This window comes from Streptomyces sp. NRRL F-2580, assembly GCF_000720115.1.
GTDB lineage: Bacteria > Actinomycetota > Actinomycetes > Streptomycetales > Streptomycetaceae > Streptomyces.
On the sequence record NZ_JOIR01000006.1, the window covers coordinates 110,494 to 166,468 of the forward strand.

Consider the following 55,975-nt stretch of genomic DNA (forward strand, 5'->3'; position numbering starts at 1 on the left):
GGCGAACCCGTGGGCGGCCGGGAAGACGCCCTCGGTCGGTTCGCCCCAGGCGCTGTCGAGGACCACGTAGTGGTAGAAGAGGACGGAGAGCGCGGCGAGGACCCGGACGCCGTCAAGGACGGCCAGGCGTCCACCGGCGGCTCCCTTGCGCGTGCGGCCGTCGTGTGCGGCACCGGCACGCGTGCCGTCGCTCGGTAGCGGCCCTCCGGCTGAACTGCCCGCGCCCATCCCTCGACCACCCCTTGTGAACGTACGACTGTCCGATGACCGCCGTCGGATCTGCGGAACCTTACAGCGCGTTCCCGGTCGCCCCCGGGTGAGCCGGACCACACCCGACCGGTTTGCCGGACGCGTCCTATTCCGGGATCCCCGCGGGCGCCGCGAACCAGGTGGGCTCGTCGCGCAGGGCCCGGTGGATCCGGTCCAGGGCGAAGGGCTCCAGCGGCGGCAGCGCGTCCACCTCGAACCAGGCCACTTCGAGGGACTCGTGGTCGTTGGCCCGCGCCTCGCCGCCGATCGCGCGGCAGCGGAAGGTGATGTCCTGGAACTGGCAGATGTCGCCGTTGGGGTAGGTGATCGGCTCCAGCATCTGGACGAGCACCACCCGCTCGGGGACGCAGCGCACCGCCGTCTCCTCGTACACCTCGCGCACGGCGGTCTCGGCGGGCTGCTCCCCCGGTTCGGCGATCCCGCCGACCACGGACCACCGGCCGGTGTCGGAGCGCCGGCCGAGCAGCACCCGGCCCAGGTCGTCGAGGACGATGGCCGTGACCCCGGGGAGCAGGAGCAGCTGGTGCCCGGCGGTGGCTCGGATGGCGCGGATGAAATCGGGTGTGGTCATCCCCCGACCCTACGAGGCCGGGGCGCCGGCCCCGGTCTCACTCCGCCCGGCGCGCGCGGATCCGCCGGGTCAGGAGCAGGCCGAAGCCGCCGGCGGCGAGGAGGAGCAGCGCGTACTCGGGCAGCGGTCCGACGACGGTGGCCGGGGTACGGGTGGAGCGCAGCGGGATCTCGGCGACCAGGGCGTCCGCGGTGAACATCCTGGTCTGCGCCGTGATCCTGCCGTCGGGGCGGATGACCGCGCTGACCCCACTGGTGACGGGGACGAGGACGGTCCGGCTGTGCTCGACGGCGCGGATCCGGTCCATGGCCAGCTGCTGGTAGGTCATCTGGGTCCGGCCGAACGTGGCGTTGTTGCTCGGCACGGCGATCACCTGGGCACCGTCCCGGACGGTGGAGCGGACGGCGTCGTCGAAGGCGGCCTCGAAGCAGGTGACCATGCCCACACCGCTGCCGGCCATGTCGAAGACGCCGGGGTCCTTGCCGGGGCCGAAGTCCCGGCGCACCCGGTCCACGTCGGCGCTGAAGAGCCGGACGAAGGAGCGCATCGGGATGCGCTCGCCGAAGGGCTGGATCTTGCGCTTGTCGTAGGTCGCGGTGGGGCCCGCGCCCGGGTCCCAGAGGATCATCGTGTTGCGCAGCGGACCCGTCTCCGGGGACACGACGGCCCCGATCGCCACGGGCACGCCGATGGCCTTGACCGCCTCGTCGATGACGGCGCGGGCGTCGGGTTCGGCGTACGGGTCGAGGTCGGAGGAGTTCTCCGGCCAGACGACGAAGTCGGGCTTCGGGGCGCGGCCGGCCTTGACGTCCTCGGCGAGCTGGATGGTGCGCTTGGCGTGGTTGTCGAGGACGGCGCGGCGCTGGGAGTTGAAGTCGAGGCCGAGGCGCGGCACGTTGCCCTGGATGACGGCGGCCACCACGGTGCCGTCCTCGGCCGCGTCGGAGACGAGCGGGCGGGCGGCGAGTCCGGCGCCGATCGGCGCGGCGATGGTCAGCGCGGTCAGCGCGGCGGTGGTGCGGCCGGGGTGCCGGCGGGCGATGCGCACGGCTTCGTAGAGGCCGAATCCGCAGAGGGCGACGCCGAAGGAGAGCAACGGGGTGCCGCCGAGGGCGGCGAGCGGGGTGAAGACGCCGTCGGCCTGCCCGAAGGCGAGCTTGCCCCAGGGGAACCCGCCGAAGGGTGCCCGGGCGCGCAGGGCCTCGCCCGCGACCCAGACGGCGGCGGCGAACAGCGGCCAGGCCGGGAGCCGGCTGACGAGGGCGATGCCGAGGCCGGTGAGGCCGATCAAAAGGGCTTCGAGGCTGACCAGTGCCAGCCACGGCACCGGGCCGACCTCCTCCCCGGTCCAGACGAGGAGCGGCAGCAGGAAGCCGAGACCCGCGAGGAAACCGAGGCCGAATCCGGCCCTGGCGCGGCGGCCGTGGAGGCAGCTGGCGAGCAGGGCGATGCCGAAGGGGGCCAGCCACCACAGGGGGCGGGGCGGGAAGCTGAGGTAGAGCAGCACGCCGGAGAGGACGGCGAGCAGGGAGCGCACCAGCCGGGCTCCCTTTCGCCGCGCGGGGGCGGGGGCCGCGGCGGCGTCGCCGGGGGCCGTGGCGTGGGGCGGCGCGACCTCGGCCGGGGCTCCGTCGGCGGGCTGCGAGGGCTCGTTCCCGGCCGCGCGGGTGACACTGCTGCTCATCTGGCGGAGTGTACGTCCCCGCCCCTCGGACACCGGTAAGCGCCCGGGCTGGTCCGGGCCCGTCGCGCCCACCACCCAAGTAATGACAAATGGGATATTCAGCGCATACGCCGCATTCAACTCGACTTATTTCATATGCCGTTTGAGGGTGTGTCAGTCGCAAACGCGCGGGGCATAATCGGGGCCGGTCGTCTCCGGAAGCGGTGGAGCCATCGGGACACCGACTCACCCCCTCGGCGGAATTCCGCACCGGACCGATCCTCAAGGCGTCGTACATGTCCCTGGCCAGCCGCACCCGCCTCGCGGCCCTGCTCACCGCGCTCACCATCGGCGGCGCCGGGGTGACGACCTGGGCCTACGGATACGGGAACGCGCCGGAGTCGGCGGCTCCCGAGGCGGTCGTCCGCCCGAGTGTGACCGAAGGCACGGTCCTCCACGTCGTGGCGCACCCCGACGACGACCTCTTCTTCATGAACCCCGACCTGAGCCGCTCCATATCGACGGGCGTGAAGGTCGCCACGGTGTACCTGACCTCGGGCGAGTCCGACGGCAGGAACGAGGCCCACAGCCCGCACCTGGAGGACCCGGCACGCCCCGCCGACCACGCCGCCTACGCGGAGGCCCGGCAGAACGGCATCCGGGCCGCCTACGCGCAGATGGCCACCGGCAACCGCACCAGCGCCTGGCAGCGCACCTCCATACCCACCGCCGGCGGCGGGAGCGCCGAGGTGGACGTCCTCGTCGCCCGGCCCGAGGTCAACCTCATATGGATGCAGCTCCGTGAGGCCCGCAGCATCTCCGGCGACAACCCGGACAGCCTGCGCGGCCTGTGGGACGGCAAGGTGGCCGCCCTGGGCTCCCAGCTGACCTCCGCGACGCCGGTCAAGAGCGGGTTCTCGTACACGAAGGACCAGGCCGTCGAGGCCATAGCGGACGTCTTCGCGAGGTTCCGGCCGACCACGATACGGACGCAGGACCCCACGCCCGGCCGGGCCCAGAGCGGCGGGGCCTTCCTCGACCACCAGGACCACATGTACGGCGCCCGCTTCGTGCAGGCCGCGGCCGAACGCTACGCGCGCTCCACGGACCGGCCGCACTTCTCGGTGCAGAACTACGTGAGCTACCCCAACAGCTCCCTGCCCCCGACGCTGGACCCGCAGGCGGCCGAGGAGAAGCTCGGCTACCTCAAGACCTACGCCTGGACGGACCACCAGGACTGGTGCGGCAGCGCCGCCGGCTGCGGCGACCGCAAGACCGCGACCCGCCCCACGGGCGCCGGCTGGAACCAGACCATCCGCTACAGCCGGGGCGACGGCACCTCCTGGATGACCGAGGGCGCGTCCGGCCGGCTGTGGGCCTTCGCCGTCCTCGACGGCCGGATGGCGTACTGGTCGCGCAGCGGCCCCAAGGCCCCCTGGCAGGGCCCCGAGTTCCTCCCCGGCGCCGGGATCGACGCCGGCGCGACCTCCGTCCGGCTCCCCGACGGCAGGATCGCGGTCTTCGGCATCCGCACCACCCTGGGCACCGCACCCCAGGAGTACGGACGCGACCTCGTGTACGCCGTCCAGAGCGCGCCCGGCGGCGCCTTCGGCCCGTGGCAGTCGCTCGGCACCCCGGACACGGACGACATCTCCGGCACCTCGGCGATCAGCGCACCGGCCGTGGCCGTGGACCGCGCGGGCCGGATGACCCTCTACGTACGCGACTCCCGGCGCACCCTGCGCACCCGCGCGCAGGACGCCCCGGACGGCGCCTTCGGCGCGTGGCGGTCCCTCGGCGGCGCCGCGCTGCAGGGCGACCCGGTCACCGCGACGGACGCGGCGGGACGGCGCCACGTGTACGCGGCCACGGCCCAGTCCGTCCTGGCCTGGGTCCAGCCGGCGCCGGACGCCCCGTTCGGCGGCCCCCTCCCGACCGGCCTGCCGGCGACCACCGGTCCGCTCTCGGCGAACCCGCAGGGCGACGGCGTCCGCCTCTGGTTCCGCCGCCCGGGCACCGGCACCGTCGGTACGAGCCTGGCCACCGCGGGCGGTTCCGCGCCGGTGTTCTCCCCGGTCACCGAGGCGGGCGGCGAGGGCGGCTACGGCGCCGTCGGCGTGACGGGCGGGCTGCTCGCCGGCCGCGCCGGCACGGGCACGATCGGCGTGTCGGGCCCGGGCGACGCGCCGTCCTGGTACGAGTCCCAGATGCTCTACACGGGCGCACCGGCGGCCGTGGCCGAGCCGGACGGCACGGCCCTCGCCGCGGCCCTCGGCCTGGACGCCGGTCTCCACGTGACGGCGGCTCCCCCGGCCGGATCCGAGCCCCCCGGCAGCCGCCCGCCCTCCTCCCCCTGGCACCGCGCGGTCCAGCCCTCGACGGTGGTCCAGGCCGGGCGCTAAGCCGTCGCTGCCCCGTCGCCGTGCGGCTCCGGGTGGCAGCGCCGGCCGGTGCGGGCGACGATGGCGGGCACCACGTCGGGACGCGGCCGGGGCCGGCTCCCGACGGGCTGACCGGCTGACCGGCCCACCGCCGGTGATCGGAGCTCCCATGACCGCTTGCTCCACCGCGCGCGGGAGCGCGGGACCGGGAAGGGTCCGCGCCGTGGTCTGCGCCGCCGTGCTGGTGGCCCTCGCCACCGGGTGCCGGAACGACGCGGCGCCGGCCTGGGGGTACCCCGAGCTCGGCGCGACCCTCGGCTCGCTGTCCCGGGCCCTCGACGAAAGCTGCGCCGGGAAGGCCCCCGCGAGCTGCTCCGACGGCCTCGACCGGCTCGACGCCCCGGCGCAGCGCGCCTTCGCCGAAGTCCTCGACCACCGGCTCCTCGACGACGCGTACCTCGCGGCCAGGACCGAGGTGGACCGGGCGAGGCGGCTCCGGCTCGCGGCCGCGGCGCAGGCCCGCTCCCTGCGTGATCCGCACCACCCGCCGCTCGGCCGGGCGGTGGCGGCCGAACAGCTCGCCTACCGGCACCTGCTGGCCGCACTGGAGCGGCTCCGCACCGCACCGCCGCCGGGCGACGGCACGGACCCGGTCTGAGCCTGCCTCAAGACCGCAGGGGCGGGGTGGGGAGCGCCGTGCCGTCGAGCGCCACCAGGGCCAGGAGGGCGATCGAGCCCGTCCACGCGAGGGGAGCGACCGAGGCGGGCCTGCCCTCCTTGTCCACCTTCTCCGGCAGTTCACCGAGCGCGTTCCGCTTGGCCAGCACCCAGTCGAGCACCGGTCCGGCCTTCGCCGGCCTCCCCGTGGCGGCCCAGGCGAGCGCGAAGAGCGCCGTACTGGGCGTCCAGGCGTTCCCGCCCCAGGGCGCCGTGGCGTCGTTTCCGGGGGTCAGGCCCCCGTTGGGCAGGAGCAGCGCCCGGTACGTGGCGTCCAGTGCCCCGGGCAGGCCGGCGGGGGCCGTGTTGAACGGGGGCGCCATGAACGTCACCGCGCTGTCGCGTCCGTGCTGCCCGTCGACGGTGCGCTGGTACCCCAGCGGAGCGAACCGCGCGGAGATCCCGGCCGACAGCCGCCGCGCGGCCCGGGCCCAGCGCGCCGCGTCGTCCGGCCGGTTCGCCTCCCGGGCGAGGTCGGCGGAGGCGTTGAGGCCGGCGAGCAGCGGGGCGGCCGTACCGATGTTCGTGGTGGCCGTCATCAGCTCCCAGTAGTCGGGGGAGGCCGGCGGCAGTCCGTCCGCCCGCAGGGAGGCCGCCGCGCGGTCGGCCGCCCTGCGGATCATCGGGTAGAGGGCGGCCAGCCGGAGGCGGCGGGTGTCCGAGGCGGCCGTCTGGTACCACTGCCAGGTGGCCCACGGGACCCAGCCGTTGGCGTCGAGCTGCCACCACCTGCCGTCGGGCGGGCCGGAGGCGTCGAGCTTCGTCCGCGCCTCCCAGGTGCCGTCCGCGCGCTGGGTCGCGGCGCTGTAGCGCAGGATCCGGTAGGCCTCCGCGTCATGGCCGGTGTGCGCGAACGCGGCGGAGGCGAAGCTGGAGTCGCGCGGCCAGGAGTACTGCCAGCCGGTGCTCCACCCCGCGGCCACGGCGCCGTTGGGCCGCAGCAGGGCGCGCATGGCGAGGAGGGCCCGCTCGGCCGCCGCGCGCTGGGCCGGCGACCTGCCCGGGACCCGGCCGGAGGCCAGCCAGGCGCGGCTCTGCGCGATCTGCCGCACGGCCGGCGGATGGCCGTCGGCGACCACGAGCGACGCCTTCCGGCCGGCGGGCAGGTACTTCCACCGGCCCGACGCCAGCCGCAGGACGTTGCTCCCCTCGACGTACCGCGCGCCCTCGGCGACGGCCGGCGGAACCCCTTCGGCGGCGGTCGTGTTGGAGAGCAGGCCGACGGTGGGCGCGACGAGGGCCGACAGGGGCGCGTGACTGCCCACGGGACACAGGGGGACGGCGAAGCTCGCGAAGGCCGCCGTGGCGACCGCCCAGCAGCCGAGGACACCGGGCATCGCCACTCCCTCCGCCGGCCCCGGGTCCGTGCGGACCCGGCTTCCCCATCCTGGGAGAACCGGGCGGCGGCTGCCACGGAACGACCGCCGCCCGGGTGACCGGGGCGGGCCGAGTCGTTCCGGGGGCCTCGCTGCTCCGCACTCGCCCGTCCGGGCGCACCCGGGATGCAGGGGCCGGCGGGCCGTGCACACGATGGGTGTTCCCGGGCCCCCGCCGCGACGTGCGGGTCCCCGCCGCGAAGAGGTGGTGAATGAGCACGGCTGCGATAGAGGACGAGGACGTCCGTGCCCCTGGTCCCGCGGAGGGCGGGGGAACGGACCGCCGCCCCGTCCTGCGCCGGCTCCTCCGGGTGGCCGGGGCGACGCTCGTCGCGGCGGCCGGGGCCCTGGTAGCCGTCGGCTGCTTCCTCGGTCTCTACGTGCGGCCCACGTCCGACGACTGGTGTGCCGCGTGGAAGACCCGCGACCTGGGGGTCCTCGGCATCACGTCCGACTTCTACCGGACCCAGAACGGCAGGATCGCCAACGCCTTCCTGAGCGGCGTCGTCTACGGCGACGGACCGGCCGGGACCAAGATCCTGCCGACGGTCATCGTCCTCTGCTTCACCCTCGGGCTGGTCCTGCTGGGGCGTGAGCTCGTCCGGTTGCTCGGCGGCAGGCCCCGGCTGCTGGTCCTGACCGCCTGCGCCCTGGTCGTCCAGGCGCTGATCTACTTCGCGGGCACCCACAGCTACCAGGTACTGCTGTGGGCACCGGCGACGATCTCGCACACTCTGCCGAGCGTCATCGGCGTGTGGGCGATCCTGCTGGCCCTGTGGACCGTCCGCCGCCCCCGGGGCCCCGCCCGCGTGGCCGGCTTCGTCTCGGCGTTCCTCCTCGCCTTCGTGCTCGGCACCCTGAGCGAGCCGTTCACGCTCGTCAGCGCTCTGCTCGCCGGCCTGGTCGGGCTGGTCTGCGTGCCCAGGTTCGGTCTGGCGCGGAACCGTCTCCCCTTGGCCTGGTGCCTGGTGTGGTGCTCCGGCCTCGCCCTCGGCATGGCCGTGCTGTACACCTCGCCGGGCGCCCGGTGGCGGCGGGCCCAGCGGCTGAACCAGGAGTCCATGCTGTCCGCGGGCGAACTCCGGGGCGCCTTCGCGGACTGGCTGCGCGTGTGGGACGTCATCACGGGCCAGTGGGCGTACCTCGGAGCCGCGGCCGTCGGCGTGCTGTTGGGCCTGGCGTGCTGGGTGCGCGGGCCGGCGGCCGGCAAGCGGGAGCCGCGGCGGACCGTCCCGCGCCGGACGCTGACCGCCGCGCTGCTGCTGCCGGTGCCCGTGGTGGTGCTGGGGTCGTTCGCGGTGGTCGTGGGGCTGCACAGCGGCTACGGCCCGAACGGGTGGACCTTCGCCCGCGCCTGGACGAACTTCATCGTGCCGATGGAACTCGCGCTGTGCGGCTACGGCGCACTGCTGGGCGCCCGGGGCGGCCGGTGGCTCGCCGGCCGCCGCTCCCCCGACGCGTCCCTCGCGACCGCCGCCGTGGCGGCGGGCTGCCTGGCGCTGGCCTCGGTGACCTCGCTCGTACCGAGCGTCCGGCACCTCACCACTACGACGGTCGCCCGCTCGGTGGCCTGGGACGCCCAGAACTCCCGCATCCTCTCCGAGACCGCGCAGGGCGCCACGGACGTGGGCTACCGGCCCCTGTACATCGGGGTCCTCTCCGAGCCCTTCTTCACGGAGGACTACGAGCGGGACTGGGTCGCCGCCTGCGTCTCACGCTGGTACGGCGTGGAACGCATCCACCGCGTCTGACCACCGGGTCACCGCGGGCGGGGCAGACAAGATTCCGGGAGAGACGGTCAGCGGGCGAGGGCGCGCAGGTGAGTGCGGATGACGCGGACGGCGTCTTCCGCGTCGTCGACGGTGACCGTGAAGAGCTTGCCGTCGCCGAGGCGCAGTTCCAGGCCCTCGCCCCGGCGGACGATCACCGCGGTGCCCTTCTCGGGGCGCCAGCGATAGCCCCAGCCGCCCCACTGCTGCGGGGTGATCCGCGGGAGGAACTCGGCGGACGTCACCTCGGTGAGCCGGATCGTGCGGCGCGGCAGCCCTATGTGGCCGCAGCGCACGCTCAGGGCCTCGGAGTCGATGGTGACGGCGACGTGCACGAAGGCGAGCGTGCCGTAGAGGATGAGCAGCCCGGCGGCGAGGCAGCCGGCCACCGCCATGAGGAGCGGGACGAAGCCGGAGGTCCAGGCGTTGTCGACGGCGAGCTCGATGCCGAGCGCCAGACAGGCCGCGCCGGCTGCTGCGAGCAGCCACTGCACACGGTTGGAGGCCCGGCCCGTCCAGAACGGGCCCGGGGGGTGAGCCGTCATGTGTAGCAGCGTACTCACGTTGCGCTGGTACGCCACTGCCCTCGCCCGGTCGGATGAGCGCGCCCGCCGCCGGCCCTCAGCCGGGGAGCAGGCCGAGGAGCGCGTCGCGCAGAGCGGGCCGGCGGGCGGTCATGAAACGGTGCAGGTTCCGGGAGCCGAACGCCACGCGCTGGGCGCTGCGACGGCGCTCGGTGTCGTACGCGCGCAGGGCGCCGGGCAGCCCGCCCGGCCCGCCGGCGGCGCCGGTGGCGGCCACGGCCCGGGTCAGCGCCTCGGCGTCGAGGAGGGCGGTGCAGGCGCCCTGGCCGAGGTTGGGTGTCATGGCGTGGGCGGCGTCGCCGACGAGGGCGACCCGGCCGTGGGCGACGAAGGTCGGGAGCGCGGGGTAGAGGTGGCGCATCTCGTACCGGATCCAGGTCGCCGGGTCGGTCTCGGCCAGGACGCGCGGGACGGGGTCGTGCCAGTCGGCGAAGGCGGCCCGTACCTCGCGGGCGGTGGTGGCCTCGGGGACGGTGGCGTACCAGTTGGTGCGGCCGGGCTCGACGGGGGTCATGCCGAAGAAGCGGCCGTCGCCCCAGGTCTCGCCGTACAGGCCGGTCTCGAAGCGGGCGATGCCGATCCAGGCGACCGTGCCGATCGGGCGCGGCCCGCTGCGGTGGCCGAAGTACGCCGTACGGACCACGCTGTTGATGCCGTCGGCGCCGACGACCAGGCAGTCCGGGTCGGCGGCGAGTGCGGCCGCGTCGGTGAGCCGGTGCCCGTACTCGATCCGTACGCCGCCGAGCCGGTCGAGCTCGGCGAGCAGCGCGTCGATCAAGTAGGGGCGGGAGATGAGCAGTTCCGGCCTGCCCGCCTTGCGTTCGATCCGTTCGAGCGGGAGGGCGGCCAGCACCGTGCCGTCGGGGCGCCGGATTCGGGCGTCGCGGTACGGGACCGCCCGCGCCCGCAGCGCGTCGCCGAGGCCGAGGCGGTCGAGGGCGGCCTGGGCGGTGGGGTGGATGCCGAAGGCGGTGCCGTAGCGGTCGGGTGCGGTCCGGCGCTCCAGGACGGTGACCGTCCAGCCCGCGCGGCGCAGCCCGATGGCGGTGGCGAGCCCGCCGACCCCCGCTCCGACCACGACGGCCGTGCCCACGCCGCGCCCCCGCACGCTCTCGGCTGCTGCCTCGGTCTCGGTCTTGGTCTCGCTGCCCATGGGGCGTCCCCCTCACCTGCCCGACCCGCGGTTACCACATCCGTGGTACTACATCTGTGGTACCACGGATGTAGTTAGGGTGACAAGGTGAATCAGGACCGGAGGGACCGGCTGCGGGACGCGGCCGTCGCCGTACTGGCGGAAGCGGGCGGGCGCGGGCTGACGCACCGGGCCGTCGACGCCGCCGCCGCCGTGCCCACCGGCACGGCCAAGAACTACTTCCCGACCCGGGACGCCCTGCTGCGGGCCGTCGCCGAACGCTGCGTCGAGCAGTACCGGGCAGTGGCCGCGTCCCTGGCCGGCGCGGGGCCGGGGCCCGCCGACGCGCAGCAGCTCGCGGCACTGCTGGCCGGGCTGCTGCGGGACGTCGCCGGCCCCGGCCGGCCGCGCGTCCTCGCGTACCTGGAGCTCCAGACCGAGGGGACGCGGCGGCCGTGGCTGGCCGCGCTGTTGGACCCGATCGCCGCGGCGGACTTCGCCGCGCACGCGCAGCTGCTGCGCGCGGCCGGGCTGCCGGCCGAGCCGGAGCGGGCCCGCACCCTCACCCTCGCGCTGCACGGCGCCATCCCCCACCTGCTGTCCGGCGCCCCCGCCACCCTGGCGGCGGCCGGCCTGGACGACCTCGACCGCTTCGCCCGCACCCTGCTGACCGCCGTCCGCCCCGAGGAGACACCGTGACCACCCGCCTCGACCGTGCCGTGGGCGCCGTCCTGGGCTCGGCGGCGGGCGACGCGCTCGGCGCGCCGTACGAGTTCGGCCCCGCCGGACAACTGACCGCGCGCGGGGAGGAGATGCGCGGGGGCGGCGGCTGGGATCCGGGCGAGGCGACCGACGACACGCAGATGGCCGTACTGGTCGGCGAGTCCCTGCTGGAGCGGGACGGACTCGAACTCTCCGACGTCTTCGCCCGGTTCCGGCGGTGGGCGGCCGGACAGCCCAAGGACATCGGCCTCCAGACCGAGGACGGGGACGAACGGCGAGCCGTGGGACCTCGCCGCCGCCCTGCACTTCCAGGTCAACACCCGGGCGGCGGGCAACGGTTCCCTGATGCGGGCCGCCACCTCGGCGGTGTATTTCGCCGCCGCCGGGCGGGACCGGACCATGGACGCCGCGCGGCGGATCGCCGCGCTGACGCACGGCGACCGGGCCGCCTGGGAGGGGACGGCGGTCCTGCACGAGCTCGTGCGCGTCGCCCTGGACGGAGCCGATCCGCTCGCCGCCCTCCCGGCGACGCTCGCCGCGGTGCACCCGGACCACCGCGAGCGGTACGGCCGCGTACTCGCCCAGGACTGGCATCCCGGCCTGGCCACCGAGTTCAACGGGGCGGTGTGGCCCTGTCTGGGCTCCGCGGTGTGGGCGCTGCGGACCACCTCCGGGTTCGCGGACGCCGTACGGGCCGCGGTGGACCTCGGCGGGGACACCGACACGGTGGCCGCCGTGACGGGGGCCCTGGCCGGGGCCCGGTACGGCGAGGGGGCGGTCCCGGAGTCATGGACGGCCGCGCTCCACGTGCCGCTGCCCGGGTTCGGGGAGCGGGTCCTGGACGCGGACGACCTGCGGGCGCTGGCTCAGCGGCTCGCGGCGGCCGGCCGGGTGGCGGCCGCCGGGTCCCGCTGAAGCTCCAGGCGGTGGCCCCGGAAGGCCGCGCGCAGCCGCCTGTCGTGCGTGACCAGCACCAGGGTGCCGCCGAAGTGGGCCAGGGCCGCCTCCAGTTCCTCCACCACGGCCGGGGCCAGGTGGTTCGTCGGCTCGTCCAGGAGCAGCAGGTCGAGCGGGCGGGCCACCAGCCGGGCCAGCTCCAGCTTGCGGCGCTGGCCGGCCGAGAGGGTGCGTACCGGCCGGACGAGGTCGTCCGGGGCGAGCAGGCCGTGCCGGGCCGCCTGCTCCGCGCACTCCTCGCCGAACATCTCCACGGCTGAACGGGGTTCGCGGGCCCACCGGTCGTCCTGCCGGAGCAGCCCCACGCGCGGGGGTGTCCGTACGAGGCCTTGCGCGGGCTCCAGTTCACCGGCCAGCAGGTGCAACAGGGTCGACTTGCCGGTGCCGTTGGGGCCGGTGATCAGGAGCCGCTCCCCCGACGCGAGCGTGAGCGAGAGGGGCGCGAGCCGTTCCGGCACGGCCGCACCCGCCAACTCCACCACCCCTGCGGCGCCTTCGGTGAAGCGGCCGGTGAAGACGAGCGGCCGTGGGGGCGGCGGAACGGGGTTCTCGGTCAGCCGGTGCAGCCGTTCGCGGGCCGTACGGATGCGGGCGGCGGCGCCGTGGGTCCGGGAGCGGGCCCGGAAGGCGCCGGCGCCGCTGAACCCGCGGGGCAGCTTGCGCGGGATGGCGGCGAACCGCCCGATGTTGGTGTCGGCCAGCCGCTCGGCACTGCGCACCTCCTCGCGCCACTCCTCGTACTCCCGTTCCCAGCGGGCCCGTTCGGCGGCACGGGCGGTCAGGAACCCGGCGTAGCCGTTGCCGTAGCGGCGGACCGTACGGCGACCCTCGTCCACCTCCAGGACGGCGGTCGTGACGCGGTCGAGGAAGAGCCTGTCGTGGGTGACGGCGACGACGGTTCCGCGGTGGGCGCGCAGGCGCTCCTCCAGCCAGCCGACCGCCTCGTCGTCGAGGTCGTTGGTCGGCTCGTCGAGCAGGAGCAGCTCCGGCTCGGCGGCGAGGGCCGCCGCGAGGGCGAGCCGCGAGCGCTGGCCGCCGGAGAGGGTGGCGAGCCGGCGGCCCGGGTCGAGCGCGCGGCGTTCGCCGAGGTGGCGCAGGGTGGTCGCGACGCGGCGTTCGGCATCGCGGCCGCCGCGGGCCTCGTAGGCGGTGAGGAGGTCCCCGTACGCGGCCAGCTCCTCGGGACCGGCCCGGTGCAGGCGGGACTCGGCGGCGCGGATCCGGCGTTCGAGATCGCGCAGGTCGGCGAGGGCGAGGTCGATGGCGTCGCCGACGCGGGCTGCCGGCGGGAGGTCCAGGGTCTGCGCGAGGTGCCCGACGCCGCCGGGGGCGGTGACGGTGACCTCGCCGTGGTCGGGGCGTTCCCGTCCCGCGAGGAGCCGGAGCAGGGTGGACTTGCCGGAGCCGTTGTCGCCGACGACACCGACCCGCTCGCCGGGCCGGACCGTACAGCTCACGCGGTCCAGGACGACGCGGGTGTCGTAGGTCTTGGTGACCTCGGACAGGACGATCCGGGTGGAGGCGAGTGGAGCACGCAAGGGCGATCCCTTCGGGGTGACGAGAACGAGAGGAGGAGACGAACCGTTTCGTCTCGCAACACGCTTAACCGTAACCGGCGTCCGCACCTCACGCAAGACGCTCCGTCTCGTTAGGCTCTCGTCAGCCGACGGGCGCGCTCTGGCCCGCGAGCAGCCGGCCCTCGGCGAACGTGAGCGCGGCGGCGGGGAGGGAACCCTCGCGCCCGCTGCGCAGCACGGTCAGTCCGCCCGTGCGGGGCAGCGCGGGCTCCGGCCCGGCGCCGAGGCGGCGCAGTGCCTGGACGGCGACGGGCTCGGCGGAACCGTGGAAGACGAGCTCGGCTCCCGCCGTCCGCGCGGCGAGGGCGGCCCGGATGGGGCCCTCGACCAGCTCGTAGTGCGTGCAGCCGAGCACCACGTCGGTGACGTCGGCCGGGGTCAGCGCGGCGGCCGCGGCCACGGCGGCCAACACGGCGGCGTCGTCGGCGGCCTCCACGGCGTCGGCCAGCCCGGGGCACGGCACCTCGGTGACCCGGACCCCGTTGGCGAAGTCACGGATCAGCCCGCGCTGGTAGGCGCTGCCGGTGGTGGCGGGGGTGGCCCAGATCGCGACGCGCCCGCCGGCGACCGCGGCGGGCTTGATCGCCGGCACGGTCCCGATGACCGGGATCGCGGGCTCCAGCTCCGCGCGCAGGGTGTCCAGGGCGTGCACGCTGGCGGTGTTGCAGGCCACGATCAGCGCGTCCGGGCGACGCTCGGCGGCGGCCCGCGCGACGGCGAGCGCGCGCCCGGTGAGGTCGGCGGGGGTCCGCGGCCCCCAGGGCATCCCGTCGGGGTCCGAGGACAGGACCAGGTCCGCGTCCGGCCGCAGCCGACGCACCGCCGCGGCCGCCGCGAGGAGGCCGATTCCGGAGTCCATGAGCGCGATCTTCACCGGGCCACCTTAGTCGACCCCCACCCCATCCGAGCCCGCCACCGCCCACACCCACCCCCCGACGCCCCCACACGCAGGCCCACCCGCCCTCGCCGACCTCAGCGACGAACCCACCCCCCAACCACCCGGCTCCTGGAACCACCGGGACGGCAGCCGGGCCACCCCGAGGACGGCCGAGGCCACCGCCCGCGGCCACCCCGACCAGCCCGACCACGGGCCCCCCGCCCGGCCCGGCCCGGCCACCCCAGCCTCAGCGACGGCCGGGCCCGGACATCCGACCCCGGGATCACCCAGGACGGCAGCCCGGCCAGGCGAACCCAGCCGGCCGATGGCCGCAGCCGCCCGACCAACCGGTCACCAGGACCATCCGGCCCGGCCCTTCCGACCCCCGCACCCGGCCGTCGGCTCCAGGAACCACCCCGGGGCGGCAGCCCAGCCAGGCGAATCCCCCCGGCTGACGGCCGGCGCCGCCCGACAAGCCGGTCACGGGGACCATCCGGCCCGGCCGTTCCGGCCCCAGCACCCGGCCGCCGCACCCGCGGCTCCAGGCCCCCCTGCGCGTCAGCCCAGCCTCGCCACCCGCCGGCCGGGGCTGCGCCGACCAGCCCGGCCATGGGTACCACCCGGCCCGGCCGTTCCGGCCTCAGAAACCGGACCGGACCCGGACATTCGGCTGCGGAAGCCACCCCTGACGGGAGGCCAGCCACCCGACGCCCCGATCGCGGGCACTCGGGCCTCAGCAACGGCCCGGACCGCCCCTGGCGGAAGCCAAGGCTCCCCGCTATCCCGCCGACCAGCAGGGGCACGAGGGCCGCCCGTCCGGTAGGCCGCGCCGCGCGGGCCGATGCGCGCGACACGTCCGCCCGGGCCCGGCACACTGCCGCCATGGGCCTCTTCACCGCCGCCTGCGCGGCCTACGCCTCCCTCGCCGCCTGGCTGTGGCTCACCCTCGCCCAGGGCATGTTCTGGCGGACCGACGTCCGCCTCCCCCCGCGCACCGCCCCCACCCACTGGCCGTCCGTCGCGATCGTCGTCCCCGCCCGGGACGAGGCCGAGGTGCTGCCCCGCAGCCTGCCCTCGCTCCTCGCCCAGGACTATCCCGGCGAGGCCGAGGTGATCCTCGTCGACGACGGCAGTACCGACGGCACCGGCGCCCTCGCGCTCCGGCTCGCCGCAGGGCAGCCCGGGCTCCCGCTCACCGTCTCCTCCCCCGGCGACCCCGCCCCCGGCTGGACCGGCAAGCTCTGGGCACTGCGCCACGGCATCGCGCTCGCCCGCACCGCGCACGCCACCGAGCCCGACTTCCTGCTCCTCACCGACGCCGACATCGCGCACGAGCCCGACAGCCTGCGCGAACTCGTCGCCGCCGCGACCTCCGCCGACCTCGACCTCGTCTCCCAGATGGCCCGCCTGCGCGTCGCCGGCTTCTGGGAACGGCTCGTCGTACCGGCCTTCGTGTACTTCTTCGCCCAGCTCTACCCCTTCCGCCGGATCAACCGGCCCTCCGCCCGGACCGCGGCGGCCGCCGGCGGCTGCGTCCTGCTGCGCACCGAGGCGGCCGTGCGCGCCGGGGTCCCCGACCGCATCCGCCAGGCCGTCATCGACGACGTCTCGCTCGCCCGCGCGGTCCAGCGCTCCGGCGGCCGGATCTGGCTCGGGCTGGCGGAGCGGGTGGACAGCGTGCGCCCGTACCCGGCGCTCGCCGACCTGTGGCGGATGGTCTCCCGCAGCGCCTACGCCCAACTGCGCCACCAGCCCCTCCTGCTGGCCGGGACGGTCGCCGGGCTGGTGCTGGTCTACCTCGCGCCCCCGGCGGTCCTCCTGACGGGGCTCGCGGCCGGACGGCCCGCGACCGCCTGGGCCGGGGGCCTCGCCTGGCTCCTGATGGCGGGCACGTACCTGCCGATGCTGCGCTACTACCGGCAGCCCGCCGTGCTCGCGCCGCTGCTTCCGTTCACGGCCCTGCTGTACCTCCTGATGACCGTCGACTCGGCCGTTCAGCACTACCGGGGCCGCGGCGCGTCCTGGAAGGGCCGTACCTATGCCCGTCCCAGCGACGCCTGAAACGACGAACTACTGTCCGACACGGCGTCATCCGAGGTCATCGCGTTGTGACGCTGCGTCAGCACAAAGTCGGTGCAACACCCAACCGGTGAGTACGAGTAGGAACAAGGTGGGGTGGAAGCGGCGAATCGTGCACCTGAACGTCAAGTGAAAGGTGAGGCCCTGACCTGCGAAGATGCAGGTCAGCGCGGTGTTGACGGCACCTCGCTATGGACCCCGTGAAGTCGTGGGCTTAACTTAGGTCCCATGACCTCCCCCCGCTCCACTTATGGCGGCGGTTACTACTCCGCGCCCTCCTTCCCGGACACCCCCATCTACGACTCCCTCGTCGCCGAACGCGGCACTCCGCAGATCGCCCCGATCCGCGTTCCGGCCGCCTACGAGTCCCCGAGTGCCGGCTATTCGAGCGGTGGGTACCTGCCGGCCCTTGCGTCGGCGCTGCCCGCGCTGCCGCCGGCTCCCCAGCAACAGAACGCTCCCGGGTACGGGTACCCGTACCAGCAGCAGGCTCCGCAGCCGATGCCGCTGCAGCACGCGCCCGCCCCGTACATCCCGCAGCAGCAGCCGGTTCCGGCGCGTACCGGATACGTGCCGCAGCCCCAGCCGCAGCAGCCCCGCCCGGCCGCCATGGCCACCGGGTACGAGGCCATGCGTCCGGCCGCGCCGCGGCCGATGCAGGTGCCCGCGCCGGTGCCGGCGGCCTCGTACGAGGACCCGTACGGCCGTCAGTACCAGGGGCGTGGTTACTGACCGGGCCACCGGGAGGCGCCGGGGCAGCGGAGGGGGCTGGCAGTATTCCCCCATGTCGAACTTGCACGTCCAGGCACTCCACGTCCATCCCGTCAAATCGGTAGCGGGGACCGCTCCCGACGAGGTGGCCGTGGAGCCCTGGGGTCTGTCCGGAGACCGGCGCTGGGCGCTGGTCGACACCGAGGGCACCGTCATCACCCAACGCCGCCATCCGCAACTGGCCTTGGCGGCGGCCCGCCCGGTGCCCGGCGGCCGGATCGCGGTGACCGCTCCGGGCATGACGGAGCTGGTCGTGGAGGCGCCCGAGCCGGGTCCGCTGGAGCCTGTCGTCCTGTTCGGGAAGAAGGTCGAGACCGTGGTCGCGGCGAGCGCCGCGGCCGACTGGTTCAGCGCGTACCTCGAAGAGCCGGTGCGTCTGGTGCATCTGGACGACCCGGCCGTACGCCGTCCCGTGGATCCGGACTACGCACTGCCCGGCGAGACGGTGAGCCTCGCAGACGGCTATCCGCTGCTGATCACCACCCTCGCCTCGCTGGACGCGCTCAACTCGCTGATCGCACAGGGAGACCATCCCGAGGAGGGCCCCCTGCCGATGAACCGTTTCCGCCCCAATGTGGTGGTATCGGGGTCCGAGGCATGGGCGGAGGACGGCTGGCGGCGCATCGCGATCGGCGACGCCGTCTTCCGCGGGGCGCGGGAATGCGGCCGGTGCGTCGTCACCACCACCGACCAGGAGACGGCGCAGCGGGGCAAGGAGCCGCTGAAGACCCTGGGGAAGCACCGGCGGATCGGCAGATCGCTGGCGTTCGGACGGCTCCTGGTGCCGGTGCGGCTGGGCACGGTGCGCGTCGGCGACGAGGTTCGCGTCCTGGAATGACGCACATGAGCGAAGAGGGTGAAGGACGCGCCGGCACTGACCAGCCGGCTCGGAATGACACCTTCGGGGGGCTCCGTGTCCGCGCTGGAACCAACAGGCACGGCCAGGCCGTTGGATCAGTCAGGAACACATGGGCAGAGGGAGACTGGCACAAGTTGGGGGAGCCGGACCGTGCGGACAGCAATGGGTGTGTGGCGTTGGCGGCGCAATCCGCTGCGCCGGCCGACCGATCTCTTCGAGGCATGGGTGGCGTTCGCCGCGCTGGTGTGTGTGCTGGTGGTGGCTCCGGCCATCGGATGGGTCGCGGGCGTACGGGTGGACGGCACCCTGCAGCAGGCCGCGCAGGAGCAGCGGCAGGAGCGGCATCTCGTGCCGGCGGTGGTGGTCCGGCCCGCGCCGGTGTCGGCGGCGGAGGTGCCCGCCGACCCGTCGGCGCAGCGGACCGCCCCGCGCCGTACACAGATCGTGGCCTCGTGGACCGCGCCGGACGGCAGCAGCCACGAGGGGACCGTGCCGGCCGCGGAGGAACCGCCGCGCGCCGGCGACCGGTTCCGGATATGGACCGACGCGCACGGCCGGCTGGTCGGGCAGCCGCTCGACCCGTCCGCGGCCGCCTTCCACGCGGGGATCGCCGGCCTGGCCGCCGCGATCGGGGTGGCCGCGCTGGGCGAGACGGTCCGCCGCCTGGTCGTACGACGGCTCGTGCATCGGCGGTACATACGGCTGGACCGGGCCTGGGCGGCCGCCGGACCGGACTGGGGTCGAGCGGGCGCGGGCAGTTGACCTGGCACCTCTTCGGCTCCGCGCGCGCTACGGTGGAGCCGCCGGATCGGTCGCACCGGCGGTTTCGGTGGCCCCGGCCGTTTGGACGGCTCTGAACCACACGGAACGGCCGCGGCGGATCCGGTGACTCCAGTGGTTCCGGTGGCGTCAGACTTCAGTGGCTTCGGTCGCATCGGCAGCGCGAGTACGAGGGTGGGGGCACGACAGCACCATGGTTCAGGGCACGGTCCAGGTGACGCACGGCGGGTCTTCGCGGTGGCGGCGCCGCTCCGGTGAGTATCCGACGCTGACCGCCGCGCTCGCCGCCGCGGGCGACGGGGACGTGCTGACCGTCGCCCCCGGCACCTACCGCGAGAACCTGGTGCTGCACCACGCCGTCACCCTGCGCGGGTCCGAGGGCGGGCTGGGGTCGGTGCGGATCGCCCCGCTCGACGGGGTCGCGCTGACCGTGCGCGCCTCGGCCGTGGTCCAGGACCTGTACCTGGAGGGCCAGGACCGGGCGGCGCCCGCGCTGCTGGTGGAGGACGGCTGCCCCGAGCTCACGGATCTGCGGGTCAGCACCCACTCGGCGGCCGGCATCGAGGTGCGCGGCCCCGGGGCACGGCCCCTGGTCCGGCGGTGCACGGTGGAGAACCCGGCCGGCGTCGGGATCGCCGTACTGGACGGCGGCGGCGGGGTGTTCGAGGAGTGCGAGGTCGTCGCCGCCGGGCAGACCGGCGTCTCGGTGCGCGGCGGGGGCCGGCCCCGGCTGGAGCGCTGCCGCATCCATCACGCGACGGGCGCCGGCATCGGGGTCACGGGCGAGGGTTCGGGCCTGGAGGCGCTGGGCTGCGAGGTGTACGAGGTCAAGGGCGCGGGGGTGCAGATCGCCGCCCGTGCCACGGCCCGGCTCACCGACTGCGCGGTGCACCGCACCTCGGCCGACGGGGTCACCCTCGACACCGACGCGGTCCTCACCCTGGCCGGCTGCGACATCCACGACATCCCGGAGAACGCCGTCGACCTGCGGTCCCGTTCGGTGCTCACCCTCAGCCGCACCACGGTCCGCCGTTTCGGCCGCAACGGTCTGTCCGTGTGGGACCCGGGCACCCGGGTGGACGCCGAGTCCTGCGAGATCCACGACAGCACGGGCGACTATCCGGCGGTGTGGATCAGCGACGGCGCCACCGTCGCCCTCGATTCCTGCCGGGTGCACGACGTGCCGGACGCGCTGTTCGTGCTGGACCGGGGCTCGCGCGTCGACGTCGTCGACAGCGACCTGTCCCAGGTCCGCAACACCGCCGTCTCGGTGAGCGACGGCGCCACGGCGCAGCTCGACGACTGCCGGATCCGCGAGGCGGCCACCGGCGCCTGGTTCCGCGACCACGGCAGCGGCGGCACCCTCGCCAACTGCACCATCGACGCCGTGCAGACCGGCGTGATCGTCACCAAGGGCGCCGACCCGACGCTGGAGCGGTGCACGGTCTCTTCCCCGGCCGAGGCCGGGTACTACGTGTCGGCGGGCGGCCGCGGCACCTTCACGGCCTGCCGGGTGACGGGCAGTTCCGGCTTCGGCTTCCACGTCATCGACGGCTGCCGCACCACGCTGACCCGCTGCCACACCGAGCGCTGCGCCCGCGGGGGCTACGAGTTCGCGGAGGACGGGCCGCTCGCCGAGGAGTGCACGAGCGACGAGTCCGGCCCGCGCCTGGCGGCCCAGTCGGCCTCGGGCGGCGGGTTCGCGGGGGCGCAGGCGGGGATCCGTACGGTCACGGCGGCGCAGAGCTCCGTACCGCGCCCGGCCCAGGCGTCCGCGCCCGTACCGCGCCCCGCGGACCGGCCGGAGGACGGCGCGGCGGGGGCCGCGCGGGGTTCCGGCGAGGTGCTGGGCCAGCTCGACGCACTGGTCGGCCTGGACAGCGTCAAGCGCGAGGTGCGCGCGCTCACCGACATGATCGAGGTGGGCCGGCGGCGGCAGCAGGCGGGCCTGAAGGCCGCCTCGGTGCGCCGGCACCTGGTCTTCACCGGCTCCCCCGGCACGGGCAAGACGACGGTCGCCCGGCTGTACGGGGAGATCCTCGCCTCCCTGGGGGTGCTGGAGCGCGGTCACCTGGTCGAGGTGTCCCGCGTGGACCTGGTCGGCGAGCACATCGGCTCCACGGCCATCCGAACGCAGGAGGCCTTCGAGCGGGCGCGCGGCGGGGTGCTGTTCATCGACGAGGCGTACGCGCTGGCCCCGGAGGACTCGGGCCGGGACTTCGGGCGCGAGGCGATCGACACGCTGGTGAAGCTGATGGAGGACCACCGGGACGCGGTGGTGGTGATCGTCGCCGGGTACACGGCGGAGATGGACCGCTTCCTGACCGTCAACCCCGGTGTGGCCTCGCGGTTCTCCCGAACCATCACCTTCGGCGACTACGGGCCCGGGGAACTGCTGCGGATCGTCGAGCAGCAGGCGGAGGAGCACGAGTACCGGCTCGGTGAGGGCACCTCCGAGGCCCTGCTGGCGTACTTCACGGAGCTGCCGAAGGGTCCGGCCTTCGGCAACGGCCGCACCGCGCGCCAGACCTTCGAGTCGATGGTGGAGCGGCACGCGGGCCGGGTGGCCCAGCTGTCCGAGCCCAGTACGGACGAGCTCACCCTGCTGTACCCGGCGGATCTCCCGACCCTGCCGGCCCTGCCTGCTCCTTGCTGACACGGCCCTGCTGGGCGGGTACTCCCCCGGCTGCCTCCGGGCGGGGGTCCCCGCCCCGCCCGGAGGCGTCCAACCGGGCGAGCAGGGCGGCGCGTTCGGCGGCGAAGGCCGGATCGGCCTGGTAGTCAGAGTGGCCCAGGATCGGCGCGGGCAGCGGGTGGCGGACGCTGCGTCCGTAGGCGATCGGGTCGGGGAGCGGGCCGCGGTCCACGTCCTGCCCCGCGCCGGGAAGCGCCGGGCCGCCGATGGGGTCGGTCGCCCGCCACAGGTTGCGCCAGCAGTCGACCTCGTCGTGCAGGGCGGCGAGCGGGCCGGGGCCGAAGTAGGCGGGGAACCAGCGGCCGTAGAGCCGGCCGAGCGGGGATCCGTACGTGAGCAGGGCGACCCGGCGGCGGGCGGGCGGCGGGAGTTGCCAGACGGCCGCCGCGGCGAGCACGCTGCCCTGGGAGTGGCCGGAGATCACCAGGCGGCCGCCGGTGCGGCCGGTCCAGCCGGCCATGCGCCAGGTCAGGTCGGGGACGGCGCGCTCGGCGTAGCAGGGCGGTGCGAAGGGGTGGGCGGCGCGCGGCCAGAAGGTGCCGACGTCCCACAGGATGCCGATGGTCCGGCGGGCGGAGGGGTCCCGGTAGGCGCGGCGGCCCCAGGTGACGAGGACGGCGATGCCGAGGCCGATGAGCCAGGACCCGGAGTCCTGGGCGGCGCGGGCGGCGCCTTCCAACAGCGGCTGGGTTCCACGGGCCGCCTCGCCCGGGACCTGTCCGCTGAGCCAGGCTCCGGCGAGGGCGCCCGCGCCGAGCACCAGGGTGATCCCGGAGACGGCCGCGACGAACCAGGGAGCGGAGTCGGTGAGCGCGGCCGCGGTCCGCGCCCCGGCGATCCGGCGGCTGCGGGCCCCGTCCGGCGCCTCCCCCGGGTATTCGGCGGCCACGGCCGCGGCGAGCCGGCCCCGGGCACGGGCTCCGCGCACCGCGAACCAGACGCCGAGCAGGGCCAGTACGAGGAGCATCGGCGGTAACACGGCGGCCTGCCACGACAGCAGCACGGGCGGCCCGGGCAGCGGGGCGCCGGCCATCCCGGGTGTGGCCCCGCCGTCCAGCCAGTCGGCGACGCGCTGGGCGACCCCGCCGGACATCACCCCGCCGAGCGCGCAGCCGAGCATGGCGACGGCGGGCCCGCCGAGACCGTGCAGGGCGGCCGCCGGATCGGGCGCCCGCCGGTGCAGGGACCGGGCGACGACGGCGAGGGCGAGCACGCAGCAGCCCTGCCCCAGCATGAGCACCCCGAAGGCGAAGTCCCCGGGGAGCCGCCCGGTGGAGGCCCAGCCGGGGCGCGACCAGCAGGCGTGCAGGAGGACGGCGGCGAGCAGCGCCAGGGCCGCGCCGGGCAGCAGCGTGACCGCGGCCCGGTCGAGCCGGTGGTCGGCCCGGACCTCGGAGCGGCCGCGCCGGCAGACGACCCAGGCCACGGTGACGGCCCCGGCGGCGAGCAGCGCCAGGATGACCCAGCCGAGCACTTCGAGTACGGGGGCGGCGGCCCGCCGGTCGTAGCGGGCCGTGGGGACGGCGACGGCCACCGCCACGGTGAGCAGCCCGGCGGCGGTGTGCGCGGCGCGCAGCCGGGCCACGATCCGGCGGCCGTACCAGAATCCCGGGCGGCCGAGCGCGGGCGCCGTCCCGGAGGCGGCGTCCGGGTCGGCGGAGCCGGCGGGCGGCGGCTGGGACTCGTAGGCGCTCCAGGTACGGTTCGACAGGAACCAGAGCAGCCCGGTCAGGGCGGCGGGGGCCAGCGCTCCGAGGGCGAGGCGGCGCCCCGGCTGGGCCCACCAGCCGCCTCCGGGCGCGAGGAAGCCGAGCCGGGAACGGGAGCCGGTGCAGGTGCCGGAGCCCGCGCACTGCCAGGCGAAGAGGTCGAGCGCCACCTCGCAGGCGGCCGCGATCAGCAGCACGGTCAGGCTGAGCGCGAGCATCCGTACGAGCACCCCGTACGTGCGCACGGCGCGCGGCGCGGGGTCGGCGGCGGCCGTGGCCGGCCGGGCCCAGTGGGCGAGGTTGGCCACCATGAACGGCAGGAGCAGCAGCCACAGGGCGCGGGCGCCGTTGCCGGAGGTGAGCCGGGACCAGCAGTAGGCCTCGGGGACGGGCCGTCCGGCGTACCGCTCGGGGTGCGCTTCGGCGTCGGCGTCCTCGGTGCGGCGGAAGACGGCGGCGGTGGAGTCGCCGGTGACGCGGACGGTGCGCGGGTCGCCGAGCAGCTCGCCGGGGGCGGCGCCGGCGACTCCGTGGACAAGGAGTTCGAGGGCGAGGGGAGGGTCGGGGGTGGGACGGTCGGGCACAGAGACCTCCGCTCGCGGGGCGGGATCGGCGCGGGTCCAGCATCCCGCGTGCCGCCTCCCGTGCCCAGTCCCCGCGCGGGGGAATCCCCACGTGGGGCGAATCCCCCGGGGCCGGAACGGGGCCGGGAACCGGGCGGGGAATCCAGCGGGGGATCCGGCTCGGCCGGGAATCCGTTCGGGGATCCGTTCGAGATCGCAGCGGACTTCTCGGGGCCGCCCGGCTATGGTGACGCCCACGCAGATCCCGAACCTCGGCCCAGGGGGTACGCCATGGCTCGCCGACTCCGTCCGGTGGGGCTGGACTTCATCGACGACGCGCCGATCCGGCTGGTCTTCGCCACCGAGGCGGCGGCGCCGCCCGAGGCCGTGTACCAGGCGCTCGCCGAGGAAGTGGCGGACTGGCCGAGCTGGTTCAAGGCGGTGACCCTGGCCCGGCCCACGCACGGCGGCGCGGGCCGCGAGGTCAGGCTGACGGGCGGGGTGCGCTTCCAGGAGACGATCATGGCCGCGGATCCCGAGCAGCGCTACGCGTACCGGGTCGACACGACCAACGCGCCCGGCGTGCAGGCCCTCTTGGAGGAGTGGCGGCTGACACCGGCCGGGTCGGGCACGCACGTCCGCTGGACCTTCGCCGCGGACGGCTCGGCCCCGTTCCGCCTCGGCCTGACCGCCGCCCGCCCGGGCCTGGGCCACTCCTTCCGGACGGCGGTCCGCACGCTGGACGCGCGGCTCACCGCGCGGCGCGCGGCGGATCAGTAGCCGCCGGGTCCGCCACGGCGCCGGTCGCGCGGTGCACTTCGGCCAGCTCTCCGTAGCCCCCCGCACCCCAGACGGTCCTGCGGAACTCCTGCGGGGTCATCGCCTGGCCCGTGCCGAGATGGACCACCGCGCACCGCGCGCAGCACCAGCCGCGGGACCAGATCTCCTCGGCGGCGTCCCGGCCGGCCGCGATCCGGGCCCGGAACGCCCGTTGGGTCCGCACGGACGTGGCGATCAGCAGGACCGCCCCCAGCAGGGCGAACGCCGAGATCCAGGCCAGGAAAAGGAGTTCGGCCTCGGGCTCGGGCGCGGTGGCCCAGGTGGCACCGCCCCAGAGCGTCGTCGAACCGTGGTCCGCTTCGGCCGCGGGCGCGTCGGCGAACCAGTGCCCGCCCAGCGCGCCGCCGATGAACGTACCGATCGACAGCAGGACCAGCGGCACGCCCAGCGCCGTCCGCCCCGCGGTCACGGGCGGCGGCGGGGCGACGGCCAGCGCCTCGGCCAGCCTCGGGACGACTTCGAGGGTGCCGAGGCCCCGGTCGCCGCCGGCTTCCTCCCGGTACCTGCTGTGCCCGCTCAAGCAGATGGCGGGGACGGCCCGCACCTCGTCCGAGCGGCGGCAGCTCGGACCACAGGCGGGACCGGCAGCTCAGGCTGCCGGTTCGCGCCAGACCCCGGTCGTCAGCAGGGTGTCGATGGTCTTCGCGTACGGGGCGATGTCGAGCCCCTGGGCCGCCAGCCACTCGTCGGAGTAGTACTTGTCCAGGTAGCGGTCGCCCGGGTCGCACAGCAGGGTGACGACGCTGCCGGTACGGCCCTCCGCCACCATCTCCGAGATGATCTTCAGGGCGCTCCACACGCCGGTGCCGGTCGAGCCGCCCGCCTTGCGCCCTATGGCCGTCTCCAGCGCGCGGCAGGCGGCGACGCTCGCCGCGTCCGGGACCTTCATCATGCGGTCGATGGCGCCGGGCACGAAGCTCGGTTCCATCCGCGGCCGGCCGATGCCCTCGATGCGGGAGCCGCAATCGCTGCTCGCGTTCGGGTCGTTGTTGGTCCAGCCGTCGAAGAAGCAGGAGTTCTCCGGGTCCGGGACGCAGATGCGGGTGTCGTGCTGCATGTAGTGCACGTAGCGCGCGATGGTCGCCGAGGTGCCGCCGGTGCCGGCGGTCGCCACGATCCAGGCGGGCTCGGGGAAACGTTCCAGCTTGAGCTGCTGGTACATCGACTCGGCGATGTTGTTGTTGCCGCGCCAGTCGGTGGCCCGCTCGGCGTACGTGAACTGGTCCATGTAGTGCCCGCCCGTGCGGGCGGCGAGCCGCGCCGACTCCTCGTAGATCTTCATCGAGTCGTCCACGAAGTGGCATGCGCCGCCGTGGAATTCGATGAGCCGGCACTTCTCCGGGCTGGTGGTGCGCGGCATGACGGCGATGAACGGGACGCCGATCAGCTTGGCGAAGTACGCCTCGGAGACGGCGGTGGAGCCGGACGAGGCCTCGATCACCGGGCGTCCGGGGCGGATCCAGCCGTTGCATAGCGCGTACAGGAACAGCGAGCGTGCGAGGCGGTGCTTGAGGGAGCCCGTCGGGTGCGTGGACTCGTCCTTGAGGTAGAGGTCGATCCCCCACTCCTCGGGGAGCGGGAAGCGCAGGAGGTGGGTGTCCGCGGAGCGGTTCGCGTCGGCCTGGACCTTGCGGACGGCTTCCTTCAGCCAGGCGCGGTAGTCCGCGTCGCTCCGGTCGACGTCGATGGTGGTGGCCGTCGTACCGGTGCTGCTGGTGGTGCCGGTGGTGCTCATGCGCCGCGCTCCTTCATGGGTGTAATTCTCCCCCTCCCTTCGCAATGTACCTCGCTCACCTGCACAAACGTTCGCTTTGGGGTTCCATGCACATTCCTTTCGATCGCCCTCGGTTGCACTGCGCGGCACCGTGGGTGACCCTGGTGGAGCATTACCGAGGGTGCAGCACCCGTAACACTCATGTCGGGGAGTCGCAGCCGTGATCAGTCATTCCCGCAGGCACTGCGTCGTCGAACTGCAGGCCTTGCCGTCGCGGATCGGCCAAATCCGCAGAATCGTTTCTGCACAGCTGCGCCACTGGCAGCTCGATCCGCTCATCGACCGGGCTGCGCTCGGCGTGACGGAACTGCTCACGAACGTCCATCGCCACGCACAGCCCGACAAGACCTGCGTCGTCGAGATCGAATTCCGCCTCGGGCGCCTCACCGTCTCGGTGATCGACAGCGATCCGCGGCTCCCGGTGCTCCACGAGACGCAGGCGGGCGCGCTGGAGACCTGCGGTCGCGGCCTCGCCCTGGTGGCGGCGCTCAGCGAGTCCTGGGGCGCGCGGCATCAGCCCGACGGGCCGGGCAAAGTGGTGTGGTTCTCGCTGGCGGCGGCCCCCGCCCCGGCGGCGCCCCCGCAGCCGGTCCGGATCGAGACCAGGCCCGTACGGGAACCCGCGCGGACGGTGGTCGTCTCCGGCGACCCCGGAGTCCTCGACCCGAGCGCCGTCGACACCGGTGTGCCGGTGGCATCGCCGGTGGGCGCCGGGCCGGGATAGCCCGGCCCCCGACGCCCCGCCCCACGCCCGGCGCCCCACGCCCGGCGCGATCGGCAGGACACGCCGAGCTAGGCCAAGGCCCCCAGCGGATCGTCGAGCACCGGCTGCCAGGCCAGCTCCGCCGCGCCGACCAGGCTGTTGTGGTCCAGGGTGCACGGCAGGATCGGCACGCCGCCGCTGCGCCCCCACAGGCTGCGGTCGGCGACCACGGCGCGCAGCCGCTCCGGGTCGGCGTGCAGCAGTTCCCGGTGCAGGCCGCCCAGGATGATCCGGTCCGGGTTCAGGATGTTCACCAGGCCGGCGAGGCCGAGCCCGAGCCGGTCGATCAGTTCCTCCGTGGCGGCCCGCACCGCGGGCTCCGCGGGTTCGTCGCGCAGCAGGTCGCGGGCCTGCTGGAGCAGCGACACCTCGGGGCCGGGGCTGCGGCCCGCCGCGGTGAGGAAGGCCAGCGGGTCCGCCTCGACGTCCAGGCAGCCGCGGCCGCCGCAGTGGCAGGCCCGCCCCTCGGGGTTCACGGTGAGGTGACCGACCTCCAGGGCCAGGCCCGAACTGCCGCTGTGCAGGCGGCCGTCCAGCACCAGCGCCCCGCCGACGCCCCGGTGGCCCGTGGCCACGCACAGCAGGTGCTGGGCGCTGCGGCCCGCGCCGTGCCGGTGCTCGGCCAAGGCCGCGAGGTTGACGTCGTTCCCGGTCAGGGCCGGTCCGTCGATGCCGGCCGCCTTCACGCACTCCGCGAAGATGGCCCGTACGGGAGAACCGGCCGGCCAGGCCAGGTGCAGCGGGTTCAGCGCGGTGCCCTCCGGCTCCGCGACGGCCGAGGGGACCGCGAGCCCCGCGCCGACGCAGCGGCGGCCACTGTCCGCGAGCAGTTCGGCGCCGGCCTCCACGACCGCGCCGAGCACCTGGGCCGGGTCGGCGGAGACGGTGACCTTGCCGGGGGCGGTGGCCACGATGCGGCCGCCGAGGCCGACCAGGGCCGCCCGGAAGCCGTCCGAGTGCACCTGGGCCGCGAGCGCCACCGGGCCGTCCTCGGCCACGGAGAGGCGGTGGGAGGGGCGGCCCTGGGCGCCGCCGGCCCCGCCGGGGCGGGAGTCCACGCGGATCAGCCCGAGCGCCTCCAGCTCGGCGGCGACGGCTCCGGCGGTGGCGCGGGTGACCCCGAGCTCGGCCGTCAGGACCGCGCGGGTCGGGGCGCGGCCGGTGTGCACGAGCTCCAGCGCCGGCCCGAGCGCGCCGCGACCGCGTTCCAGCCTGGTCCGCGTGGCGGTCGTGGACGCGGATGGCGTGGTCACATCCCCCACCCGCGGCGGGACCCCGTTGCCGTTCATGGAATCGATCCTCGCATGATCGGAGGGTGCCGGACGCCGCCGCTCAGCCCAGGCCGCCGACCCGGAGTGTGATGTTCAGCCGCCCGGTCAGCCCGAGGTCCCGCGGGCCCGTGCCCGGCAGGACCTTCGGCACTCCGTGGTAGGCCAGCCGGCTCGCGCCGCCGAAGACGAAGAGGTCCCCGCTGCGCAGCTCCACGTCCCGGTACGGGCGCCCGCGCGAGGCGGTGTTCCCGAAGCGGAAGACGCAGGTGTCGCCGAGGCTGAGCGAGACCACCGGAGCCGCGGACTTCTCCTCGGCGTCGCGGTGCATGCCCATGCGGGAGTCGCCGTCGTAGAAGTTGATCAGCGCGATGTCGTAGGCCGCGGCGGGGTCGGACGGATCCGGCGCGTCTCCGTACGCGGCGGCCACCGCCTCCCGCCCCAGCTCGGCGAGCCACGCCGGCATCGGCTTGACCGGCGCCCCGTCCCCGTCGACGACGGTGCGGGCGTACCCGTACGGGTACCAGTGCAGCCCGAGGCACACCTGCCGGGCGGTCATCACTCCGCCGCCCGGGGTCCGTACGGTGCGCAGGCCGGCCGGCGGACGGGCCCAGGCGCGGCAGGCCGCCAGCAACTCGCCCTGTCGCCCGGCCCCGAGCCAGTCGGGCACGTGCACGGCGCCGGGAGCGATCAGGGTCCGCTCGCGCGGGAAGAGTTCCCCATCCATGTCCCCATTGTCGCGGGCGGGCTGATAAGACTCCCGGTATGGAGATCACCGAATTTGTGAAGACCCTCGCACGAGAGGGCGAGCTGCTCGCCGACGTGGCCGAACAGGCCGGTACGGAAGCCCCGGTCCCCACCTGTCCGGGATGGCGCGTCACCGATCTGCTGCGCCACACCGGGTCGGTGCACCGCTGGGCCGCCGGGTACGTGGCGGAGCGGCGGCTGGAGCCGGTGGGCTTCCCCGACGCGCCGGAACTGGCCGACGGCGAGCTGCTGGCATGGTTCCGGCAGGGTCACGCGGACCTGGTGCGCACCCTGACCGAGGCCCCGGCCGACGTGCAGTGCTGGACCTTCCTCCCGACGGCCCCGCCGTCGCCGCTGGCGTTCTGGGCGCGGCGGCAGGCCCACGAGACGACCGTGCACCGGATGGACGCGGAAGCCGCGCGGGGCGTGGCGTTCTCCGCGGTGGAGCCGGAGTTCGCGGAGGACGGGGTGGACGAGCTGCTGACCGGCTTCCACGCCCGGCCGCGCAGCCGGGTGCGCACCCCGGAGCCCCGGGTGGTGCGGGTCCGGGCCGCCGACACGGGCGCGGCGTGGACCGTGCACCTGTCGCCGGAGCCGGCCCGGACGGTGCTGGGTGACACGGGCGAGGCGGCCGACTGCGAACTGACCGGGGAGGCGGCCTGGCTCTACGCGGCCCTGTGGAACCGGCTCCCGCTGGCGGGCCCGGGAGTGACGGGCGACGTGGCGCTGGCCCGGCTGTGGAGCGACACCGCCGGAATCTGAACCGGGCGGCGGGAGCGGCGCGACGCGGGCCTCGTGGTGGCGCAGGCCTCCTTGTCGCGCGGCCTCCTTGTCGCGCGGCCTCCTTGTGGCGCACAGCACGCGCTGTGACACTGCACGCATGGAGCCACGTACGCAGGCGGACCGGGACGCGATCACGATCGAGATCGGCTATGCCCTCGTCAGCGCCGGCTTCGCGGCCGCTCTCGTCTTCGGCGCGGTCTACGGGCCCGCGCTGGCGTTCTCCCTCTCCTCCGCTGCCGGCCACGCCCTGGCGGTGGCCGGAAGGATCGCGGCGGGCGCGGTCTTCCTCCTCCGGATCAGCCACGTCCTGTGGCGCTTCGCCCGCCGCCCGGAGAACGACGGCCGCTGAACCGCCATGTCACCTGGTTGCCGGGCCCACCGCGGCCCACCAGGCGACCAGCCGGTCCGCCATCGCGTCGGTCCCGTGGTCGGCGGGATCCAGACCGAAGTGGTCCTCCAGCTCGTACCAGAGGAACTCACCGATCTCCGCCCGGGTGGTGCCGCGGTGGAGACGCTGGAACAAGGGGACGAGCATGCAGTCGTACTCGTCCTGCGACAGATCGGCGACGCCGATCGGATCCCACTCGTTGAGCAGGTACCGCAGGTTGTCGAACAGCATCGCCGACGGGGTCCAGGCAGGCATCGGGCCATCCTGCCACCGGACGATGAATGCCGCCGCCGAATATCCCGGGCCCCTGCCTAGCCGAGGGTGGCGGCGTAGGTGGTCTGGGCACGGTACTTCCATGTCGGGCCCGCGTTCCAGGGGTTGGGCATGACCGTGCTGGTGGCGTAGGCGTAGCCCGCGCCGCGGTCGAAGGCGGTGCGCAGGGTGGCGCGCATGGCTTCGGCGTCGGGGACGTCGTGGACCAGGTGCCAGAACGCCGTTCCGCTCGGGTCGAGTTCGGCCCCGGACCGGTAGCCGGCGAGCGGGTCGAAGACGTTGCCTCCGAGCCAGCCGGCGCCCGTGTACGCGGCGTACGTGTCCTCGAACGTGACGAAGACGTCCGCGGTGCGGCGGCCGGGTTCCAGGTAGCAGTCGGCTATCGCGGTGCCGGGGTTGTTGACGACGAGGTCGGGGGCGGCCGGGTCGACGGCGTTCATGGTTTCCTGGACGTACCGGCGCAGTTCCGCGTAGCGGTCGCGGGTGGCGTTGGCGGGGCCGCAGTCGCGGCTGACCACGTCGAAGAAGATGCCGTCGACGTGGAGGCGGCGGTCGGAAGTCCTGAGGTAGTTGTCGACGGAGGCCTTGACGGCGGCGATGTCGCGGTTGCCGTGGTCGGTGTGGACGTAGCCGAGCACCTTGGTCTTCTCGCCGGTGGAGGTGGTGCGGCTGCGCAGTGCGTCGGCGCGGGCCCGCCAGGGAGCGTCGAACGGGGCGTCGCCGTTGCCCGGGTTCAGCACCACCACCGAGGCGGCCGGACCGGTGGCGGTGAGGTCGGTCAGCATGCGGTCGTTCGCCGAGACGTACGCGGGAACGCCGATCTCCAGGCCCCGCACGCCGGGCATCCGGGGCATGTTGGGGGGCGGGGTGGGTGTGGGGGCGTCGGCCGCGACCACGGGCGCGTCGCGCGCCGACGCGGTGACGGCCGGCGCCGGGGCGGCCAGTGCGAGGGTGGCCAGGACGGCATACAAGGCCTTTGCGGCGCGAGGCATGAACGTTCCTCCGGCGGCGGCAGGGGGGCAACCTCAGGAACACTAGACGGGCGGCCCATCGTTCAAGGCTGAACCGCCCGCATTGGTGCGAGGAACAGAAGAGCGAGTCATCGCCTCATCATGTGAATCTCCGGAAGCGGCCGTGCCCCGCTCCCCGACCTCCCCTCCTCCCCCTCCTGTCACACGGCGGGCAGGCCGACCCCGTGCGCCAGTTGGTCGGCGGCGTGCGCGAAGAAGGCGGCGCGGTCCTCGACGACGCGGTTGAACTGGCCGAACAGCTCGAAGGAGACGAGGCCGACCAGCTGGGCCCATGCGGCGACCAGGGCGGCCGTGACCTGCGGGGGCAGGCCCTCGGCGAAGTCGGCGGTCATCCGGTCCGCCTCGGGGCGCAGGGCGGACGGCAGCGGCGGGAGGGCGAGGCCGCGCCCCTCGTGGGCGGCACGGAGGATGCCGATGAAGGCGTTGCCGACCCGGGAGGCGGGGCCGACGGTGTCCATGGGGGCGCTGTAGCCGGGGACCGGGGAGCCGTAGATGAGGGCGTACTCGTGCGGGTGCTCCAGCGCCCAGGCGCGGACCGCCTCGCAGACGGCGGTCCAGCGGGCGCGGGGCGGTGCGCCGGCGGCGAGGGCGCGGGCGTCGGCCTCCTCGGCCGCGGCGCCGATGCTGTCGTACGCGTCGATGATCAGCGCGGTGAGCAGCTCGTCACGGCTGGGGAAGTAGCGGTAGAGGGCGGAGGAGACCATGCCCAGCTCGCGGGCCACGGCGCGCAGGGAGAGCTTGGCGGCGCCCTCGGCCGCGAGCATGCGGCGCGCCTCGTCCTTGATGGCGGCGGTGACCTCGATCCGGGCCCGTTCCCTGGCCCCGCGCACGGTGTTCATGCGGGGCAGTCTGCCACGCATGCGGAGCACTGCCCAGAAAGCGAGCCACCGCTCTATTTCGAGAGCGCTGCTCTTGCTTTGGTGCACCGATCCGCGCACACTGGCTTCGAGGGAGAGCAGTGCTCTCTCAACGGCGGAAACGACCCCGGAGGTCACCATGAACGCGCCCACCCCGTACTACGTCCAGGCCGGCCCGCTCGCCACCCGCTTCAACTCCTTCTTCGGCAAGCTGGCCCGGTTCGGCATCAGCCTGGCCGGCAGCGCCGAGATGTCGGTGCGCGGGCGCAAGTCCGGCGAGATGCAGCGGATCCCGGTCAACCCGCACACGTACGAGGGCGCCCAGTACCTGGTCTCGGCGCGCGGCCACTCCCAGTGGGTCCGCAACATGCGGGTCGCGGGCGGCGGCGAACTGCGCGTGGGGCGCAAGGTGCGTACGTTCACCGCCACCGAACTGACCGACACGGTCCAGCAGGCCGCCGTCCTGCGCACCTACCTGGAGAAGTGGGGCTGGGAGGTCGACCGGTTCTTCCAGGGCATCTCCGCGAAGTCCTCCGACGCGGAACTCCAGGCGGCCGCCGCCGACCACCCGGTCTTCCGGATCACGGTGTCGAACTGACCCCGCGGAGTCGGCAGCCGCGTCGGCGCGACCGCCACGACCTCCTCGCCCCCCGCCCGCCCGCCCGCGCACGGCCACGGCCACGGCCACCTCGTACGCGGCGACGGCCGCGTCCGCTCAGCCGAACGGCCGGCGCAGCCGCTCGACCAGCCGTTCCCGCAGGTGGTGTCGCCACAGCCAGAGCGGCAGCTCCCGGTGCGGCACGAAGGACCACAGGTCGTCGTCGGCCTCGTTGCCGCGGGGGCAACGGCGCAGCAGTGCCAGACAGCGCCGGTCCACCGTGCGGTGGAGCCGCGCGACGTGCGCCAGGGCCACCACTCCCTGCCGGCGGACCTCCCGGTCCGCCGACTCCAGCGCCCTGGCGACCACGGGCAGCACGGCCGCGGGGTCCGGGTGGTTGAGCGCCAGCGCGATCACCGCCACACCGACCCCTCTCTCGCCGCGTTCGAAGGCCGCGAGGACCTGTTCCGGCCGCTCGACCTCGTTCAGGTTCACGCCGCCCCACCAGTCCGGGCCGGGCGGCCCGGCACCGCCCTGAACACCGCCCGCGCCCAGGCCCACGTCCCGGCCCCCGCCCCCGCCCCTAGCCCTTGTCCGGGCCGCGGCCGCCGTTGCCGGCCGCGGCCACCGCGGCCGCCGCCTGCCTGGCGTCCAGCATCTGCAGCGCCTTGCGGGCCAGCGGGTACGTACGCACCAGGTCGGCCAGGGTCGTCGAACCCCGGGTGATGCGGGCGAAGGCCCGCCACGCCGGACGGAAACCGGTGATCGCCGCGTGCAGCATCCGCGGTCGGGCCTCGAAGACGGTCAGCATCCGCTTGCCGACGCCCATCTCCACGCCGAGCCCGGCCTTCACCGCGAAGGCGTAGTTGAGGGCCTGCCGGCGCGCGTCCACCGCGTCCTGCGCCTCGGAGATCTTCACCGCCCACTCCCCCGCCAGCCGGCCCGAGCGCAGCGCGAAGGAGATGCCCTCCCGGGTCCACGGCTCCAGCAGCCCCGCCGCGTCGCCCGCCACCAGGACCCGGCCGCGCGAGAGCGGCGAATCGGGCTTGCGGCAGCGGGTCAGGTGCCCGGAGGAGACGGCCGGTTCGAAGCCGGCGAGCCCGAGCCGGGCGATGAAGTCGTCCAGGTAGCGCTTGGTCGCGGCGCCCTCGCCCTTGGCCGAGATGACTCCGACGGTGAGGGTGTCGCCCTTGGGGAAGACCCAGCCGTAACTGCCGGGCAGCGGGCCCCAGTCGATCAGCACCCGTCCCTTCCAGTCCTCCGCGACCGTCTCGGGCACGGGGATCTCCGCCTCCAGGCCGAGGTCCACCTGATCCATCTCGACGCCGACGTGCGCGCCGATCCGGCTCGCGCTGCCGTCCGCGCCGACCACCGCGCGGGCCAGGACGGTCTCCCCGTCGGCGAGCACGACGGCGACGGTGCGCCGGTCGGGCACGGCGGTCCCGTGCTGTTCGACGCGGGACACGGCGGTGCCCGTACGGACGGTGGCGCCGGCCTTCTCGGCGGCGGCGACGAGGCCGGCGTCGAACTCGGGCCGGTTGACGAGCCCGAACAGCATCTGCTTCGAGCGCCGGGTGCGGGTCAGCTTCCCGTCCATCGAAAAGGTGACCGCGTGGATGCGGTCCTTGAGGGGCAGGACGAAGCCCGGGGGCAGGGCGTCGCGCGAGGGGCCGATGATGCCGCCGCCGCAGGTCTTGTAGCGGGGCAGTTCGGCCTTCTCCAGCAGCAGGACGCGCCGCCCGGCCGTCGCCGCCGCGTGCGCCGCCGAGGACCCGGCCGGTCCGGCCCCGACCACGACGACGTCCCACACTTCGCCGGTCCCGCCGCTCTCCCCTGCCGCCTCGCCGACGGCCTCGCCGAGGGCTCCGTCGACCGCCTCGTCGACCGCCCCCTGGTCCGCCTGCCCCGCGTCCACTCCTGCGCCTGCGCCCTCGGCCTGACCCTCGCCCCGGCCCGCGCCCTCGCCTGCGCCAGGCCCTGCGTCGCGTACGTCGTCGTCGCTGCTCACGATGTGTTGCTGCTCCTGATCACCCGGTTGCTCCGATGCCGGGGAAATCCTACGGCGAGACGACGCGCCGCCCCGCTGTGCGAGGATCGGAACTGTCTTTTTCGCCGTACCCGGCATACGCACACCCCGCGGATGCGGGCGGCGTACACGGAGAACAACGTCGCACCCAAAAGGAGCGTGCCCATGTCCCAGAATCCGATCGCCGAGACCATCGCCTCGCTGATGCCCCGCGCCAAGCAGGAGCTGACCGAGCTGGTGGCCTTCCAGTCGGTCGCGGACTGGGCACAGTTCCCCAAGAGCGAGAGCGAGGCCGCCGCGAACTGGGTGGCCGATGCCCTGCGCGTCGAGGGCTTCCAGGACGTGGCGCTGCTCGACACCCCCGACGGCACCCAGTCCGTCTACGGCTACCTGCCCGGCCCCGCGGGCGCGCCGACCGTGCTGCTGTACGCGCACTACGACGTCCAGCCGCCGCTGGACGACGCGGCCTGGATCTCCCCCGCCTTCGAGCTGACCGAGCGCGACGGCCGCTGGTACGGGCGCGGTTCGGCCGACTGCAAGGGCGGATTCATCATGCACCTGCTGGCGCTGCGCGCGCTGAAGGCCAACGGCGGTGTTCCGGTGTCCGTGAAGGTGATCGTCGAGGGCTCCGAGGAGCAGGGCACCGGCGGCCTCCAGCAGTACGCCGAGGCGCACCCGGAGCTGCTGACCGCCGACACCATCGTCATCGGCGACGCGGGCAACTTCCGGCTCGGCCTGCCGACGGTGACGGCCACGCTGCGCGGCATGTGCCTGCTCAAGGTGAAGATCGACACGCTGGGCGGCAACCTGCACTCCGGCATGTTCGGCGGCGCCGCCCCGGACGCGCTGGCCGCGCTGATCCGCGTACTGGACTCGCTGCGCGCGGCGGACGGTTCGACGACCGTGGACGGGCTCGCCTCGGACGCGGTGTGGGACGGTCTGCAGTACCCGGAGGCGGACTTCCGTGCCGACGCGAAGGTTCTCGACGGGGTGGAGCTGATCGGCGAGGGCTCGGTCGCGGACCGGCTGTGGGCCCGCCCGGCCGTGACGGTGCTCGGCATCGACTGCCCGCCGGTGGTCGGGGCGACGCCTTCGGTGCACGCGAGCGCCGGCGCGCTGATCAGCCTGCGCGTGCCGCCGGGCGTGGACACCGCGGAGGCCATCAAGCTGCTGCAGGCCCACCTGGAGGCGCACACGCCGTGGAAGGCGCGCCTCGAACTCGAGGTGGTCGGCCAGGGCCAGCCGTTCCAGGCGGACACCGACAGCCCGGCGTACGCGTCGATGCGCTCCGCGCTGGAGGCCGCGTACCCCGGCCAGGAGATGCAGATCAGCGGCATGGGCGGGTCGATCCCGCTGTGCAACACGCTGACGTCCCTGTACCCGCGGGCGGAGATGCTGCTGACCGGGCTGAGCGAGCCGGAGGCGCAGATCCACGCGGTCAACGAGAGCGTGTCGCCGGAGGAGCTGGAGCGCCTGTCGGTGGCGGAGGCCCTCTTCCTGGTCAACTACGCGGAGTCCAAGCGCGTCTGACCCCCGTACGAGTGCGTGTACGCCCAGGGCCGAGTGCGCCCTGGGCGTACTTCGCTCCCGGTGAAGTCGCCTGTCGGAGCCGGGCGGCCGTGCGTACGGTCGCCTCATGGATCTTGTAGAGGTAGTTCCGGACCGGCTCCACATGCTCCGCTTCCCCATCGGCCAGGCGTACCTCTGGCAGGACGGCGAAGCGCTCACCCTGATCGACGCGGGCCACGCCGGCTCGGCCGCCGAGATCGAGGCGGCGATACGTTCCCTCGGCCTGCTCCCGGAGCGGCTGGAGCGGATCGTCCTCACCCACTGCCACCGGGACCACGTCGGCGCGGCCGGTGAGCTCGCCGCCTGCTGGGGCGCGCCGGTGCTCGCGCACCGCCTGGACGCGCCGGTGATCCGGGGCGAGCGGCCGGTACCCGAACCGGTGCTGTTGGACTGGGAGATCCCGCTGTACGCGCACGGGCTGACCGTGCCCGAGGCCCCGCCCACCCGGGTCGACCACGAGGTGGAGGACGGGGACGCGCTGGGCTTCGGGGACGGGGCGTACGTCGTCCACACCCCGGGGCACACGGACGGCAGCATCGGGATCCACCTCCCGCACCACGGCGTACTGTTCACCGGCGACTGCGTCGCCGCCGTCGGCCCGCTGATGCTCGGCGTCTTCAACGTGGACCGGGCCCGGGCGATCGACTCCTTCCACCGTCTGGCCGGGCTCTCCCCGTCGATCGCCTGCTTCGGCCACGGCGATCCGCTGACGGCGGACACGGCGGCCGCGCTGGTCAAGGCGGCCGCCGGAACTCCCGCCTGACGGCTCGGTTTCCCGTCCTGGGGCACCTCGGGCACCTCGGGCACCTCGGGCACCTCGGGCACCTCGGGCACCTCGCCCGCCCGGCGCCGGGCGGCCGGGCGCCGAGGGCCGGGCGCCGGGGGGCCGGGCGCCGGGCTCAGCCGACCGGGGTGCCCGCCTCCAGGTAGAGGGGGCGGCCGCGTTCCCGGGCGCGCAGGGCCCAGCGCAGGCGTTCGTGGCGGTGCCGCGGGAGGAGGTCGGCGGCCTCGGCCTCCGTGACGAAGCGCCAAGCCCGCAGTTCGGGGCCGGGCAGCCGGAGCCGGGCAGTCGCCTCCGGCGAGAGGCGGCCCCCGTCGAAGAGCAGCCGCAGCCCCCCGTACCCGGGCGGCTGGGGGGCCTCCCAGTCGACCACGAGCAGGCCGGGCGCGCGGTCCAGTACGAGGCCCAGTTCCTCCGCGACCTCCCGTACGCCCGCGCAGGCGGGGGCCTCGCCCGCTTCGACGACGCCGCCCGGGAACTCCCAGCCGGCCTTGTACGTCGGATCCACCAGCAGCACCCGGTCCTGCTCGTCGAAGAGCAGTACCCCGGCCGCCACGGTCTCCCGCGTGGGCTCCGGGGTCTGCACGATGTCGCAGACCGGGGCCGTCTCCGAGCGGACGGCCTCGGCGATCCGCTGCGCCGTCTCGCGCGGGGTCAGGCTGCTGTTGTCGATGACGTGCGCGTCGCCGGTGAGCCAGCCGAGGGCCTGCTGGTAGACGGGGATGTGGTCGTAGGCCCACTGGCGGACGCGGAGGTCGACCTGGTCGGGTTCCCCCGGCTCCTCCCGGGTCGCGATCCGCTCGCGAAGGATCGTTTCCGCAGGGGCGAGCAGCACGTGCCGCACCGGTATCCGGCGCGCCGCCAGCCCGCCGAAGATCTCGTCCCGGTATTCCTGGCGCAGCAGCGTCATCGGTACGACGAGCACCCCGCCCAGCTCAGCGAGCATCGCCGCCGCCGTGTCCACCACCAGCCGCCGCCAGCTCGGCAGGTCCTGGTAGTCGGTGACCTCCGCCAGCCGCTTGGCCGGCAGCAGCACGCGCAGCGCGTCGCCGATGAACTCCGGGTCGAACAGGGTGCTGTCCGGCAGGATTGCGGCCAGTTCGCGGGCCGTGCTGGTCTTTCCCGCGCTGAATGTGCCGTTGATCCAGACAATCACGTCTACCCCTCTCCCCATGGCTCGTCCGGAGCCCCCAGTGGCTTGCCCGCACCACCCTGCCACGGAAACCTCACTATCGGCCGAGTGCTTATCCTCAAGGTCACAGCCCTGCCCGAGACTCCGGAGGATTCACGACCGTGCCCCACAACCTCCGCCCGTCCGATCCCCGCTACGGCAACCGGCCGACCATGAAGGACGTGGCGGCCCAGGCGGGCGTCGGCCTGAAGACGGTGTCGCGGGTGGTCAACGGCGAGCCTGGCGTCACCCCCGAGACGGAGAAACGGGTCCAAGAGGCCATCGACGCGCTGGGGTTCCGCCGCAACGACAGCGCGCGCGTCCTGCGCAAGGGGCGTACCGCCACCGTGGGCCTGATCCTGGAGGACCTCGCCGACCCCTTCTACGGTCCGCTGAACCGTGCCGTGGAGGAGGTGGCCCGCGCGCACGGCGCCCTGCTCATCAACGGCTCCAGCGCCGAGGACCCGGACCGGGAGCGGGAGTTGGCGCTCGCCCTGTGCGCCCGCCGGGTGGACGGCCTGATCGTGATCCCGGCCGGCGACGACCACCGCTACCTGGAGCCGGAGATGCGGGCCGGTGTGGCCACGGTGTTCGTGGACCGCCCGGCCGGGCGGATCGACGCGGACGTCGTCCTCTCGGACAGCTTCGGCGGCGCCCGCGACGGCGTCGCCCACCTGATCGCGGGCGGCCACCGCCGGATCGGCTTCATCGGCGACCACCCCCGCATCCACACGGCGACGGAACGTCTGCGCGGCTATCGCGCCGCCATGACCGACGCCGGCCTGCCGGTGGCCGATTCCTGGGTCTCCCTCGGCTCCACGGCCCCCGACCGGGTGGCGACGGCGACGAGGTCGATGCTCGCGGGCCGGGATCCGGTGACCGCCGTCTTCGCGGGCAACAACCGCGTGACGGTCACGGTGGTACGCGTCCTCGCGGCCCGGGAACACCCGGTGGCCCTGGTCGGCTTCGACGACTTCGAACTGGCCGACCTCCTGCGCCCCGGCATCACGGTCGTGGCCCAGGACCCGGCCACCCTCGGCCGCGTCGCCACGGACCGCCTCTTCCAGCGCCTGTCCGGAGCGGCCCTCCCCACGACCCGCACCGAACTCCCGACCCACCTCATCCCCCGCGGCTCGGGCGAACTCCCGCCGTCCTCCTGACCCCCCATCGGTCCCGGCCAACTCCGCCACGCCTCAAGTTACTTGACGTGCACACAGAAGATCATGGACCCTCGGGTTACACGCGCCCCTCCCAGCCCCCGGACTCGCAGCGGGCGCGAACCACTGCACCCTCCCTGCGGGGAGGCCGAGTTGAGGAGTCATGGCATGCAGAAGACCGCCTACGTGTACGTCCCCACCCCGTCGACCGCCAATCTGACGGTGGGTCTGGAGCGCGGCCTGTGGGGCTGGCGGAGCGCCACGCTGGACCGCGCCGAATCCCGGCAGGCGGTAAGCAGCCTCGCCGAGGGCGACCTGCTCGTGCTGGGCCACAGGGGACCGAACAGCCGTGTGGCACCCGGCGGCTGGGACGGAGCACTCTTGCGAAGGGTGATCATCAGCGAGGTCACCCGGCCGCTCTTCACCGCGGATGACGAGGTCTGGACGGACGACGACTACCCGGAGCGCATCGGGATGGACGTGCTCGAGGACGTCTCGCCGTCCGAGGGGGTCACCCTCGGCTCGGGCGCGATGGAGGCCTTGCGACTGTCCGCCAACAAGCAGGGCGCCGCCGTGCTCGAACCTGGCGTACTCGAAGTCACCCGGTTCGTCGAGTCGCTTCCGCCGGTGATCAGCGGGTCGGACACCGGGAGCATCAGCCACGACGGGGAGACGAGTGCGGCCACCACCGTGCTGAGGCGCCGCGAGCAGGCCAAGATGCGCCGGTCGCGGTTCGGCAACGCCACACGGTTGACCTGCTCCATATGCGGGCGCGTTCTCCCGTCGAGGTTCGTCAGGGCGGCGCACATCAAGCGCCGGAGCGCCGCCAGCCCGGTCGAGCGGCTGATGCTCGCGAACATCATCCCCGCTTGCCTGATGGGGTGCGACGAGCTGTTCGAACACGGACACATCTACGTCGACCGCACGGGCACGATCAAGGCAAGCCCGAAGGCGGAGGAGACCGCCGACCTGGCAGCCGTGGCGGCCCGGCTCGCAGGCCAGCCCGTCTCGGGGCTCACGGAGGACCAAGAGCCCTTCTTCTCCTGGCACCGCAGGCACGTGGCCCAGCAGTCCTGACGAGCCCACGGCCCGGTCCCGGGGAACCGGGCCGGGCCGCAGGGCGCGTCAGGGTCAGGTGGTGGCCGTCAGGGTGGCGGAGCGGCGGGGAATCGCGAAGGCGTCCAGTTCCGCGCGGGTGAGGCCGGTGAGGGCGGTGACCTCCTCGGTGCCGACCGCACCGCAGTCGAGGCCGCGGACCAGGTAGCCGGCGAGGGCCTTCGCCGTGGCGGGCTCGTCCATCACGTCGCCCTCGATCTTGGCGACGTACGCCTTCAGGCGCGCGGCGGCGGCCTCCAGGCCCTCGCGGTAGAAGGTGAAGACGGCCGCGTAGCGGGTCGGCAGGTGCGCCGGGTGCATGTCCCAGCCCTGGTAGTAGGCGCGGGCCAGGGCGCGCCGGGTCAGGCCGTAGTGCAGCTTCCAGCCCTCGTGGACCTTCTCGGTGGTGCCGATGGGCAGCACGTTCGTCGAGCCGTCGGAGACGCGCACGCCGGTGCCGGCCGCGGCGACCTGCATGATCGCCTTCGCGTGGTCGGCCGCGGGGTGGTCGCTGGCCTGGTACGCGGCGGAGACGCCGATGCAGGCGCTGTAGTCGAAGGTGCCGTAGTGCAGGCCGGTGGCGCGGCCCTTGGAGGCCTCGATCATGCGGGCGACGGTGGCGGTGCCGTCGGAGGCCAGGATGGACTGGCTGGTCTCGATCTGGATCTCGAAGCCGATCCGGCCCGGACGCAGGCCGCGGGCGGTCTCGAAGGCCTCCAGCAGCTTGACGAAGGCGGTGACCTGCTCGGCGTACGTGACCTTCGGCAGGGTCAGGACCAGGTTGTCCGGGAGGCCGCCGTGGGCGAGCAGGCCGGACAGGAAGATGTCGGTGGTGCGGATGCCGCGGTCGCGGACGTTGGACTCCATGCACTTCATGCGGATGCCCATGTACGGGGCGTTGGTGCCGTTGGAGTACGCCTCGGAGATCAGGCGGGCGGCGCGGGCCGCGGCCTGGTCCTCCTCCTCGTCGGAGCGGACGCCGAAGCCGTCCTCGAAGTCGACGCGGAGGTCCTCGACGGGCTCACTGGCCAGCTTGGCGCGGACGCGGTCGTAGACCGGTACGGCCAGTTCGTCGGAGATGCCGAGTACCTTGGCGAAGGTGGCGGCGTCCGGGGCGTGCTCGTCGAGCGCGGCGAGGGCCTGGTCGCCCCAGGAGCGGATGGTGTCCGCGGCGAAGACGTCACCGGGGACGTAGACCGTGTGGATGGGCTGACGGGTGCCGGGGTCGCCCGGGTAGTGGCGCGCGAGTTCCGCGTCCACCGGCGCGAGGGAGGCGCTGATGCCCTCGCTGACCGCGCCTGCGAGGCTCGTCGCCACCTTCTCCTGCTGACCCATCGTGCACTCTCCTCTTTTCCGCTTCACGGAAGCTTAGATCCGCATAGCAGAATTTAGTCACGCGGTTCCGCTCCGTCAATGGTCCCTCCGACGCGTGGGACGAACGACTCGGGGCCGTGCGGTGAGAAACACCACACGGCCCCGAAGAAGCGAAGCTACGAAGAGAAGCGCAGGTCAGCCCTTGCGCGCCTGGATCTCCCCGGTCAGCTGCGGGACGACCGCGAAGAGGTCGCCGACCACGCCGTAGTCGACGAGGTCGAAGATCGGGGCCTCGGCGTCCTTGTTGATGGCGACGATGGTCTTCGAGGTCTGCATGCCGGCCCGGTGCTGGATCGCGCCCGAGATGCCGGAGGCGATGTACAGCTGCGGGGAGACCGACTTGCCGGTCTGGCCGACCTGGTTGGAGTGCGGGTACCAGCCGGCGTCGACGGCGGCACGCGAGGCGCCGACGGCCGCGCCGAGGGAGTCCGCGAGCTCCTCGATGATGTGGAAGTTCTCGGCGCCGTTGACGCCACGGCCGCCGGAGACGACGATCGCGGCCTCGGTCAGCTCGGGGCGTCCGGTCGACTCGCGCGCGGTGCGGGCGGTGACCTTGGTGCCGGTGGCCAGGGCGCCGAAGGTGACGGCGAGCGCCTCGACGGCGCCGGCGGCCGGGGCGGCCTCGACCGGGGCCGAGTTCGGCTTCACGGTGATGACCGGGGTGCCCTTGGAGACGCGGGACTTGGTGGTGAACGACGCGGCGAAGGCGGACTGCGTCGCGACCGGGCCCTCGTCACCCGCCTCCAGGTCGATGGCGTCGGTGATGATGCCGGAGCCGATGCGGACGGCGAGGCGCGCGGCGATCTCCTTGCCCTCGGCGGAGGACGGGACGAGCACGGCGGCCGGGGAGACGGCCTCGTACGCGGCCTGGAGCGCGTCCACCTTCGGCACGACGAGGTACTCGGTGAACTCGGGGGCGTCGGCGGTGAGGACCTTGACCGCACCGTGCTCGGCGAGCACCGCGGCCGTGGCGTCGGCACCGGCGCCCAGGGCGACGGCGACGGGCTCGCCGATGCGGCGGGCCAGCGTCAGCAGCTCGAGGGTGGGCTTGCGGACGGCGCCGTCCACGTGGTCGACGTAGACGAGAACTTCAGCCATGGGACTGCTCTCCTGCGATTGCGAAGTGTCTGGGGGCTATGGAGGGGTTGGCCGAAGCTCTTAGATGAACTTCTGGCCGGCCAGGAACTCGGCCAGCTGCTTGCCGCCCTCGCCCTCGTCCTTGACGATCGTGCCGGCGGTGCGGGCCGGGCGCTGCGCCGCGGCGTCGACCACGGTCCAGGAGCCTTCCAGACCGACCTCGTCGGCCTCGATCTCCAGCTCCTCCAGGTCCCAGGACTCCACCGGCTTCTTCTTGGCGGCCATGATGCCCTTGAAGGACGGGTAGCGGGCTTCGCCCGACTGGTCCGTCACCGAGACGAGCGCGGGGAGGGAGGCCTCCAGCTGCTCGCTCGCGGTGTCGCCGTCACGGCGGCCGGTCACGGTGCCGTCCTCGACCTTGACCTCGGAGAGCAGGGTGACCTGCGGGACGCCCAGGCGCTCGGCCAGGATCGCCGGGAGCACGCCCATGGTGCCGTCGGTCGACGCCATGCCCGTGATGACCAGGTCGTAGCCGGCCTTCTCGATGGCCTTGGCGAGCACCAGCGAGGTGCCCATGACGTCGGAGCCGTGCAGGTCGTCGTCCTCGACGTGGATGGCCTTGTCGGCGCCCATCGACAGCGCCTTGCGCAGCGCGTCCTTGGCGTCCTCGGGGCCCACCGTCAGAACGGTGATCTCGGCGTCGTCGGCCTCTTCGGCGATCTGCAGCGCCTGCTCGACGGCGTACTCGTCGAGCTCCGACAGCAGGCCGTCGACGTCGTCACGGTTGACGGTCAAGTCCTCGGTGAACTGCCGGTCGCCGGTGGCGTCGGGCACGTACTTCACACAGACAACGATCCTCAGGCTCACGCCGGCTCTCCTACCGCATCGTCTTTTCTGGTACCGCCTTGTGCAGGCAGCATAGGCGCCTTGTCGGGCGGATCCCGGTCGGGGCGGCCCGCGCTCCGAACGGAATGTTACTCGTCAGTACACAGTGGGTGCCGCCAAGTCGCAAGGCTGGTGAACTGTGATCTGCCCAACGCCGCCCGACCCTCCCAAGCAGGGACGATTCAGTCGCGCAACGCGTTGAAGCGCCCCTGGTGGTACAGCAGCGGGCGGCCTTCGCCCGCGGGATCCCCGGCGACCGCCTCAGCGATGATCACACGATGTTCGCCGGCGGGCACCCGTGCCACCACCCGGCAGGCCAGCCAGGCCAGTACGCCGTCGAGCACCGGGACCCCGTGCGGCCCCGGCTCCCAGCCGGTGGCCTCGCCGAAACGGTCGGCTCCGCTCCGGGCGAACAGCCCGGCCAGCTCCCGTTGGTGCTCGCCGAGTATGTGGACGCCGAGGTACTCGCTGTCGCGCACCCCGGGCCAGCTGGAGGCCCCCGTGCCGATCGTGAAGGACAGCAGCGGCGGGTCGGCGGAGACCGAGTTGAGCGAGGTCGCGGTGAAGCCCACCGGCCTCGCGCCGTCCCTGGCGGTGATCACGGCGACTCCGGCGGCGTGCTGCCGGAAGACGGAGCGCAGGAGGTCGGGCGAGCCGGGGCGGCTGTCACCGGAACGCGAGGAACGCGAGGAATCCGGGGAACCGGCGGGCCCAGGGGAACCGGCGGAACCAGTGGAACCAGGAGAACCGGCGGGCCCAGGGGAACCGGCGGAACGGGGAGAGCGGAGGGACGGAGCGGTCTGGACCGTCGGGACCGTCGGAGCAGTCATCAGGGTTCTGCCTTCTGCCGCGGGACACGCGGGCGCTGTCGGAGATCGGGGGCCGGGGGGCGTTCAGCTATTCCGACAGCGCGCGCTCGCGTGGCGGACGAGGTCCACATGGACCCGCCCGTAGAGCAGGAGTTCATACCGCATGCCGCCAGCCTGGCGATCTCCCGTGGACACAGTCAAGCGGGATCGGGCAGATGTCAGGCGCGTCACGCTGCGTGCGGGCGCGCGCACCGGCGCGCCCGGTGCCGCGGCACCGGATCCGGCCACCGGGCCGGGCCGCCCGCCGCCCGTCATACGGCGGCCCCCAGCGCGGCGATCACGTCCACCTTGCGCGGCATCCCGGCCGCCCGCCGGACGATCCGGCCCGCCGCGTCCAGCACCAGCACCGTCGGGGTCTTCTCGATCCCGAGGGCCCGCACCAGGTCCAGCCGTTCCTCGGCGTCGATCTCGATGTGCGCCACTCCCCCGACCATCGCCGCGACCTCGGCGAGGATCCGCCGCGTGGCCCGGCAGGGCTGGCAGAATGCGCTGGAGAACTGAACCAGGGTGGCCCGCTCCCCCGGCTCCGCGCCCAGCTCCGCGACCCCCAGCCGGCCCCGCGCGCCGCCCGGTCCGAGTTCCGGTCCCTCTTCCCGCCCGAGCACCCGCACTCCCGTCGCCGTCTTCGTCCGCTTACGCCATGCTCGTACGCTCGTACGTGGATCGGAGCATCCTGAAGACGTACGGCATTCCCGGCGTGACGAGAATCTCCCCGGGCATGAGCCTCTGGGCTGGCCAGCAGCCCTCGTATGGGGCACGATCCCCATGGTCGCGTACCTACGCTTCCGTAACTTCCGGCCGGGAGCACCTCCCCAGGCAGAAAGCGGGGTCTCCCCCCACCATGGCTGAGCTCGTCTACCCTCCCGTGATCGGCGCCGCGCACGGACTCTTCCGTGCCCTCGACATCCGGATCGACATGAAGGGCACCGAGAACATCCCCCGCAAGGGCGGTGCGGTCCTGGTGTCGAACCACATCGGATACCTCGACTTCATCTTCGCCGGCCTGGCGGCGCGTCCGCAGAAGCGCCTGGTGCGCTTCATGGCGAAGGAGTCGGTGTTCCGGCACAGGGTGTCCGGCCCGCTGATGCGCGCGATGAAGCACATCCCCGTCGACCGCAAGCAGGGTGAGACCGCCTACGAGCACGCCCTGGACTCGCTGCGGTCCGGTGAGATCATCGGGGTCTTCCCGGAGGCCACGATCTCCCAGTCGTTCACGCTCAAGAGCTTCAAGTCGGGCGCGGCCCGGATGGCGCAGGAGGCCGGGGTCCCGCTGATCCCGGTGGCGCTCTGGGGCACCCAGCGGCTGTGGACCAAGGGTCGCCCGAAGAACCTCAAGCGCAGCCACATCCCGGTGACGATGCGCGTGGGCGAGCCGATGGAGGCCCCCGCCGACCAGTACGCCGGAGCCATCACGCGCCGGCTGCGCGAGCGCGTGCAGGAGCTGCTGGACGCGGCCCAGCGCGCCTACCCGGCCAAGCCCAGCGGCCCCGAGGACTCCTGGTGGCTGCCGGCCCACCTGGGCGGCACCGCCCCGACCCCGGCCCAGGTCCGCGAAGCGGGCTGACCCCCGGGCGCACGCCCCGTAGGGCGACGGCCTCCGGGACCCCGGCCGGGTCCCGGAGGCCGTCGCCGTCGCCGCGTCCGCTCAGTTGGGGTTTTCGGCGTGGGTCAGGGTCTCCCAGGCCTCGAAGTGGTTCTCGGTGCCCGCGGGGCGCCGTCCCTCGGTGAGCCTGCGGGTGTTCTCCATGGTGACGCCGAGCCGGGTGTGCAGGGCGTTGTAGCCGACCTCGGTGGCCGGGCCGATGCCCTTGGTCAGGCTGCCGCCGCAGAGCCAGGAGGGCACCGCCGCGCCGAGTTCGTACGTGGCGTGGAAGCCCAGCGCGTGCCGGAACCTGTCCTTGAACTGCGGGTAGAGGTCGCGGCCCTGGATCCGTGAGGTCTCGGCGACGTGCATGGCCGCGGCGATCCCCATGCCGGTGTGGCCGAAGTCCCGGCAGGTCTCCTGGGCGAGGCCGTCCACGAAGGTGCTCTGGCCGTGCCAGTAGTCGATCAGCTCGGCGCGGGTGTCGATGGACGAGCGCGGCGGGTACACGGGCTGCGCGCCGTCGGAGGTCAGGTGGAAGTAGGCGGGGACGCGGCCGAGGTAGGTGCCCATCGCCTTGTCGTAGCTCGCGCCGTCGTCGAGGTGGACGGCGATCCCGAAGGCCGCGTCCGTCATGATCAGTTCCCAGTTGCCGTTGCTGTTCGGCCGCCCGTTGATCACCTCGGGCAGGTAGACGTCCCGCAGCATGGTCGCGAAGCGCCCCTGGTTCGGCCAACCGCCCGTGTACGTGTGCTTGATGATCTCGGCGGCGCGAGGCCAGGTCGAGCCCGCCCAGCCGCTCTGCAGCGGGGCGTTGCTGTTGGTGTGGTCCTTGATCTTCGCGGACCAGGCGTCCATCAACTCGATCGACTTGCGGGCGTACTTGGCGTCCCGGCTCGCGTACCAGGCGAGGGCGTGGCTGTACGCGGCGATGGCGTCCTCGCGCTCGTCGGAGCAGCCGATGTCCGGGTTCGAGTACGAGCCGCACTCGACGACCTCGCGCGGCTTGGGCGTGCGCGAGAGCGAACCGTACGTGCTCGCCGGCATCTGGTCGTAGGCGGCCTTCCACGGCTGCCGACCGGCCTGCACCTGCGTGCGTACGAAGTCCAGTTGCGCGCGACTGTTGAGGACTCCGGGGTGGGCGAACTGCGCGGGTGCGGCCGCGGTTCGGGGTGTTTAGGCGACTGCGGCGGGGGCGGGAGCGAGGGTTGCGGCCAGGCCGAGGGCAAGGCAAGGGCGGCCGGCCCGGCGGGAACTCCGTAACGCATGAAGCGCCTTCCGGTCGGAGGTGGGGGATTCCGGGATTCCGGGGGTCTCCGTGGGGGGATTCCGCCACCGAATCTCTCATGCCCATGCCCATCAGACAACGACGTCAGACAGGAAACCTTCCTATTAACCGAATATCAAAGAGCCGTCGGCAGCTTCGTCCACAACTCCGCCCGGTCGGCGGACCCCTGAAGGACACCCAGCGCGGCCGGGTGCGGGGCGGCATACAGCTCGGGGTAGTCGATCTCACCGAGCTCCCGCCGCACGGGGAAGGCCAGCCGCTCGCTCTCCAGGCTGAACTGCGCGTCCACGCCCGGCTTGTTGCCGCGCGGGTCCAGCCGGGACCACCGGGCTCCCCCCGGCAGGCGGACGGCCACCAAACCGTGGACGACCGGGTGCGATCCGTCGTCGTCGGTCAGCCGCTGGTAGCAGAGGGCCGCCGGGATGCCCTGCGCGCGCAGCAGGGCGGCCAGGGCATGGGACTTGGCGAAGCAGATGCCGTTGCGCGTGGCGAGGACGTCGGAGGCGCGCCAGGACACCCGCTCGTCCCCGGAGTCGGCCGAGTGGGGGATCTCGTCACGGACGAACTCGAAGGCCGCCTTGCTGTATGAGTATGCGTCGCCGGTGAAGGACCAGAGGGCCTCGGCGGTTTCCTGCACAAGGGGGTGCCAGTGGTCGACCGCCTCGTCGGATGCCAAGTACGCGTGAATGTCAGGGTTCTGCTGGATCAGCCGCATGCCCCGGAGCATAGACAGACCCCCGACCGTAGATCAATCGATTTACGGCCGAGGGTATATCTATGCAGTTCGCGGCGTCAGCGCACCGGCTCGACGCCCGCTAGCGCGCCATCTCTTCCTTCAGGGCCTGCAGGAAGCCGTCCACGTCCTCTTCCTGGGTGTCGAAACCGCACATCCAGCGGACGTCGCCCGCGGCCTCGTCCCAGAAGTAGAAGCGGTAACGCTTCTGCAGTCGCCGCGACACCTCGTGCGGCAGCCGCGCGAACACCGCGTTCGCCTGCACCGGGTAGAGGATCTCCACCCCGTCCGTCTCGCGCACGCCGGCGGCCAGCCGCTGCGCCATCGCGTTGGCGTGCCGGGCGTTGCGCAGCCACAGGTCCTTGGCGAGCAGCGCCTCCAGCTGCACCGACACGAACCGCATCTTGGACGCGAGCTGCATCGACATCTTGCGGATGTGCTTCATCTGCCGGACCGCGTCCGGGTTGAGCACGACCACGGCCTCGCCGAACATCATGCCGTTCTTGGTGCCGCCGTACGACAGCACGTCCACGCCGACGGTGTTCGTGAACGTGCGCATCGGCACGTCCAGCGAGGCCGCGGCGTTGGCTATCCGGGCACCGTCGAGGTGCACCTTCATGCCCAGGCCGTGCGCGTGCTCGCAGATGGCACGGATCTCGTCCGGCGTGTAGACCGTGCCGAGCTCGGTGTTCTGCGTGATGGAGACGACCTGCGGCATCGCCCGGTGCTCGTCCTCGAAGCCCCAGGCCTCCTGGTCGATCAGCTCGGGGTTGAGCTTGCCGTCCGGAGTGGGGACGGCGAGCAGCTTGATGCCCGCCATCCGCTCTGGCGCGCCGCCCTCGTCCACGTTGATGTGGGCGGTCTTGGCGCAGATCACGGCGCCCCACCGGTCCGTCATGGCCTGCAGGGCGACGACGTTGGCACCCGTGCCGTTGAAGACCGGGAAGGCCTCCGCGTACGGACCGAAGTGGCTGCGGAAGATCTTCTGCAGGTGTTCGGTGTACTCGTCCTCGCCGTACGAGACCTGGTGGCCGCCGTTCGCCAGGGCGACGGCGGCGAGCACCTCGGGGTGCACGCCCGCGTAGTTGTCGCTCGCGAAACCGCGGACCGCCGGATCGTGGTGGCGCCGGGCGTCGGTCTTGCCGGCATCGGTTCTCACGGTTGCGGAGTGAGCCACAGACGCTGTCCGTTCACATCGGTGGCGGGCCGCTCCCAGACGCCGGCGATGGCCTCGGCCAGCTCCTTCACGTCGGTGAAGCCCGCGAACTTCGCATTGGGACGCTCGGCGCGCATCGCGTCGTGCACCAGTGCCTTGATGACCAGGATCGCAGCTGCCGCACCCGGGCCCTCGTCGCCCCCCACCTTGCGGAAGGAGTCCGCCATGGCCAGGGTCCAGGCCTCGGCCGCCGCCTTGCCCGCGTTGTACGCGGCGTTGTTGGCGACCGGCTTGTGCGCGCCGGACTGGCTGACCAGGACGTAGCGGCCGCGGTCGCTGCGCAGCAGTCCGTCGTGGAAGGCCAGCGAGGTGTGCTGGACGGTGCGGATGAGGAGCTTCTCCAGGAAGTCCCAGTCCGCGAGGTCCGCGTCGGTGAAGGTCTTGCTGCCGCGCCAGCCGCCGACGAGGTGGACCAGCCCGTCGACCCGGCCGAACTCCTTCTCGATCTGCTCGGCCCAGGCCTGGGTGGCGGCCAGGTCGAGCAGGTTCACGGTGTCACCGGTGATGGTGGCACCGCCGTGGGCGTAGCGTGCCGCGTCCACGGCCTCCGCGAGCCGCGCCGGGTCGGCGTCGGACGCGACGACCACGGCACCCGCCTCGGCGAGGCGGAGCAGGGTGGCACGGCCGGCGGGGCCGCCGGCCCCGGCCACCGCCACCACCGCTCCGTGCAGCTTTCCGTTGCCGTTCCCGGAGCCGTTCATCTGTGCAGCCTCCTGTGGGCGAGTGCTCACGCGTTGACCCGCTCGGCGTTCTCTGAGTTCAGAGCCGTGATGCCCTTGGTCGAGGCGATGGTGCTCTTGAGCTTCTTGGCGAGCGCCTCAAAGAACATGCTGAGCGGAAACTCGTCCGGAAGCACGTCGTCGACGAGCTTGCGCGGCGGCTGCGTCATGTCGAGCGCGTCGGGGCCCTTGGCCCACTTGGAGCCCGGGTGCGGGGCGAGGTACGTCGAGACCAGCTCGTAGGCCTTGAACCAGTGCACCAGCTTCGGGCGGTCGATGCCGGCCCGGTAGAGGTCCTCGATCTCGGCGCACAGCTGGTTGGTGACCTGCGGGGCGCGCATCCAGTCGATCTTCAGCTTGTTGTCCGTCCAGCGCACGACGTCGTGCTTGTGGAGGTACGCGAAGAGCAGCTGGCCGCCGAGACCGTCGTAGTTGCGGTTGCGGTCGCCGGAGACCGGGAAGCGGAACATCCGGTCGAAGAGGACGGCGTACTGCACGTCACGGCCGTGCTCGTTGCCCTCGGACTCCAGCTTCACGGCCTCCTTGAAGGCGGTGAGGTCGCAGCGCAGCTCCTCCAGGCCGTACATCCAGAACGGCTGGCGCTGCTTGATCATGAAGGGGTCGAACGGCAGGTCGCCGTGGCTGTGGGTGCGGTCGTGGACCATGTCCCACAGGACGAAGGCCTTCTCGCAGCGCTCCTGGTCGGTGACCATGGCGGCGATGTCGGCGGGCAGCTCGACGCCGAGGATGTCGACGGCGGCCGAGGTGACCTTGCGGAAGCGCGCGGCCTCGCGGTCACAGAAGATGCCGCCCCAGGTGAAGCGCTCGGGGGCCTCGCGCACGGCGATGGTCTCCGGGAAGAGCACGGCGGAGTGGGTGTCGTAGCCCGCCGTGAAGTCCTCGAAGGTGATGCCGAGGAAGAGCGGGTTGTCGTACCGGGTGCGCTCCAGCTCGGCGAGCCACTCGGGCCACACCATCTTCAGCGCGACGGCCTCCAGATTGCGGTCCGGGTTGCCGTTCTGCGTGTACATCGGGAAGACGACGAGGTGCTGGAGCCCGTCGGCGCGCTCGGCGGCCGGGTGGAAGGCCAGCAGCGAGTCGAGGAAGTCCGGCACCTGGAAGTCGCCGGCGGCCCACTTGCGCAGGTCGGCGACGAGCGCCTCGTGGTACGCGGTGGCGTGCGGGAGGAGCGGGGAGAGCGTCTCGACGGCGCGGATCACGCGCCCGACCGCGGCCTCGGCGGTGTGCCGGGCGGGAGCGCCCTCGGCCTCGAAGTCGATGGACCCGTCCTTGGCCTGCCACGGGCGGATCTCCTCCACGGCGGCCTTGAGCTCGGGCCACGCCGGGTGGTCGACCACCCGCGTCTCGGCGGTTATCACGGCCCCGCCGGTACCCGGCACAAGAGTTTCCGTCATGTCACTTCCTCCACAGGAGAACCTCACGTCAAGGCAGCGTATGCGTGCGAGGCTCTTCCGTTCAAGAGGTGGTTCGGGAAATTATCCTGTGATACCCCCCGCTTCACCGGAAGTCTTCCCGTTCTTCGGGGTGGAATTGACCACTCCGCCCAGTCGCGCCAAGGCCTCCCGGCCCGTTTTCGCCCTCCGGCCGGCCGGAGGGCGACGGAGCCGGAGCGCACCATGGAGGGGGACGTCACACGCCCCGGAAGTGCGGAATGACCTTTTCACCCCACTGCCGCAGGGTCTCCAGGCAGGCCTCCTGCCCCACCGTGCCCATCTGGATCAGGCACATGATCTCGTCGGCACCGGCCTCCCTGAGCCGTTCCACGTACGCGATGGCGTCGTCGGCACTGCCGTAGGCGTGGTCGGCGTTGAAGGTGGCCGTCGAGGTCGGCCGGACCGGGATCTCCAGCTCGTGCAGCCGGGCCACGACCTGCTCGGCGGCCCTGCGCATCTCCTCGGCCTCGTCGGCGCCCGCGACCACGGCCTCGTCCGGGACGCCCGCCCCGCCGTACCAGTGGCCGATGGACTGGGCGAAGAAGCGCTGGCCGCGGACGCCGATCCGGCGCGCCGCCTCCCGGTCGTCGAGCACGATGGTCGGGCAGAGCACGGAGAAGTGGTCGTTGACCACGGTGGACACGAACCGGCTGCCGTCCCGGCCGGCGATCGCGGCATCGTAGACGGAGCGCATCCCCGCGATGGACTCCGGCCCGGCGAAGCCCATCACCAGCGCCCCGATCCCCAGCTCGGCGGCCTGGACCAGCGTCTCGGCGCGGCTGCACGCCAGGAACAGCGGCGGATGCGGGGTCTGCTTCGGCCGCGGGAGGATCGGGTGCGGGTCGATGTCGATCAGCTCCCCGTGGTACTCCAGCTCCTCCTCCTGCCAGGACCTGCCGATGATCCGCAGGGCCTCCTCCACCTCCGCCGTGGTGCGGTCCCGGTCCACCCCGCACAGCGAGGTCTCCTGCTCGGTGCCGCCGCGCCCGGCTCCGAGGTCGAGCCGCCCTCCCGAGAGCAGGTCGAGCATGGCGGCCCGCTCGGCGACCCGCACCGGGTGGTTGAAGTTGAAGGGCATGCACACGACGCCGTGCCCGATGCGTATGGTGCTGGTCTTGGCGGCGATCCAGCTGAGGAAGATCTCTGGAGCGCTCATGTGCGCGTACCACTTCAGGGAGTGGTGCTCGACCGCCCAGATCCGGCCGAAGCCCACGCGTTCGGCCAGCACGGCCTGTTCGACGCAGTCGCGGATGACCTGGTGCTCCCGCTCGACGGTCGGATCGGCCAGCTGAGCCTCGAAGATCACGGAGAATTTCACGGTGCCCCCAGGGTTGCGTCGCGTGCCCGGTCTCACTTCAATCAGTAATATGACTAGTAGTCAGGAAGCGAAGAAGCAAGAGCTTCCGCCGACCGCGTGGGCCGTGCTCGGCCTGCTCTCCTTCCCCGGGGAGCGGACCGGCTACGAGCTGAAGAAGTGGGCGGACTCCTCCCTGCGCTTCTTCTACTGGTCGCCGGCCATCAGCCAGATCTACGCGGAACTGCGCCGTCTGGAGGAACTCGGCTACGCGGCGTCCGCGCGCTCGGGGCCCGAGGAGGCGCGGGCCAAACGGCGGTACGCCATCACCGACGCGGGCCGCGCGGCCCTGGCGGGCTGGGCCGCCGACACCGCCGAGGCGGGACCACCGGTGCTCAAGCACGGGCTGCTGCTGCGCGTTTGGCTCGGCCACCTGGCCGAGCCGGAGCGGCTGCGCGCGATGGTCGGCGAGCACGCGGAGCGCACCCGGGAGGAGCTGGCCGCCGTACGGGAGGCCATGGAACAGGCGAGCGGCGTACCCGAGTGGGCCTTCCCCGCACTCGCGCTGCGCTGGAGCGAACGGCAGCACCTCGCCGAACTGGAGCTGGCCGAGGCCCTGCTCGGCGACCTGGCGGGGCTCTCGGAGGCCGGGGCGGCAGGCAGCGTACGGTCAGGCTCCGAGCCCGGTTCCGAGCCCGCCCCGGAGGCCGATGCCGCAGGTCGTCAAGGTGGCGGGGACGCGCCCACGCCCGGGTGACGCGGTGGGCCCGGCGCCGGCCGCCGCGGGGCGCACGACCCTGGCGGGAAGCGGCCTGAACGCCCTTTCGGAGCAGTGCACGCACGGTCCCTTCGCACCCTCGGCGCACTAGCATGCGACCTCATCGCGCGCGGCCGGTAGGGACACCGCGACCGCGCGGGGAGCCGCCGTCGACGGAAGCGAGAGAACCTTGACTTTCCTCACCATCGGTCACCGCGGGGTCATGGGTGTCGAACCGGAGAACACCTTGCGGTCGTTCGTTCGAGCGGAACGTTCCGGCATGGACGTCATCGCCCTGGACCTCCGGCTGAGCAAGGACGGCGCCCTCGTCGCCGTGCACGACCCCGACGTGGACCGGACCACCGACGGCTCGGGGGCCGTCGCCGATCTGACCCTGGCCGAGCTGCGCGAGCTGGACGCCGGTCAGGGCGAGCGCGTGCCGGTCCTCGAGGAGGTCCTGGACGCGGTCCGGGTGCCGCTCCAGGTGTCCGTACGGGACCGGGCCACGGCCGGCGTGCTGGCTGAGCTGATCCTGCGCCGCGACCTGACCGGCCGGGTGGAGGTGGCCTCCGCCGACGAGGCGGTGCTCGCCGAGGTGACCCGGCTGGTGCCCGGCGTACGGACCACCCTGTACGCGGCCCCCGGCGGCGGCACCGGGGACCTCCTGGACCGGGCGCTTGCGGCGGGTGCCGCGGCGATCGCCGCGGACATCCACGTGCTGTCCCTGGAGACGGTGGAGTCGGCGCACGCGGCCGGGCTGCGGGTGACCGCCCGGGCGGTCAACACCCTGGATCAGCTGCGGCTGGCGCGGGCGCTCGGGCTGAACGGCGCGGCCACGGACCTCCCGGAGATCCGCAGCACGGGCCGGTTCACCGCCTGACGTCCAGCCTCCCTGAGGAGGCGTCAGAGCGCCTTGACGAGCAGCTCGAAGGCGAGGTCGTCCCGGAGCGGGACGCCGAAGCGCTCGTCACCGTAGGGGAAGGGGCTCAGCTCGCCGGTGCGCAGGTAGCCGCGGCGCACGTAATAGGCGATGAGCTCCTCCCGTACGTTCACCACCGTCATCCGCATCTCCTTCGCCCCCCACGTCTCGCGGGCGCGGCGCTCGGCCTCAACCAGGATCTCCTTGCCGAGACCGGCGCCCTGGAGACCGGGGCGGACGGCGAACATGCCGAAGTAGGCGTGGTCCCCGCGGTGTTCGAGCTGGCAGCAGGCGACGAGCTCGCCCGCGCGCTCGACGACGAGCAGGACGCTGTCGGGGCTTTCGATGACGGCTCGGACCCCGTCCGGGTCCGTGCGCTGGCCGTCGAGGTAGTCGGCCTCGGTGGTCCAGCCGGCCCGGCTGGCGTCCCCGCGGTACGCGGACTCGACGAGCACCACCAGTTCCGGTATGTCCGCCTCCACGGCACTGCGGAAGCTGAGGGCGGCGGACTGGGCGGTCGACATCGGGCGCTCCGTTCGATGCGGTGGCATATGACATGCCTGGTGCGGCAGGGAGAGCGTAACCCGGGGTCGCGTGAGCGCCGTGTGAGAGGGGCATCTCTCCCCGTGACGCC

At 73.6% G+C, this 55,975-nt stretch carries 51 protein-coding genes and 2 pseudogenes (1 of these 53 cut by a window edge); 22 read left to right on the forward strand and 31 right to left on the reverse strand.

The window, feature by feature from the left end; all coding sequences use genetic code 11:
* The 3 genes from IF88_RS0108595 to lnt all read right to left on the reverse strand — a co-directional run.
* Positions 1-228, reverse strand: the 5' portion of a protein-coding gene (locus IF88_RS0108595) for an acyltransferase family protein (protein ID WP_078892772.1). The gene continues 990 nt to the left of window position 1, outside the view; the window shows 228 of its 1,218 coding nt (coding positions 1-228); it begins with the start codon at positions 226-228; the stop codon falls past the left edge of the window.
* Positions 229-355: 127 nt separating this feature from the next.
* Positions 356-841 carry an NUDIX hydrolase gene (locus IF88_RS0108600; protein WP_030708920.1) on the reverse strand — a complete coding sequence of 162 codons (486 nt, stop codon included), beginning with the start codon at positions 839-841 and terminating at the stop codon, positions 356-358.
* A 37-nt stretch (positions 842-878) separates the two neighbouring features.
* Positions 879-2,525 carry an apolipoprotein N-acyltransferase gene (lnt, locus tag IF88_RS0108605; RefSeq protein WP_030708921.1) on the reverse strand — a complete coding sequence of 549 codons (1,647 nt, stop codon included), beginning with the start codon at positions 2,523-2,525 and terminating at the stop codon, positions 879-881.
* A gap of 275 nt (positions 2,526-2,800) precedes the next feature.
* Here lnt and IF88_RS0108610 point away from each other — a divergent pair, with 275 nt between their 5' ends.
* Together IF88_RS0108610 and IF88_RS45285 are read left to right on the forward strand one after the other, a co-directional pair.
* Positions 2,801-4,906: a PIG-L family deacetylase gene (locus IF88_RS0108610; protein ID WP_078892788.1), complete on the forward strand. Its 2,106-nt coding sequence runs from the start codon at positions 2,801-2,803 to the stop codon at positions 4,904-4,906.
* 148 nt (positions 4,907-5,054) lie between these two features.
* Entirely contained in the window at positions 5,055-5,543 is a 489-nt protein-coding gene (locus IF88_RS45285) for a hypothetical protein (RefSeq protein WP_158754323.1), read from the forward strand.
* A gap of 7 nt (positions 5,544-5,550) precedes the next feature.
* On the opposite strand, the gene IF88_RS0108620 is transcribed toward IF88_RS45285, so the two are convergent.
* Positions 5,551-6,939, reverse strand: a complete 1,389-nt coding sequence (locus IF88_RS0108620; protein WP_051836609.1) for a hypothetical protein — start codon at positions 6,937-6,939, stop codon at positions 5,551-5,553.
* A gap of 251 nt (positions 6,940-7,190) precedes the next feature.
* On the opposite strand from IF88_RS0108620, the gene IF88_RS0108625 reads away from it, so the two are divergent.
* Complete coding sequence (locus IF88_RS0108625) at positions 7,191-8,729, forward strand: DUF6056 family protein (protein ID WP_030708925.1); 1,539 nt, start codon at positions 7,191-7,193, stop codon at positions 8,727-8,729.
* 47 nt (positions 8,730-8,776) lie between these two features.
* On the opposite strand, the gene IF88_RS0108630 is transcribed toward IF88_RS0108625, so the two are convergent.
* Together IF88_RS0108630 and IF88_RS0108635 are read right to left on the reverse strand one after the other, a co-directional pair.
* A complete protein-coding gene (locus IF88_RS0108630; RefSeq protein WP_030708926.1) occupies positions 8,777-9,292 on the reverse strand; it encodes a hypothetical protein in 516 nt (171 codons plus the stop codon).
* A gap of 76 nt (positions 9,293-9,368) precedes the next feature.
* Positions 9,369-10,409, reverse strand: coding sequence for an FAD-dependent oxidoreductase (locus IF88_RS0108635; RefSeq protein ID WP_030708928.1), 1,041 nt, complete (start codon positions 10,407-10,409; stop codon positions 9,369-9,371).
* A 162-nt stretch (positions 10,410-10,571) separates the two neighbouring features.
* Here IF88_RS0108635 and IF88_RS0108645 point away from each other — a divergent pair, with 162 nt between their 5' ends.
* Entirely contained in the window at positions 10,572-11,162 is a 591-nt protein-coding gene (locus IF88_RS0108645) for a TetR/AcrR family transcriptional regulator (protein WP_030708930.1), read from the forward strand.
* Positions 11,159-12,101, forward strand: a pseudogene (locus IF88_RS40150) (ADP-ribosylglycohydrolase family protein). The gene IF88_RS0108645 and the pseudogene IF88_RS40150 overlap by 4 nt, the downstream one beginning before the upstream one ends.
* Here IF88_RS40150 and abc-f read toward each other — a convergent pair.
* Both abc-f and IF88_RS0108660 read right to left on the reverse strand, forming a co-directional pair.
* On the reverse strand, positions 12,053-13,681 hold the full coding sequence (gene abc-f, locus IF88_RS0108655) for a ribosomal protection-like ABC-F family protein (protein WP_030708932.1): 1,629 nt from the start codon (positions 13,679-13,681) through the stop codon (positions 12,053-12,055). The pseudogene IF88_RS40150 and the gene abc-f sit on opposite strands and share 49 nt — an antisense overlap.
* 121 nt (positions 13,682-13,802) lie before the next feature.
* The gene (locus IF88_RS0108660) at positions 13,803-14,594 is read right to left on the reverse strand and encodes a glutamate racemase (protein ID WP_030708934.1); all 792 of its coding nucleotides are present in this window, start codon (positions 14,592-14,594) and stop codon (positions 13,803-13,805) included.
* 885 nt (positions 14,595-15,479) lie between these two features.
* Here IF88_RS0108660 and IF88_RS0108665 point away from each other — a divergent pair.
* From IF88_RS0108665 to IF88_RS0108685, 5 genes are all read left to right on the forward strand, one after another.
* Positions 15,480-16,658 (forward strand): glycosyltransferase, encoded by a 1,179-nt coding sequence (locus IF88_RS0108665; protein ID WP_030708936.1) that lies wholly within the window; start codon positions 15,480-15,482, stop codon positions 16,656-16,658.
* Positions 16,659-16,904: 246 nt separating this feature from the next.
* A complete protein-coding gene (locus IF88_RS0108670) occupies positions 16,905-17,408 on the forward strand; it encodes a DUF6643 family protein (protein ID WP_030708938.1) in 504 nt (167 codons plus the stop codon).
* A gap of 52 nt (positions 17,409-17,460) precedes the next feature.
* Positions 17,461-18,285: an MOSC domain-containing protein gene (locus IF88_RS0108675; RefSeq protein ID WP_030708939.1), complete on the forward strand. Its 825-nt coding sequence runs from the start codon at positions 17,461-17,463 to the stop codon at positions 18,283-18,285.
* Positions 18,286-18,456: 171 nt separating this feature from the next.
* A complete protein-coding gene (locus IF88_RS0108680; protein WP_030708941.1) occupies positions 18,457-19,068 on the forward strand; it encodes a hypothetical protein in 612 nt (203 codons plus the stop codon).
* Between the two features lie 211 nt (positions 19,069-19,279).
* Positions 19,280-21,742 carry a right-handed parallel beta-helix repeat-containing protein gene (locus tag IF88_RS0108685; protein ID WP_030708943.1) on the forward strand — a complete coding sequence of 821 codons (2,463 nt, stop codon included), beginning with the start codon at positions 19,280-19,282 and terminating at the stop codon, positions 21,740-21,742.
* Here the strand turns inward: IF88_RS0108685 and IF88_RS0108690 are convergent.
* Positions 21,684-24,074, reverse strand: coding sequence for a hypothetical protein (locus IF88_RS0108690; RefSeq protein ID WP_030708946.1), 2,391 nt, complete (start codon positions 24,072-24,074; stop codon positions 21,684-21,686). The two genes, IF88_RS0108685 and IF88_RS0108690, sit on opposite strands and share 59 nt — an antisense overlap.
* 270 nt (positions 24,075-24,344) lie before the next feature.
* Between IF88_RS0108690 and IF88_RS0108695 the strand changes: the two genes are divergently transcribed.
* Positions 24,345-24,833 carry an SRPBCC family protein gene (locus tag IF88_RS0108695; protein WP_030708952.1) on the forward strand — a complete coding sequence of 163 codons (489 nt, stop codon included), beginning with the start codon at positions 24,345-24,347 and terminating at the stop codon, positions 24,831-24,833.
* On the opposite strand, the gene IF88_RS0108700 is transcribed toward IF88_RS0108695, so the two are convergent.
* Positions 24,805-25,413: a hypothetical protein gene (locus tag IF88_RS0108700; protein WP_158754325.1), complete on the reverse strand. Its 609-nt coding sequence runs from the start codon at positions 25,411-25,413 to the stop codon at positions 24,805-24,807. The genes IF88_RS0108695 and IF88_RS0108700 overlap by 29 nt on opposite strands.
* Before the next feature lie 69 nt (positions 25,414-25,482).
* Entirely contained in the window at positions 25,483-26,628 is a 1,146-nt protein-coding gene (locus IF88_RS0108705) for a PLP-dependent cysteine synthase family protein (protein WP_030708957.1), read from the reverse strand.
* A 199-nt stretch (positions 26,629-26,827) separates the two neighbouring features.
* Between IF88_RS0108705 and IF88_RS0108710 the strand changes: the two genes are divergently transcribed.
* Positions 26,828-27,391 (forward strand): ATP-binding protein, encoded by a 564-nt coding sequence (locus IF88_RS0108710; protein WP_030708959.1) that lies wholly within the window; start codon positions 26,828-26,830, stop codon positions 27,389-27,391.
* Positions 27,392-27,459: 68 nt separating this feature from the next.
* Here IF88_RS0108710 and IF88_RS0108715 read toward each other — a convergent pair whose 3' ends face one another.
* Together IF88_RS0108715 and IF88_RS0108720 are read right to left on the reverse strand one after the other, a co-directional pair.
* The gene (locus IF88_RS0108715; protein ID WP_030708960.1) at positions 27,460-28,719 is read right to left on the reverse strand and encodes an ROK family protein; all 1,260 of its coding nucleotides are present in this window, start codon (positions 28,717-28,719) and stop codon (positions 27,460-27,462) included.
* A gap of 43 nt (positions 28,720-28,762) precedes the next feature.
* Positions 28,763-29,425 (reverse strand): alpha-ketoglutarate-dependent dioxygenase AlkB family protein, encoded by a 663-nt coding sequence (locus IF88_RS0108720; protein ID WP_030708962.1) that lies wholly within the window; start codon positions 29,423-29,425, stop codon positions 28,763-28,765.
* Between the two features lie 38 nt (positions 29,426-29,463).
* On the opposite strand from IF88_RS0108720, the gene IF88_RS0108725 reads away from it, so the two are divergent.
* Together IF88_RS0108725 and IF88_RS0108730 are read left to right on the forward strand one after the other, a co-directional pair.
* Complete coding sequence (locus IF88_RS0108725) at positions 29,464-30,207, forward strand: maleylpyruvate isomerase family mycothiol-dependent enzyme (protein ID WP_030708963.1); 744 nt, start codon at positions 29,464-29,466, stop codon at positions 30,205-30,207.
* A 118-nt stretch (positions 30,208-30,325) separates the two neighbouring features.
* A complete protein-coding gene (locus IF88_RS0108730) occupies positions 30,326-30,577 on the forward strand; it encodes a DUF6332 family protein (RefSeq protein ID WP_030708964.1) in 252 nt (83 codons plus the stop codon).
* A 9-nt stretch (positions 30,578-30,586) separates the two neighbouring features.
* On the opposite strand, the gene IF88_RS0108735 is transcribed toward IF88_RS0108730, so the two are convergent.
* The 3 genes from IF88_RS0108735 to IF88_RS0108745 all read right to left on the reverse strand — a co-directional run bounded on the left by IF88_RS0108735 (position 30,587) and on the right by IF88_RS0108745 (position 32,759).
* Positions 30,587-30,871: a hypothetical protein gene (locus IF88_RS0108735; RefSeq protein WP_234323461.1), complete on the reverse strand. Its 285-nt coding sequence runs from the start codon at positions 30,869-30,871 to the stop codon at positions 30,587-30,589.
* Between the two features lie 56 nt (positions 30,872-30,927).
* Positions 30,928-31,881 (reverse strand): spherulation-specific family 4 protein, encoded by a 954-nt coding sequence (locus IF88_RS0108740; protein WP_234323462.1) that lies wholly within the window; start codon positions 31,879-31,881, stop codon positions 30,928-30,930.
* A gap of 179 nt (positions 31,882-32,060) precedes the next feature.
* Complete coding sequence (locus IF88_RS0108745) at positions 32,061-32,759, reverse strand: TetR/AcrR family transcriptional regulator (protein WP_030708970.1); 699 nt, start codon at positions 32,757-32,759, stop codon at positions 32,061-32,063.
* A 157-nt stretch (positions 32,760-32,916) separates the two neighbouring features.
* Between IF88_RS0108745 and IF88_RS0108750 the strand changes: the two genes are divergently transcribed.
* Complete coding sequence (locus IF88_RS0108750) at positions 32,917-33,375, forward strand: nitroreductase/quinone reductase family protein (RefSeq protein ID WP_030708971.1); 459 nt, start codon at positions 32,917-32,919, stop codon at positions 33,373-33,375.
* 117 nt (positions 33,376-33,492) lie between these two features.
* Here the strand turns inward: IF88_RS0108750 and IF88_RS0108760 are convergent, their stop codons facing one another.
* Complete coding sequence (locus tag IF88_RS0108760) at positions 33,493-33,870, reverse strand: hypothetical protein (RefSeq protein WP_199808043.1); 378 nt, start codon at positions 33,868-33,870, stop codon at positions 33,493-33,495.
* A gap of 88 nt (positions 33,871-33,958) precedes the next feature.
* Positions 33,959-35,185 (reverse strand): geranylgeranyl reductase family protein, encoded by a 1,227-nt coding sequence (locus IF88_RS0108765; protein WP_107050502.1) that lies wholly within the window; start codon positions 35,183-35,185, stop codon positions 33,959-33,961.
* Between the two features lie 381 nt (positions 35,186-35,566).
* Here IF88_RS0108765 and IF88_RS0108770 point away from each other — a divergent pair, with 381 nt between their 5' ends.
* Both IF88_RS0108770 and IF88_RS0108775 read left to right on the forward strand, forming a co-directional pair.
* On the forward strand, positions 35,567-36,931 hold the full coding sequence (locus tag IF88_RS0108770) for a dipeptidase (protein WP_030708977.1): 1,365 nt from the start codon (positions 35,567-35,569) through the stop codon (positions 36,929-36,931).
* A gap of 106 nt (positions 36,932-37,037) precedes the next feature.
* Positions 37,038-37,733, forward strand: a complete 696-nt coding sequence (locus tag IF88_RS0108775; protein WP_030708979.1) for an MBL fold metallo-hydrolase — start codon at positions 37,038-37,040, stop codon at positions 37,731-37,733.
* Between the two features lie 136 nt (positions 37,734-37,869).
* Here the strand turns inward: IF88_RS0108775 and IF88_RS0108780 are convergent, their stop codons facing one another.
* The gene (locus IF88_RS0108780; RefSeq protein WP_030708981.1) at positions 37,870-38,907 is read right to left on the reverse strand and encodes an NUDIX hydrolase; all 1,038 of its coding nucleotides are present in this window, start codon (positions 38,905-38,907) and stop codon (positions 37,870-37,872) included.
* Between the two features lie 188 nt (positions 38,908-39,095).
* Between IF88_RS0108780 and IF88_RS0108785 the strand changes: the two genes are divergently transcribed.
* Positions 39,096-40,082: a LacI family DNA-binding transcriptional regulator gene (locus IF88_RS0108785; RefSeq protein WP_078892790.1), complete on the forward strand. Its 987-nt coding sequence runs from the start codon at positions 39,096-39,098 to the stop codon at positions 40,080-40,082.
* 165 nt (positions 40,083-40,247) lie between these two features.
* Entirely contained in the window at positions 40,248-41,156 is a 909-nt protein-coding gene (locus IF88_RS0108790) for a hypothetical protein (RefSeq protein WP_030708983.1), read from the forward strand.
* Positions 41,157-41,210: 54 nt separating this feature from the next.
* Here the strand turns inward: IF88_RS0108790 and IF88_RS0108795 are convergent, their stop codons facing one another.
* The 5 genes from IF88_RS0108795 to IF88_RS0108815 all read right to left on the reverse strand — a co-directional run bounded on the left by IF88_RS0108795 (position 41,211) and on the right by IF88_RS0108815 (position 45,984).
* On the reverse strand, positions 41,211-42,509 hold the full coding sequence (locus IF88_RS0108795; RefSeq protein WP_030708984.1) for a DUF6986 family protein: 1,299 nt from the start codon (positions 42,507-42,509) through the stop codon (positions 41,211-41,213).
* 174 nt (positions 42,510-42,683) lie between these two features.
* Entirely contained in the window at positions 42,684-43,646 is a 963-nt protein-coding gene (locus IF88_RS0108800) for an electron transfer flavoprotein subunit alpha/FixB family protein (protein WP_030708985.1), read from the reverse strand.
* A 60-nt stretch (positions 43,647-43,706) separates the two neighbouring features.
* On the reverse strand, positions 43,707-44,492 hold the full coding sequence (locus IF88_RS0108805) for an electron transfer flavoprotein subunit beta/FixA family protein (RefSeq protein WP_030708987.1): 786 nt from the start codon (positions 44,490-44,492) through the stop codon (positions 43,707-43,709).
* Positions 44,493-44,692: 200 nt separating this feature from the next.
* On the reverse strand, positions 44,693-45,340 hold the full coding sequence (locus IF88_RS0108810; RefSeq protein ID WP_078892777.1) for a flavin reductase family protein: 648 nt from the start codon (positions 45,338-45,340) through the stop codon (positions 44,693-44,695).
* Positions 45,341-45,630: 290 nt separating this feature from the next.
* Positions 45,631-45,984 (reverse strand): TlpA family protein disulfide reductase, encoded by a 354-nt coding sequence (locus IF88_RS0108815; RefSeq protein ID WP_051836612.1) that lies wholly within the window; start codon positions 45,982-45,984, stop codon positions 45,631-45,633.
* Between the two features lie 236 nt (positions 45,985-46,220).
* Here IF88_RS0108815 and IF88_RS0108825 point away from each other — a divergent pair, with 236 nt between their 5' ends.
* A complete protein-coding gene (locus tag IF88_RS0108825) occupies positions 46,221-46,943 on the forward strand; it encodes a lysophospholipid acyltransferase family protein (RefSeq protein ID WP_030708993.1) in 723 nt (240 codons plus the stop codon).
* Between the two features lie 81 nt (positions 46,944-47,024).
* On the opposite strand, the pseudogene IF88_RS0108830 reads toward IF88_RS0108825, so the two are convergent.
* From IF88_RS0108830 to IF88_RS0108855, 6 genes and pseudogenes are all read right to left on the reverse strand, one after another.
* Positions 47,025-48,131 (reverse strand): annotated as a pseudogene (locus IF88_RS0108830) (alginate lyase family protein); the annotation flags it as partial.
* A gap of 233 nt (positions 48,132-48,364) precedes the next feature.
* Positions 48,365-48,964: a transglutaminase-like domain-containing protein gene (locus tag IF88_RS0108835; protein ID WP_030708997.1), complete on the reverse strand. Its 600-nt coding sequence runs from the start codon at positions 48,962-48,964 to the stop codon at positions 48,365-48,367.
* 100 nt (positions 48,965-49,064) lie between these two features.
* On the reverse strand, positions 49,065-50,159 hold the full coding sequence (locus IF88_RS0108840) for a low specificity L-threonine aldolase (RefSeq protein WP_051836614.1): 1,095 nt from the start codon (positions 50,157-50,159) through the stop codon (positions 49,065-49,067).
* The gene (locus IF88_RS0108845) at positions 50,138-50,899 is read right to left on the reverse strand and encodes an SDR family NAD(P)-dependent oxidoreductase (protein WP_030709001.1); all 762 of its coding nucleotides are present in this window, start codon (positions 50,897-50,899) and stop codon (positions 50,138-50,140) included. Before IF88_RS0108845 ends, IF88_RS0108840 begins: the two co-directional genes overlap by 22 nt.
* A gap of 26 nt (positions 50,900-50,925) precedes the next feature.
* Positions 50,926-52,332, reverse strand: coding sequence for a DUF6421 family protein (locus tag IF88_RS0108850; protein WP_030709003.1), 1,407 nt, complete (start codon positions 52,330-52,332; stop codon positions 50,926-50,928).
* A 235-nt stretch (positions 52,333-52,567) separates the two neighbouring features.
* Positions 52,568-53,689, reverse strand: a complete 1,122-nt coding sequence (locus tag IF88_RS0108855) for an LLM class flavin-dependent oxidoreductase (RefSeq protein WP_030709004.1) — start codon at positions 53,687-53,689, stop codon at positions 52,568-52,570.
* 49 nt (positions 53,690-53,738) lie between these two features.
* Between IF88_RS0108855 and IF88_RS0108860 the strand changes: the two genes are divergently transcribed.
* Together IF88_RS0108860 and IF88_RS0108865 are read left to right on the forward strand one after the other, a co-directional pair.
* Positions 53,739-54,422: a PadR family transcriptional regulator gene (locus IF88_RS0108860; RefSeq protein ID WP_051836616.1), complete on the forward strand. Its 684-nt coding sequence runs from the start codon at positions 53,739-53,741 to the stop codon at positions 54,420-54,422.
* Positions 54,423-54,612: 190 nt separating this feature from the next.
* Positions 54,613-55,302 (forward strand): glycerophosphodiester phosphodiesterase, encoded by a 690-nt coding sequence (locus tag IF88_RS0108865; RefSeq protein WP_078892780.1) that lies wholly within the window; start codon positions 54,613-54,615, stop codon positions 55,300-55,302.
* A gap of 23 nt (positions 55,303-55,325) precedes the next feature.
* Here IF88_RS0108865 and IF88_RS0108870 read toward each other — a convergent pair whose 3' ends face one another.
* Positions 55,326-55,865: a GNAT family N-acetyltransferase gene (locus IF88_RS0108870; RefSeq protein ID WP_030709010.1), complete on the reverse strand. Its 540-nt coding sequence runs from the start codon at positions 55,863-55,865 to the stop codon at positions 55,326-55,328.
* Positions 55,866-55,975 lie beyond the last annotated feature (110 nt).

Excerpts from the sequence above, each read along its gene's own strand:
- IF88_RS0108835 (WP_030708997.1), bottom strand. The coding sequence starts at position 48,964 with ATGCGGCTGATCCAGCAGAACCCTGACATTCACGCGTACTTGGCATCC.
- IF88_RS0108750 (WP_030708971.1), top strand. The coding sequence starts at position 32,917 with ATGAACGCGCCCACCCCGTACTACGTCCAGGCCGGCCCGCTCGCCACC.
- IF88_RS0108740 (WP_234323462.1), bottom strand. The coding sequence starts at position 31,881 with ATGCCTCGCGCCGCAAAGGCCTTGTATGCCGTCCTGGCCACCCTCGCA.
- IF88_RS0108610 (WP_078892788.1), top strand. The coding sequence starts at position 2,801 with ATGTCCCTGGCCAGCCGCACCCGCCTCGCGGCCCTGCTCACCGCGCTC.
- IF88_RS0108795 (WP_030708984.1), bottom strand. The coding sequence starts at position 42,509 with ATGGGTCAGCAGGAGAAGGTGGCGACGAGCCTCGCAGGCGCGGTCAGC.
- IF88_RS0108730 (WP_030708964.1), top strand. The coding sequence starts at position 30,326 with ATGGAGCCACGTACGCAGGCGGACCGGGACGCGATCACGATCGAGATC.
- IF88_RS0108850 (WP_030709003.1), bottom strand. The coding sequence starts at position 52,332 with ATGACGGAAACTCTTGTGCCGGGTACCGGCGGGGCCGTGATAACCGCC.
- IF88_RS0108845 (WP_030709001.1), bottom strand. The coding sequence starts at position 50,899 with ATGAACGGCTCCGGGAACGGCAACGGAAAGCTGCACGGAGCGGTGGTG.
- IF88_RS0108825 (WP_030708993.1), top strand. The coding sequence starts at position 46,221 with ATGGCTGAGCTCGTCTACCCTCCCGTGATCGGCGCCGCGCACGGACTC.
- IF88_RS0108620 (WP_051836609.1), bottom strand. The coding sequence starts at position 6,939 with ATGCCCGGTGTCCTCGGCTGCTGGGCGGTCGCCACGGCGGCCTTCGCG.
- IF88_RS0108810 (WP_078892777.1), bottom strand. The coding sequence starts at position 45,340 with ATGACTGCTCCGACGGTCCCGACGGTCCAGACCGCTCCGTCCCTCCGC.
- IF88_RS0108630 (WP_030708926.1), bottom strand. The coding sequence starts at position 9,292 with ATGACGGCTCACCCCCCGGGCCCGTTCTGGACGGGCCGGGCCTCCAAC.
- IF88_RS0108860 (WP_051836616.1), top strand. The coding sequence starts at position 53,739 with ATGACTAGTAGTCAGGAAGCGAAGAAGCAAGAGCTTCCGCCGACCGCG.
- lnt (WP_030708921.1), bottom strand. The coding sequence starts at position 2,525 with ATGAGCAGCAGTGTCACCCGCGCGGCCGGGAACGAGCCCTCGCAGCCC.
- IF88_RS0108725 (WP_030708963.1), top strand. The coding sequence starts at position 29,464 with ATGGAGATCACCGAATTTGTGAAGACCCTCGCACGAGAGGGCGAGCTG.
- IF88_RS0108600 (WP_030708920.1), bottom strand. The coding sequence starts at position 841 with ATGACCACACCCGATTTCATCCGCGCCATCCGAGCCACCGCCGGGCAC.
- IF88_RS0108745 (WP_030708970.1), bottom strand. The coding sequence starts at position 32,759 with ATGAACACCGTGCGCGGGGCCAGGGAACGGGCCCGGATCGAGGTCACC.
- IF88_RS0108705 (WP_030708957.1), bottom strand. The coding sequence starts at position 26,628 with ATGAGCACCACCGGCACCACCAGCAGCACCGGTACGACGGCCACCACC.
- IF88_RS0108790 (WP_030708983.1), top strand. The coding sequence starts at position 40,248 with ATGCAGAAGACCGCCTACGTGTACGTCCCCACCCCGTCGACCGCCAAT.
- IF88_RS0108775 (WP_030708979.1), top strand. The coding sequence starts at position 37,038 with ATGGATCTTGTAGAGGTAGTTCCGGACCGGCTCCACATGCTCCGCTTC.
- IF88_RS0108715 (WP_030708960.1), bottom strand. The coding sequence starts at position 28,719 with ATGAACGGCAACGGGGTCCCGCCGCGGGTGGGGGATGTGACCACGCCA.
- IF88_RS0108870 (WP_030709010.1), bottom strand. The coding sequence starts at position 55,865 with ATGTCGACCGCCCAGTCCGCCGCCCTCAGCTTCCGCAGTGCCGTGGAG.
- IF88_RS0108670 (WP_030708938.1), top strand. The coding sequence starts at position 16,905 with ATGACCTCCCCCCGCTCCACTTATGGCGGCGGTTACTACTCCGCGCCC.
- IF88_RS0108785 (WP_078892790.1), top strand. The coding sequence starts at position 39,096 with ATGAAGGACGTGGCGGCCCAGGCGGGCGTCGGCCTGAAGACGGTGTCG.
- IF88_RS0108685 (WP_030708943.1), top strand. The coding sequence starts at position 19,280 with ATGGTTCAGGGCACGGTCCAGGTGACGCACGGCGGGTCTTCGCGGTGG.
- IF88_RS0108665 (WP_030708936.1), top strand. The coding sequence starts at position 15,480 with ATGGGCCTCTTCACCGCCGCCTGCGCGGCCTACGCCTCCCTCGCCGCC.
- IF88_RS0108695 (WP_030708952.1), top strand. The coding sequence starts at position 24,345 with ATGGCTCGCCGACTCCGTCCGGTGGGGCTGGACTTCATCGACGACGCG.
- IF88_RS0108625 (WP_030708925.1), top strand. The coding sequence starts at position 7,191 with ATGAGCACGGCTGCGATAGAGGACGAGGACGTCCGTGCCCCTGGTCCC.
- IF88_RS0108735 (WP_234323461.1), bottom strand. The coding sequence starts at position 30,871 with ATGCCTGCCTGGACCCCGTCGGCGATGCTGTTCGACAACCTGCGGTAC.
- IF88_RS0108720 (WP_030708962.1), bottom strand. The coding sequence starts at position 29,425 with ATGGATGGGGAACTCTTCCCGCGCGAGCGGACCCTGATCGCTCCCGGC.
- IF88_RS45285 (WP_158754323.1), top strand. The coding sequence starts at position 5,055 with ATGACCGCTTGCTCCACCGCGCGCGGGAGCGCGGGACCGGGAAGGGTC.
- IF88_RS0108800 (WP_030708985.1), bottom strand. The coding sequence starts at position 43,646 with ATGGCTGAAGTTCTCGTCTACGTCGACCACGTGGACGGCGCCGTCCGC.
- IF88_RS0108675 (WP_030708939.1), top strand. The coding sequence starts at position 17,461 with ATGTCGAACTTGCACGTCCAGGCACTCCACGTCCATCCCGTCAAATCG.
- IF88_RS0108770 (WP_030708977.1), top strand. The coding sequence starts at position 35,567 with ATGTCCCAGAATCCGATCGCCGAGACCATCGCCTCGCTGATGCCCCGC.